Raw genomic sequence first — 56554 nt, forward strand, 5'->3', positions numbered from 1 at the left:
AGGGTGCGTGGCAGGAGTGCCTGCGTCAGGCAGCGGATGAAGACGGGCAATGGCATGCGTTCGTGACTTGGGCAGAGCAACATTTGGGTGAAGGTTTTACCAGCATCAAGGAAGAGTTGCTGCGTGGCAACGAGGCGCAGATTTCCTGGGAGGTTGACCGTGCGTTGAGCGAACGCCTGGAAGCGGCGGACTTCAAGCCGATCCAGGCGCCGGTCAGTTGCTGGTGGGCCTCGTTGAGCCGCGCGGGGCAGTTCAAAAACCTGATCGAACAGAACATGGCGAAGGTGATTGGGCAGGGGCGCATCGAGCGTTCGGTGATGATCGACACCGATCATGACGGCATTATCGACAGCGCCGCGTTCATCAACAGCCTGGTGGCCGCCATGGAGTAAGGAGGGCAACGTACGAATCAACCCGGATCATTGATCCGGGTTTTTTTGTGCTGGATTTCAGGTCGGGCAGGCATGCTTTTCTGTGGGAGCTGGCTTGCCTGCGATGCATGCACCTCGGAGTATCAGGCACCCAGTCGATGCCATCGCAGGCAAGCCAGCTCTCACAGTTGACCGAGCATGGCCTTAATACACAGGCATAAAAAAGCCCGATGAGAGCGGCGCTTTCATCGGGCGTTGGGTTGATCGCCTGGGGCGATCAGTGCATTTAATCAGAAGTCCCAGCGAGTACTGAACATCACGTTACGCGGCTCGCCATAGGCTGCCGAGTTATAAAAGCCCACGTTAGTGTAGTAGGTGGTGTCGAAGATATTGTTGAGGTTGACGGTCGCCGAGAGGTTCTTGGTGACCTGGTAGCGGGTCATCAGGTCGACCACTGTATAGGACGACTGGGTGATGTCCTGGTTTTTATTGAGCGGCTGGTTCCAGATCTCATTCCAGGCCTTGGTTTGCCAGCGTACACCGCCACCGACGGTGAACTTGTCCAGAGCGCCCTTGAGTTTGTAGGTGGTGTTCAGGTTGACCTGATGCTCTGGCTCGAAGGTGGAGATTTTCTTGCCGTCTTCGTCGCGTACGATTTTGTGGGTGTAACCGCCCTGCAGTTGCCAGCCTGGGCTCAACTCACCGGAGATCTCTGCTTCGTAGCCTTTGGTGACGGCCTTGGAGCCCTTGAACGCATAGTTTTCCGGGGAAGGCGATTGGTTGTTGTAGGCATCGTCCGGAATAGCGCGATTGGTCTCATGCACCTCGAAATACGCAAGGCTGGTGTTCAAACGGCCTTCAAAGAACTCGCCCTTCAAGCCCACCTCGTAGTTTTGCCCTTCGTCCGGCTCCAGCAGCGTTTTGTTGCGATCTTTATAGGTGCTTTCCTGAGGTTGGAAAATATCGGTATAGCTGGTGTACACCGAGAAATTGTCGTTCAGGTCATAGATCACACCCGCGTACGGGATGAACCGTCCGGTTTCCTTGTAGGACGGGTTGTTGCCGGTGACGTGGTAGTTGGCAACGCGGCCACCGAGGATCACGTTCAGGTCATCCATCACGTTCAAGCGTGTGGTCACGTAGTAGCCGGTTTGACGAATGGTGTCGTCGGTGTACTGCTGGACCGGGCCGTAGATTGGTTTGGCGAGCTTGCCATTCCAGTTGTAGAAATCCACTTTGTTGCCGCCTGGCCAGTCCGGCGACCAATAGCCTTTGCCCTGCCAGCGCGAGGTGCCGATCGAGCCACCTACGACCAGTTCATGGTCACGACCGAACAGACTGAATGGCCCGGTGGCATACAGATCGGCCGAGGTGCTTTTGGTTTCTCCGGTGTATTTCTGCCCGTTGATCGACGCTGTGCCATCGGCTTGTGGTTCAACGAACTGGATCGAGCCGAGGTCGGCGTGGTAGCTGTTGATCTTATGGTCGAGTTGGAACTTGGTGACCCAGCCGTCGCCCAGGTCATGCTCGAGCATGGCAAAGGCGGTGCGGGTGTTTTGCTCCCATGAGCTCCAGGTGGTGCCGTTGTTGTAGGAGCGCGGCATCTTGTTGATGCTGCCGTCGTATTTCACCAACGGGAAGGAACCCGACCAACTGGTGCCTTGTGGAATGCTGTCCTGATAGTCGAAGCCCACGGTCAGCATGGTGTCGGGGGACAGGTCGAATTCGGTGATGCCGTAGTAGGTTTCGGTCTTGCGTGAGTAGTGGTCCATGAAGGAATTCTTGTCCTGGTACGCCGCCACTGCGCGACCACGGACATTCCCGCTGTCGGTCAACGGACCGCTGACGTCCACTTCGCTGCGGTAGTTGTCCCAGGAACCCGCACCCAGTTGCACGTGGCCTTTGAATTCCGAGGTCGGCTTCTTGCGAATCAGGTTGATGGTCGCGCCCAGGGAGCCGGCACCGTTGAGCAGGCCGGTGGCGCCCTTGAGAATTTCGACGCGGTCGTAGATCGCCATGTCGCTCAGGGTGTTACCTGCCGAATAGCCAACGTTGCGCACGGTGGACGGAATGCCGTCGTACTGGAAGCTGTTGACCGAAAAACCACGGGAATAGTAGTTGGTGCGGTCGCTGTCGTAGGCTGACACGGTGATGCCCGGCGTGTGACGCATCACGTCGTCGACGTTATTGAGGCCGAAGTCTTCGATGTGCTGGCGGGTGATCACCGTGATTGACTGCGGGGTTTGCCGTGGCGTCAGGGTCAAGCGGGTTGCCGTGGCAATGGTGCCCGGCGTATAGGAACCGGAATCCTCGGTGATGTTGCCCAAGGTATTGCCGGTTACCTCGGTCGGGCTCAATTCCAGCGCTGCGGATGTACCGGCAGCGGTCACGGTCAGCGAGTTGCCGTTGAAGCTGTGAGTGGTCTGAGTCCCGCCCAGCAACGTATCAATGGCCCGCTGCGGCTCCATCTTGCCCTTGACCGCACGGCTGCTTTTGCCCTGCACATCGCTTGGGCTGTACAGCACTTGCACATTGGTCTGGCGGCCAAATTCCTGCAAGGCGCTCCCCAGCGACTGTGCGGGAATATCCAGCTCGATCTCCTGTGCCTGCGCATAACCTGCAACCGGCAGCGATATCGCCAGGGCCAAGGCGCTCGGAAGAAGATTGATGTTCAGGGCCCGGCGCATGGATAGCGCTTTGCTCAGGGGGCTGAGACCGAGTCTTGCTGGCATGGATGCTTTCTCTTCTATGTTTAAGTGGGCAAGTTATAGGTATCTATTGAGTATTATTCTCATTACCACTAGTGAGACGTTCCTACTTGGAAAAACCGGAAAATAAATTTCAGGCCGGTTCCATTTCGTGCAGCACCTGGCCGGCGCGCAGGCGCACCAATTGGTCGGCGATGTCGAAATAGCGGTCGTCGTGGCTGATCACAATGATGGTTTTGCCCAGGCGCTTGAGGTCCGGCAGCAGCTCGGTGTAGAAAATCCGGCGGAAAGCCGGGTCCTGGTCGGCGGCCCATTCGTCGAACACCAGCACCGGGCGTTCTTCGAGCCAGGCGTTGACCAGTGCCAGGCGCTTGCGCTGGCCGGTGGACAGGTCGGTGGTGCTGAATACGCCGTCTTTCACGCTGACCTTGTGCGCGATTTCCAGGCGTTCCAGGTATTTGGCGGCGCTGTCCAGTGACTGTGTGGCGCTGCCCTGCACCAGGTCGTCGAACAGGTAGTAGTCGGAGAAGATCGTCGTGAAGAGTTGGCGATAGTCATCGCGCTCGGGGTCGGTGACGGCCTCGCCGTTCAGGCGAATCTCGCCCGCCTGGGGCGGATACAAGCCCAGCAGCAGTTTGATCAAGGTGGTCTTGCCGCTGCCGTTCTCGCCGACGATAAACACGATATCGCCTTGCTTGATGCTCAGGTTGATCGGCCCCAGGTGGAACGGTTCGCTGCCTTCAATCGCCGGTGGGCTGTAGCTCACGCCGCGCAGTTCCAGGCTGTTGACTACCGGTTTTGGCGCTTCGCTATCATCCATCAGCAGGTGCGGTTCGGGGGAGGAGAAGCGCTCCGACAGCTCGCTGATCCGGCCAAAGGCGATCTTCGCCTTGCCCACCACCGGCAAGTAGCCCAGCAGGTGTTCCAGCGGGCCCTTCATGTAGAGCAGCACCAGCACGAAGCCGGTGATCACGGTCGGGTCAGGGTTCGGATTGTAGGCCTGCATCGCCAGGGCCAGGCCGATTACCACGAAGAACAGCATCGAGCCGAACGTCTTGGCGAGGATATAAATGTTGACCGAACGCACTTGGATATCGCTGATGCGGTCGGCGGTTTCCTGGATGCGATGGGTATTCATGCGATAGCGCCGTGGGCGGTGCATGCGCAGTTCCTTGGCGCCGGAAGCGATCGCGTTGTAGTAGCGCTGCAATTCATCTTCATGGCTGCGCGCCAGGTCAAAGCCCTGGATGCCTTTGCCACCGGCAATGAATTGCACGGCGCTGCCGATGATGATCGCCACCACCATCATCAGGAACATCGGCACCGACAGGTAGGCTAGGTAGCCCAGGCAACCGAGGGTCACCGTGGCGGCGATGGCCAGTGGCGTGAAGGCGAAAGAAAAATCGCTGATGGTGTCGACGTCGTGGGTCAGCACCGGGATCAGTCGGTGCGAGCGGTAGCGCTCGATCTGGCCGATGGGTGCCGACAGCACTTTCTCGCCCAGATCCTTGCGCAGGGCAGCAATGATGCGTTGCCCGACATAGTTGGTGCCGATGTCGGAAATGATCGAGCTGATCAGCGCCAGTACGCACAGCGCCGCAAAGGTCAGGACCACGCCTTGGGTCATGCCGTTGACCGAATGCAGCGCGTTATTGATGGTGGCCAGCAGCAAGGTAATGGCCAGGCCGCCCACCATGCCGAGTGCGACGGAGATCGTCACGATGGTACGAAAGGGCCTGAGCAAGGCGAGCAGACCCTTGAAGGCGCTGCGTTTGGGGTCGGTCATAAGTACTTCCCGGAGAGTGAAAAGAGGGACTGGGCACACAGACCCTTACCCATGACAAACGAAGCGCCGGCGCGAGTATTTAGCTCGGCGTGCCCTTTGCGGGTGGCGCGGCATAAATTGCCGCGCAGCTGGTTCGTTCTTGTGCTGTAGGCGCACGTGCATCGACGCCGCGCGCAGTCCATTCAGCGAGAGCGAAACAATGACGAAAAAGAACCTGGTGTATGTGTGGTCCCTGCGAAATGCCGCCGCCGACAAGGCCGGGCAGCCGGTGGCCTACAAGGATCACGAGCGCTATATGAAGTCGGTGCTGGAGTTTCTGGTGGGTTCGCTGAACGACACGCCGTTGGGCGAGGCCTATAACCTGGTTGGCGTGGTGTATGACGATGACGAGCAGAACCCGCGCGACCAGCAATTGGTCAGCGATTACGGCTTTGCCTATAAACCAGGCCGCCAGTGGCTGTACCCGGCGGATCTGCAGGTGCAGGGACGGCTGGTCAACGACTTGTTATTGAGCGTGCCGTCCACCTACCGCCGTCTGCCACGCGGCAGTGCCGAGCACATTGCCGGCAAGCAGGATTTCGAGCGTCGCCTGCACGACACGCTGGTGGAATTGAAAGCCGATATCGTCGTGCTGGACGGTTTGCTGGTGATTCTGGATGAGCTGGTGCGTCCAGGTGCACCGTTTGCACGGCGCATCATGAACATTCACCCAGGCATTACCCGAATCGAATCGCCTTACGAACGCCGCGGCGCATACGCCACCTGGAATGCCTTGTACGGTGCGCGTGGGCAAACCGTGGTGGATTGGGCGACCAAGGCCACCACGCCGTCGGAACCGCTGTACCTCACCGGCGCTTCGTTCCACTACGTGGATAACGGCATCGATTCGGGTGAAGTGTTTCACGACGTGCTGAAAACCGAGATCTCGCCCGACGACACCATCCTCGAACTGCGCTGGAACAACTTTAACAACAGCCTGTTCCCGGCGTTGCACGAAGGCTTGGAGTTGTTGGCCAAGCAGGCCTGAGCACAGCCCTATTGGTACATACAGCACCAAAATGTGAGCAGGCTTGCCCGCGAAGGCGGCGGGCCTGTTGATACAGGGGTGACTGACAGACCGCTTTCGCAGGCAAGCCAGCTCCCACATTTGAACGGTGGCAGTCTTGGTATTCATGCACGGCCCTAAGCCCATCCGCTCCCAGCCATTCCCGCGAATTTTTACCTGATGTACGCAAGTCAAAATGTGGGAGCGGGCTTGCCCGCGAAGGCGGTGGCCCTGTTGATACAGGGGTGACTGACACACCGCTATCGCAGGCAAGCCAGCTCCCACATTTGAGCGGTGGCGGTCTTGGTATTCATGCACGGCCCTAAGCCCATCCGCTCCCAGCCATTCCCGCGAATTTTTACCTGATGTACGCAAGTCAAAATGTGGGAGCGGGCTTGCCCGCGAAGGTGGCGGCCCTGTTGATACAGGGGTGACTGACAGACCGCTATCGCAGGCAAGCCAGCTCCCACATTTGAGCGGTGGCGGTCTTGGTATTCATGCATGGCCCTAAGCCCATCCGCTCCCAGCCATTCCCGCGAATTTTTACCTGATGTACGCAAGTCAAATGTGGGAGCGGGCTTGCCCGCGAAGGCGGCGGCCCTGTTGATACAGGGGTGACTGACAGACCGCTATCGCATGCAAGCCAGCTCCCACATTTGAGCGGTGCGGTCTTGGTGTTTACGCACCACCCTAAGCCCTGCCGCCGCAACCATTGCCGCGAATTTTTACCTGGTGTACGCGAGGCAAAATGTGGGAGCGGGCTTGCCCGCGAAGGCGGCGGCCCTGTTGATACAGGGGTGACTGACAGACCGCTATCGCAGGCAAGCCAGCTGCCACCTGTGAACGGTGCCGCGCCTAAAGCTCGCGCACTACCCGAAAGCCAATCCAGTCGCCGCGCGTTTGCGGGTAGATGTTGTTGCGGTTGCCCGAGCGCGAAAACACGGGCGCTTCGCCCCAGTCGTTGCCGCGAATCTGGTAGCTCTCGCAGTTAGGTTCCACCCAGGCGCTGCCGTCGGTGGGGGCGCCGATGTAGTTGGGGTGCTCGCAGTCGGCGACCCGCTCATAGACATTGCCATGCATGTCGTACATGCCAAACGCATTCGGCGGGTAGCTGCCGACCGGCGAAGAGTAGCTGTAGCCATCCGCCGGGCCGTAGGTGTTGGCATGTTCGGCGATGCTGTAACCCTTGCCCTCATCGAAAGGAAACGGAAACGGTCCGGCGGTGCCGGCACGCGCCGCATATTCGCGCTGCGCTTCGCTGACCATCTGGTACGTCTGCCCGGTCTTTTTCGACAGCCAGGCCACGTAATGTTTGATGTCGTCCATGTCCATGCACACCGCCGGCTGGCGCGGCCCTTGTGGGTAGCGTGGCTTGCTGGCGACGCATTCGCGCCCAGGGCGGGTGTCGCCGTCGGCGATCTTGACGCCGGTCTGGCGGATATAGCTGTCCCATTCACCGGCGGTGATATGGAAACGGCTCATGGCGAAGGGTTTGGCGAAGGTCACCTCATGCATCGGGCCTTCGTCGGGCTCGCGGCCGACTTCGTCTTCCGGGGTACCCATGGTAAAGGTGCCGGCCGGCAGCACGACCATTTCCGGGCAGTCCTTGCAGTCTTTGAATACCTTGCCCGGTTGCGCGGTGGCGGCCTGGGCCAGGCCTGGCAACAGCGCGCCGCACAGGGCGGTCAGCGCCAGGGCAGTGAGGGGCTTGAGTCGGGATGGAGTCATGTGGGCATCTCGTTCAAAGGAAAAAGGGGTCACAGCCGTTGGCTCAGCAAGCTCATGAAGCGCTGGATTTCATCCGAGCTGTTAAGCAGGCCAGGGGAGGTGCGAATCACGGGGCCGACATCACGGTCCACCGCATCGATCACCACGCGGTTTTTCATCATGTGGGCGACCACGGCCTCGCAGTCCTGGCCTTTGACGCGGAAGAAGGTAAAACCGGCAGAGAGAGCAGGGCTGCGCGGCGTCATCAGCTCGATTTGCGGGTGATCCAGCAAACGGCCTTTCAATTCGCTGTTGAGCGCGTGAATACGCGCCTGCACTTGGGGCTTGCCCAACTGCAAATGCAACTTGAAGGCTTCGTCCACCGCCCAGCGATGCTCAAAAGCGTGGAAACCGCCGGGCGTCATGGTGGTGGCGAAATTGGTGTCTTCGGAGAAGGTCGGCACCATCGGCGTCACGTATTTGTTTTCGGCGTCGCGGGCGCACACCAGGCCGGTACCGCGCGGGCCGAACATCCATTTATGCGTGCCGGCAATAAAGAAGTCGCAGTGCATGTCGGGGAAGTCGAGGTTTTCCACGCCGAAGCCGTGCACACCGTCCACCACGTAGAGAATGCGGTCGTTTTCATCGCGGTTACGGTTGAGTGCGTCCACCAGCCTGCCGATCTCGCCAATCGGTAGTTTCACGCCGCTGCCCGACTGCACCCAGGTCATGCCCAGCACGCGGGTGTTGGGGCGAATACTGCGCTGGATATTGCTGAGGATTTCATCGGCAGACACGCGACTGGCGTCTTCGAACAGCGTGAACCTGCGCACCTGCGTGCCTTGCTTGAGCACGCGAAAATCCAGCACGTTCTGGGTGGCGTAGTGCTCGTGCACGGTGGTGAGAATTTCCTGGTCGGGCCGCAGCTTTATCCCGCCGTAGATCATCGCCAGCCCTTCGGAGGTGCTGCCGGTGAGGGCAATTTGCGCCGGCTTCGCGTTCAAGTAGCGACCGGCCCATTCCCGTACCTGGCCTTCGCGTTTCCAGGTTTCCTCAAGGCCCCAGTCCATCGCCAGCCCTGGGTTGCGGTCGATCTGCTGGCGGTAGCGGTCGATCGCCTCGCGCACCGGCTTGGGGTGCGAGGCCACCAGGAAATTGGAGAAGTGCAGGTAGTTCGGGTCCTGGTTGAACAGCTGTTTCAATCCCGTCCATGGGGCGTTCGCAGCGGGTGCCGGGCTGTTGGCCAGTGCTTGAGGCATCAGCGCAGCGCCCAGCGGCAGGCTGGCGGCGAAGACACCGGCCTGTTTGAGAAATGTACGGCGATCAGTCATGGACGTGCTTCTAGGTGGTTAGCGGTTGGCCAAGGGCTTGGCGGCTTTTTGTACCTGGTCCCATACGCGCAGGAAGTTGCCACCCCACAGCTTGGCGATATCGGCTTCGGAGTAACCACGCTGGATCAGCTCGGCGGTGACGTTGCGCACCTCGCCGACATTCTCCCAGCCCTGGATGCCGCCGCCGTCGTTGAAGTCCGACGAGATGCCGACGTGATCGATGCCGATCTTGCGCACGGTGTAGTCGATGGCGTCGCCCCAATCCTTGAGGGTGGCCTTGGGTTCTTCTTCGAGAATGCCGTACAGGCCTTGGGCGTACTGGCCGAACTTCTGCTCGGGCCAGGCGGCAATGATTGCGTCGCCGGGCATCAGGGCCATGGCCAGGTTGGGCAGCGGCGGCAAATCGAAACGCGCACGCAGGGTGTTGAGCTTGTCCTGGGTCGGTTGGCTCAGCGGACGCAAATAGGCGGGAAAGCCCACCACTTGAACCACGCCGCCGCTGTTCTTGATCAGTTGCAGTTCTTTGTCGCTGAGGTTGCGCGGGATATCCACCGACGCCCGCGGCGCGGAGTGGGACGCCACCATCGGCGTACGGCTCAGCTGTGCCACTTGCTCCAGCGCCTTGGTCGACATTTGCGACACATCGATGATCACGCCCAGGTCATTGAGGCGATGCACCGCCTGCTGGCCGATGGGCGACAGCCCTTCGAGGGCGTCGGTCGAATCGTTGAAAAACGGCAGTGGGCGCGACGAGTCGGACCAGGCGTTGTTGCCGATATAGCTGAAGCCGAACATGCGCATGCCGCGCGCCGCCCACAGGTCCAGTTGGTTCAGGTCATCGCCCAGCGGGTAGGCGTTGAGCATGCTGATAAACACCGCAAATTTGCCCTCACCGTGCAGGCGGCGGAAATCGTCCGGGGTGTAGGCGATGCCGACCTGGTTGGGAAAGTCGCGCACCATGCCGGAGATGATCTTGTAGCGCACCTCTTGCTCGTGGCGGGCCTCCTCGACAAAACCGTCGGTGGGCTTATGCGGCGCGTTGGGGCCGTTCCAGATTTCCGGCCAGCCGAAAATCGTCAGGGCGGCGCCCGACAAGCGCCCGCGTGCTGCCTTGGCCAGGTCGAACTGGCCGCTGCCATCTTTGTCGGCCTCATTGCCGGCCGTGCCGAAATCCATCGGCACCGTGATGTGGCTGTCGAACGACAGCAAGCGGTCCTGCATTTCATTGGCTTGCTTGATCACCTCCAACGGGTAACCGGCATTGCCGCGAAACCAGTGGTCCCAGACCAGAAAGCCAGCCCCGGCGCCGATGGCCAATGCCAGCGGCAGGCCGATCAACAGCGCCTTTTTCGAACGTGGTTTTGTCATTGCCATCTCAGTCAGTTGAGGCCTTTGCTATCAGGGAAGAACGAGCCATGGCCGGGGAAATTTAGGCCCGCTTCGCGCGGCGGTAAATTTGCGAAGGCTGCAAACGTTCTAGCTCTGATTAAGCCGTTTCCTAAGGTAGACAATGACGATCTCTCGACGTGGGTTCATCGCAGGCCTGGCGCTGACGGGCGCTGCCGTGCCGGCAGCCTTTTATGCCCATCGCGAGCTGACGCGTGAAGAAGAATTCCCCATTACCCCGGGCGAGGCCACGGTGGATTTGGCCGACACTGATGGCCAGCACTTGGCGAACATTTTGCGCGGTGTGTGGAGCCTGCGCCTGGAAGGCCGCGACGCCGGGCTAAAGGGCTTGCCGCTGCAAGGCCTGGAACTGCTGCTGGACATCGCCCCGCGTGGCCGTGGCCTGCGCGGCTACCTGGACACCGCTGAGAACCTGCGCGCCGAAGGTGAACCGCGTTACCGCGTACTCGGTGATGTGCTGACAGGCGAGGGCGCCTTGCTTTACTGGCGCCTGATCGACCGCGAGGCGGCCGACGGCGCACCGGCCTATGAATTCAAGATGACACTCGATGAAGTCTGGGCCGACTTCGCTAACGCCGGCAGCAGCACCCTCAGCGGGCAGATCCTCAACCTCGACCGCCCCTTGGCATTGACCGAGCGTGACAACCGCTTTATCGCCCACAAACAGCTGTTTCCCGAAGCGCGCCAACGCATCGGCCTGAACCCGACGCTGCTGGCCTGGCTGATTTCGCCGGAGCACCGCCTGTTTCACCAACTCTGGCACGCCACCCGCGACCAGTGGCACAAGCTCTCGCAAGAAAAGCGCGACGCCTTGCGCGGCATCGGCTGGCAGCCCGGCCCGCGCGGCCAGGAGCGCGACGCACGCGGCAAACGCAAAGATCGCAACGGCTCGGGCATCGACTTCTTTTTCATGCACCGGCATATGCTCGGCAAGGCGCGTTCCATGCAAGATTTGCCGTCGTGGCCGCAATTCCCCGCGCCACAGCCGGCGCTGGAACGCGACCGTCTGGGCTTTGTGCGTTACTTCGATAACCACGACGGCTTCGCGCTGCCGCCCTGTTGGTCGGCGCCGGATGACAGCGAATACACCCAGTGGGTCAGCGATATCAAGGCGGCCCAGACGTACCACAGCAACTTCCAGGTCTGGGAATCCCAATACCGCGACCCACGTTACCTGGCCAAGCTGAGCCTTGGGCAATTGGGTTCCGAGATGGAGTTAGGCCTACACGACTGGCTGCACATGCGCTGGGCCTCGGTGCCGCGTGATCCGTCCAACGGCGCGCCGGTGCCGTTCGCCCGCGACCCGTCGGACTTTGCCGCGCGTTGGTATGCGCCGGAGAACGACTTTCTCGGTGATCCGTTTTCATCCCATGTAAACCCGGTGTTCTGGCATTTCCACGGCTGGATTGATGACCGCATCGATGACTGGTTTCGCGCCCACGAGCGCTTCAACCCCGGTGAGGTCAGCCGGCTGCAAGTCAATGGCGTGAACTGGTTCGCGCAGGGACGTTGGGTGGAAGTCGGCGATCCGTGGCTGGGGCCGGACACCCACGGCTGCAGCACCACGCCGGGGTTGCAGATGGGCAGGTCGATGGAGATGGACCCGGAGACCATGAAGCTGGCGCTGCGTATTACCTTTGCCGCTGAGGACGAAGGCTTGCAGGCATTGTTCAAGCGTGTGCCGAGGCGGCCCTGGTACGCACGGCACTTGAAGGTCAAGTAACGCCTGGGACGTTGGGCCAGAGATCGGCCACCAGGAACAGGCGTTCGGCTTCTTCCCAATCCTCGCCATTGCGCACAAGGCGCACCAACAACTGCGCGGGTGCCATCGGGTCCAGCGCTGCCAGCCAGCCGTGCATCTGCTGCTCACTCCAGACCTCAGCCTGCGCGTAGTGCGCCGGTGCCAGCCAGGCATGCCTGGGCAGCGGTTGCCAGCGCCCCGGCGGGCTGGCACTGACCAGCGCCGGCCAATCGCGCTGATGCAGCCAGCGCCCCCGCAGATGCTGCGGATGGGCGCCGTGCGGTGGCTCGGCCTGGCCGGGCCAGGGATAGAGCAAATACCCGCCAAGCCACAAATGCGCGTCAAACTGCTGGATATCCAGCGCCGCCAGCGCCTCGCGGCTTTCCGCGCGTGCCGAAATCGGCAGTTGGTGCTGGGCCAGATGCGCCAGCTTGCGGTCCAGCCGGTCATGGCATCCCGGCCCCAGCCATTGCGCGGTATCCAGACCGTTGCCGTCCTGCGGCCCGAGATACAGTTTGATCGCCAGTTCCAGGTGGTGCACGCCATCGCGGTCGCGCAGCAGCATGTCCAACTCGCCCAAGGTATGCCCGGCGCGGCGGATCGGCAGGTTGGCGGCGAGCAATTCCACGCCCGGCGCATGCTGCACGGCAAATTGCCACAGGCGCTCGTAGTACAGGCCCAGGCGCCGCGTGCGGGCAAGGCTTAGCCAGTGCTGCAAGGCGCTGCTGTCTTGATCAAGCGCGCGTAACCATTGCTCCAGCAGGTGGGGTGCCTGTACCCAGTCACTGCCGGCCAGCGGGTGGCGCTGCGGCCAGGGCGTTTGCGCGAGCATCGGCGGGGCAAGCATCACCCACGCCAGGTCGCGCACCTCGGGGTGGCGCAACTGGCGGGGCAGGTTGTGCAGATCCGGGAACACAGTCATGGTCCGAGCATAGCCGTTTAACGTCTGTTGGGGTGGCTGAGAACCATTGTCATCAAGGGTTCACGGCGACAAAGGATTTTGCCTGACGCGGCCTTTCGCCCATAATCGTTGTTTTTGCCACACCCCACATCCCGCAGGAGCCCCATGGAGCAATTTCGCAATATCGGCATTATCGGTCGCCTGGGCAGTACCCAGGTGCTGGACACCGTCCGCCGACTGAAAAAGTTTCTGCTCGAGCGCCACCTGCACGTGATCCTCGAAGACACCATCGCCGAAATCTTGCCGGGCCATGGCTTGCAAACCTCGTCGCGCAAAATGCTCGGTGAAGTCTGCGACATGGTGATTGTGGTCGGCGGCGACGGCAGCCTGCTCGGCGCAGCCCGGGCGTTGGCGCGGCATAATGTGCCGGTGCTGGGGATTAACCGCGGCAGCCTGGGCTTCCTGACCGATATCCGTCCCGATGACCTTGAAGTTGAAGTGGCCAAGGTGCTCGACGGCCATTACCTGGTCGAAAACCGCTTCCTGCTGCAGGCCGAAGTGCGCCGCCACGGCGAAGCCATCGGCCAGGGCGACGCGCTCAACGACGTGGTGCTGCACCCCGGCAAGTCGACGCGCATGATCGAGTTCGAGCTGTATATCGACGGCCAGTTCGTGTGCAGCCAGAAGGCCGACGGCCTGATTGTGGCCACGCCGACCGGTTCCACGGCGTACGCGCTGTCGGCCGGCGGGCCGATCATGCACCCCAAGCTGGATGCCATTGTGATCGTGCCGATGTACCCCCATATGTTGTCCAGCCGGCCAATTGTGGTCGATGGCAACAGTGAGCTGAAAATCGTGGTGTCCAAAGACATGCAGATCTACCCGCAAGTCTCCTGTGACGGGCAGAACCATTTCACTTGCGCCCCCGGTGACACCATCACCGTGAGCAAAAAGGCGCAGAAGTTGCGGTTGATCCACCCGCTGGACCACAACTACTACGAAGTGTGCCGCACCAAGTTGGGCTGGGGCAGCCGCTTGGGGGGTGGAGGCGACTGATGCTCGATCCCGCGCGTAGCTACGACCTGATTGGTGACGTGCACGGGTGCGCTCATACCCTTGAGCACTTGCTCGACCGGCTGGGCTACCACAAACAGGGCGGCACCTGGCGCCATCCGACGCGAATGGCGGTGTTCCTCGGCGATATCATCGACCGTGGCCCACGCATTCGCGAGGCGCTGCATATTGTCCACGACATGGCCGAGGCCGGTCAGGCGCTGTGCATCATGGGCAATCATGAATTCAACGCGCTGGGCTGGAGCACGCCCGCGCCGCCGGGCAGTGGCAAGCAGTTTGTGCGCGAGCACAACCCACGCCACGCGCGGTTGATCCACGAGACCCTGACCCAGTTCGAGCACCACCCGGCCGACTGGCACGACTTTCTCGGCTGGTTCTATGACATGCCGCTGTTTGTCGATGCCGGGCGTTTCCGCGTGGTGCACGCGTGTTGGGACGAGGGCTTTATCCAGCCGCTGCGCGCGACCTTTCCGGATGGCTGCATCGATCAGCACTTTTTGCAGGCCGCCGCCGTGCCGGGCAGTTTTGCCTGCAACGCCTTCGACCGCCTGCTGCGCGGCACCGACATGCGCCTGCCGGACGGCCTGACGCTGACCGGTGGCGATGGGCTGACGCGCTCGTTCTTTCGCACCAAATTCTGGGAAGACGACCCGAAAACCTACGGCGACATCGTGTTCCAGCCCGATGCGCTGCCGGAACCGGTGGCACGTACGCCGCTGTCGTCGACTGAAAAAAATTCCCTGCTGCGCTATGGCATCGACGAGCCGTTGCTGTTCGTCGGCCACTACTGGCGCAGCGGCAAACCCGCGCCGATCCGCCCGAACCTAGCCTGCCTGGATTACAGCGCCGTGCTGTACGGCAAGCTGGTGGCGTATCGGCTGGACCAGGAAACCCAGCTGGATCCGCGTAAATTTGTATGGGTCGACGTTGAGCGCCCTGAGGTTATTTCATGAGCACCGTAGCTGTTTTGCGCTTGCCGCTGAGTGTCGATCTGGCGGGTTTCGTCAAGTTGCTGCAACGCATGCAAGTTCCCCATCGTGTCAGCGAAGAGGCCGGCGAGCAGGTGTTGTGGGTGCCCGAAACCATCAGCGAAGACGTGCGCGTGTTGTACCAACGCTTTCCCGCCGGTGACCCGGACCAGCAACTGGACATCCCCGAGCGGGCGCCCGTTACGCGCCCCAGTTTTGTTCAGCAGGTGCGCCACAGCCCGGTGACGGCGCTGGTACTGTTGGCGAGCATCATTGTCGGCGCGGTGACATTGCTGGGTGAAAACCTGCAAACCATGAGCTGGCTGACGTTTCTGCCGTTCCATGTGACGGGCGAGTACCTTCAATTCACGCCCTTTGCCGAGACCATGGCGTCGGGGCAATGGTGGCGGTTGGTCACGCCGATGCTGATCCACTTCGGCATCCTGCATTTGGCCATGAACGGCATGTGGTACTGGGAACTCGGCCGTCGCATTGAGGTGCGCCAGGGCAGTATCAACCTGCTGGGCCTGACCCTGTTGTTCAGCCTGGTCTCCAATTACGCGCAATACGCCTATGGCGGCCCGAGCCTGTTTGGCGGCCTGTCCGGCGTGTTGTATGGCTTGCTGGGGCATTGCTGGATTTTCCAGTTGCTGTCGCCCAACCCGGCTTATCGCCTGCCTCGCGGGGTGCTGGCGATGATGCTGATATGGCTGGTGCTCTGCATGTCGGGGCTGATCTCGATGATCGGTTTCGGCGAAATCGCCAACGCGGCTCATCTGAGCGGCTTGGTCATCGGTTGCCTGACGGGTTTGCTGGGTGGGTTGTACAACCGCCGCAAAGCCTCCATTTGATAAGGAAGAGCCTAATGTCCTCTTTTGCTGAAATGATCGAAAACATCACCCCGGACATCTACGAGAGCCTCAAGCTCGCCGTGGAAATCGGCAAGTGGTCCGACGGCCGCAAGCTCACCGCCGAGCAGCGCGAGCTGTCGCTGCAAGCGGTGATCGCCTGGGAAATCCAGAACCTGCCCGAAGAGCAGCGCACCGGCTACATGGGCCCGCAGGAATGCGCGTCGAAATCGGCACCGGTGCCGAACATTCTGTTCAAGTCGGATGCGATCCATTGATTGAAATTGGTCGCGGTGCAGTCAGCAAAATGTCGGCGCAACTCGGTGAGCCGACCGTTCAATACGCGTTTCGCCTTGGCGATACCGAGGTGCCGGTCAACCCGTTGATCGGCACGCACGTGCGCCTGGAATACCTCGGCGCCATCCATTGCAGCCATTGCGGGCGCAAGACCAAAACCAGTTTCAGCCAGGGTTACTGCTACCCATGCATGACCAAACTGGCCCAGTGTGACCTGTGCATCATGAGCCCCGAGCGTTGCCACTACGACGCCGGCACTTGCCGTGATCCGGGCTGGGGCGAGCAATTCTGCATGACCGACCACGTGGTCTACCTAGCCAATTCGTCTGGCATCAAGGTCGGCATCACCCGCGCTACCCAGCTGCCGACACGTTGGCTGGACCAGGGCGCCAGCCAGGCGCTGCCGATCATGCGCGTGGCGACCCGCCAGCAATCCGGCTTCGTCGAAGACCTGTTTCGCAGCCAGGTGGCCGACAAGACCAACTGGCGCGCACTGCTCAAGGGCGATGCGGTGGCGGTGAACCTGACCGAAGTGCGCGATGCGCTGTTTGCCTCGTGCGCCGAAGGCCTGCAGAGTTTGCAGGAACGCTTTGGCCTGCAGGCCATCCAAACGATTGCCGACATTGAACCGATCGAAATCCGCTACCCGGTCGAGCAGTATCCGACCAAGATCGTCAGCTTCAACCTGGACAAGAACCCGATTGCCGAAGGCACGCTGTTGGGGATCAAGGGCCAATACCTGATCTTCGACACCGGCGTTATCAACATTCGTAAGTACACGGCCTACCAGCTCGCCGTGCATCAGTAAAAGGATGCCACCCATGCGCACCGAACAACCGAAGATGATTTACCTGAAGGACTATCAGGCGCCGGACTACCTGATCGAAGAGACGCACCTGACCTTCGAGTTGTTCGAGGACCACAGCCTGGTCCACGCGCAGCTGGTGATGCGCCGCAACCCCGAGCGTGGTGCGGGCCTGCCGCCGCTGGTGCTCGATGGCCAGCAGCTTGAACTGCTGACCGTCAACCTGGGCGACCGTGAGCTGAGCGAAGCCGACTACCAGTTGACCGACAGCCATCTGACCCTGCACCCGACCAGCGAGACCTTCACGGTCGACACCAGCGTGCGCATCCACCCGGAAACCAACACCGCGCTGGAAGGCCTGTACAAATCCAGCGGCATGTTCTGCACCCAGTGCGAGGCCGAAGGTTTTCGCAAGATCACCTATTACCTCGACCGCCCGGACGTGATGAGCACCTTCACCACCACGGTCATCGCCGAGCAACACAGCTACCCGGTGCTGCTGTCCAACGGCAACCCGATTGCCAGCGGCCCGGGTGAAGACGGGCGCCACTGGGCGACCTGGGAAGACCCGTTCAAGAAACCGGCCTACCTGTTCGCGCTGGTGGCCGGCGATTTGTGGTGCGTCGAAGACACCTTCACCACCATGACCAGCCGTGAAGTGGCGCTGCGCATCTACGTCGAGCCGGAAAACATCGACAAATGCCAGCACGCCATGAACAGCCTGAAAAAATCCATGCGCTGGGACGAAGAGACCTACGGCCGCGAGTACGACCTCGACATCTTCATGATCGTGGCGGTCAACGACTTCAACATGGGCGCCATGGAGAACAAGGGCCTCAATATCTTCAACTCCAGCGCCGTGCTGGCGCGCGCAGAAACCGCCACTGACGCCGCGCACCAGCGCGTCGAGGCGATCGTCGCGCACGAATACTTCCACAACTGGTCGGGCAACCGCGTGACTTGCCGCGACTGGTTCCAGCTGTCGCTGAAGGAAGGCTTCACGGTGTTCCGTGATTCCGGCTTCTCCGCCGACATGAACTCGGCCACGGTCAAGCGCATCCAGGACGTGGCGTACCTGCGTACTCACCAGTTCGCTGAAGACGCAGGCCCGATGGCGCACGCCGTGCGCCCGGACAGCTTCATCGAAATCTCCAACTTCTACACCTTGACCGTGTACGAAAAGGGCTCGGAAGTGGTCGGCATGATCCACACCTTGCTCGGCGCTGAAGGCTTTCGTAAGGGCAGTGATCTCTATTTCGAGCGCCATGACGGCCAGGCCGTGACGTGCGACGACTTCATCAAGGCCATGGAAGACGCCAACGGCGCGGACCTGAGCCAGTTCAAACGCTGGTACAGCCAGGCCGGTACACCGCGTCTGGCGGTAAGCGAGTCCTACGACGCCGCTGCCAAGACCTACAGCCTGACCTTCCGTCAAAGCTGCCCGCAAACCCCGGACAAAGTTGAAAAGCTGCCGTTCGTTATTCCGGTGGCGCTGGGCCTGCTGGACGCCAACGGCGCCGCGATTGCCTTGCGCCTGGCCGGTGAGGCCAGCGCTGGCGCCACGTCCCGAGTGATTTCGGTGACCGAAGCCGAGCAGACCTTCACGTTCGTCGATATCGCCGAACAACCGCTGCCGTCGTTGCTGCGCGGCTTCTCGGCGCCGGTGAAACTGAGCTTCCCGTACAACCGCGACCAACTGATGTTCCTGATGCAACACGACAGCGACGGGTTCAATCGCTGGGATGCCGGCCAGCAACTGTCGGTGCAAGTGCTGCAGGAGCTGATCGGTCAGCATCAAGCGGGTCAGCCGTTGAAGCTGGATCAACGCCTGATCGACGCGCTGCGCACGGTGTTGAGCGATGAAAGTCTGGACCAGGCGATGGTCGCCGAGATGCTCTCGCTGCCAAGCGAGGCCTACCTGACTGAAATCAGTGAAGTGGCGGACGTCGAGGCCATCCACGCCGCCCGTGAGTATGCGCGCAAGCAACTGGCCGATAACCTCTACGAATCGCTGTGGCTGCGCTATCAGGCGAACCGCGAGCTGTCCAAGCAGACACCTTACGTGGCGGCGGCCGAGCACTTTGCCCGTCGTGCCCTGCAGAACATTGCGCTGTCGTACCTGATGCTCAGCGGCAAGCAGGAAGTGCTGGCGGCAACGCTGGACCAGTTCGACACCAGCGACAACATGACGGAGCGCCTGACGGCGCTGGCCGTGTTGGTCAACTCGCCGTTCGAGGCGGAAAAGGCGCAGGCGTTGGCGGTGTTTGCCGAGAACTTCAAGGACAACCCGCTGGTCATGGACCAGTGGTTCAGCGTGCAGGCCGGCAGCACCTTGCCGGGCGGCTTGGCGCGCGTCAGGGCGTTGATGGAGCACCCGGCGTTCACCCTCAAGAACCCGAACAAGGTGCGGGCGCTGGTCGGCGCGTTTGCTGGGCAGAACCTGATCAACTTCCACGCCGCCGATGGCTCGGGCTATCGTTTCCTGGCCGATCTGGTGATCCAGTTGAACGGGTTCAACCCGCAGATCGCTTCGCGCCAATTGGCGCCGTTGACCCGCTGGCGCAAATACGATGGCGCGCGCCAGGCGCTGATGAAGGCGGAGCTGGAGCGCATTCGTGCCTCCGGTGAGCTGTCCAGCGACGTATTCGAGGTGGTCAGCAAGAGCCTTGCGTAAAGTCTGCGATTAAAAAAAACGGCCTGCTCAGGCCGTTTTTTTTCGCCTTAGATAACCGGTGGGCGAGGGGCGTCCAAGCCGGTGTCGATTGGGAAACGCTCGGCAATGATGGTGTGCGGAACGCCCAGCGGCTGGGCACTGGCGCCATCCAGGCGGGTCACGTGTTCGGCCGACAATTGCACGTTCAGCGCACCCAGGGTTGCATCGAGCTGCGCGCGGGTGCGTGAGCCGAGGATCGGGATCAGCGCGGTGGTCGAGCGCCGGGCTTTTTCGCGCAGCCAGGCAATGGCGACGTGGGTTGGGCTGACGTCGAGTTCACCGGCGACTGCCAGCAGGGTGTCGAGTACTGCGGTTTCGCGGGCGCTGTTTTCCGAGTGGATCAGCATGCCCAGTTTGTTGGCGCGGTTGTCGTCCTGCGTTTCACGGTATTTGCCGGTGAGGAAACCACCGCCCAACGGCGACCACAGCGTGGCGCCCAGGCCCAACGCTTCGGCCATCGGCAGCAACTCGCGGTCGGCGCTGCGCTCGGCCAGGCTGTATTCCACCTGGATGCCGATGATCGGCGCGAAGCTGCGCACTTCGGCCAACAGATCCGCGCGGGCAATGCGCCAGGCGGGAAAGTTGGACAGGCCGGCGTAGTGGATTTTGCCGGCGCGCACCAAATCATCGAAGCCGCGCAGGATCTCTTCCATCGGCGTGACGTTGTCGCTCATGTGCGCCCAGAGCAGGTCGATGCGGTCGGTGTTCAAGCGCTTGAGACTCTCTTCGACGGCACGCACCATGTTTTTGCGGTTGTTACCGAGCTTGAGCGTGCCTTCATCGGATGGCTGGGTGCGCAGGCTGTATTTGGTGGCGACCACCAGGTTGTCGCGCTCGGCGGCGATAAATTCCCCCAGCAGCTTTTCCGCCTGGCCGAACTGGTAACCGTTGGCGGTATCCAGGAAGTTGCCTCCTGCTTCGAGATAGCCATCGAAGATCTGCCTGGCTTCGTCGCGCTCGGCGCCATGGCCCCAGCCTGTGCCGAAATTACCGGTGCCCAGGGCCAGTTCCGATACCTGCAGGCCGCTGCGGCGACCAAAGACTTTATTGCGCATACAAAGACTCCTATGGGGTGATTTTTTACATGTCTTGAAACATGTATTTAATATGATCCGCGTAATTTATTCGGTCAAGAGGCTTTTTTACTGCTGACGTTTTCTGACAGGGGGCTCTGTTAAGCTGCGGCACTTTTTTCCTTTCTCGGCGGGTTTGACGTGTCGCGTACCACACGGTTGCTGACGTTGTTGCAGGCCCTGCGGGGCAAGAAACGCCCGGTGACTGCCGCCGTATTGGCGGCGCAACTGGAGGTGTCCGAGCGCACGCTGTATCGCGATATCGCTGAATTGACCGCGCTGGGGGCACCGATTTTTGGCGAGGCCGGGGTAGGGTATGTGCTGCGTAGCGGGCTATTTCTGCCGCCATTAATGCTGAACGCCGAGGAAACCGAAGCGATCGTGCTGGGCCTGCGTTATGTCGATCAACGTGGCGACGATGTGCTGAGCCGCGCTGCGGCCAATGCGTTGGCGAAAATCGCCGATGTGCTCGATCCCGCCGCCCAGGAAGCGTTGCGCAACCCCACGCTGTTACCCGGCCCTCCGGGGTTCGGTTACCCGGAAAATCGCGTGCCGCTGAATGTGTTTCGCGAAGCGATCCGCAATCAGGCCAAGCTGCACATCGATTACGCCGACGCCAGCCAAACCCAGAGCCAGCGCCTGATTTGGCCGCTGGCCCTGGGGTTTCTCAATGAAGTGCGCGTGATTGTGGCGTGGTGCGAGTTGCGCGGCGCTTATCGCACCTTTCGCACTGACCGAGTGGCCACAGCCGACGCTCAGGGTGATCGATACCCTGGCCGGCGCAGCGACCTGTTGCGAGCCTGGCGCAAGCTGATGGAGCAGAACGAGTCCGGGCCGTTTACTCCTGACAAAAACTGACACAACCCTGGCTTAGCATGGCGTCATACATCATTAAAAAGGAGCTGCGCCATGTCCCTTCCTGAATTGGCCCCCGCGATTGTGGCCTACATCGCCGCGACCAATACTCGCAACACTTCAACCATTGACCAGTGTTTTGCCGCCGATGCCAATGTGTTTGATGAGGGTGAGCATCAAGTCGGCACCGCCGCGATTGTGCGCTGGATGGAAGACACCGGGCGTCGCTATCAGCCCCGGGTTGAAGTGCTGAACGTGCAGCATCGCACCGGCAAAGTGTTGGTCAGCAATGTGGTTTCCGGTAATTTCCCCGGCAGCCCGCTGGCGCTGCGCTACACCTTTCGACTGAACGAGCAGGGCAAGATTTCGCGGCTGGATATCTCTGTGTAAGTCATACTGGCGCGCATGACGTTCGACTCGCCACTCGCCGCTTATCAACACGCCACCACCCAGCAAGGTTTCGTGCCAGACGAGGCCCAGCGCCGTGCGGTTGAAGCCCTGCAACTCTGCCACGAAGCCCTGCATCAGGGCCGTTCGCCCGTGACCGGTGTTTACCTGTGGGGGCCGGTGGGACGGGGCAAGACCTGGTTGATGGACCAGTTTTATCAAAGCCTGCGGGTGCCAGCACGCCGTCAGCATTTTCATCATTTCATGGGGTGGGTGCATCAGCGTCTGTTTCAACTCACGGGTATCCAGGACCCGCTGCAGGCATTGGCCCGCGAGCTGAGCCAGGAAGTACGTGTGCTGTGTTTTGACGAATTGTTCGTCAATGACATTGGCGATGCGATCATTCTCGGCCGTTTGTTCCAGGTCATGTTTGATCAGGGCGTGGTGATGGTCAGCACGTCCAATCAACCGCCAGATCAGCTCTACGCCGACGGCTTCAACCGCGAGCGCTTTGTGCCAGGCATCGAGGCGATCAAACAGCATATGCAGGTGGTGGCGGTAGACGGTAGCGAAGATCATCGTTTGCATCCCGGCGTGGGGCTGCAGCGCTACTGGGTGAGCCAGCCAGATGCGCTCGCTACGTTGTTCAAGCAATTGAGCGCAGGGCAGGCGGTGCGCAGCGGGCCAGTCAGTGTCGGCTTGCGATCGATTGTGGCGGTGCAATGGTGCGACACGGTGCTCTGGTGTCGTTACGCGCTGCTGTGCGAGCAACCGTTGGCCGCCATGGACTTCATGCTGCTGTGCGATCGCTTCACGGCCATCCTGTTGGGAGACGTTCCCTGCTTGAGCGCGCAACAACGTCCGGCAAGGATTGCCCGCGGCACCGAAGATGCGGCCCAACGCGTGGTGGCCGGTGACCGCGAGCTGCCGCAGCTGTCGGTGCACGATGACAGCGTGCGACGCTTTATCGCGCTGGTGGACGAGTGCTATGACCGCAAGGTGCCCTTATACATCGAGGCCCAGGTGCCGCTTGAAAGCCTCTACACCGAAGGCTACCTGGAGTTTCCGTTCCGCCGCACGCTCAGCCGCTTGCAGGAGATGCAACTGCAGCGCTTCGGCACCTAGGAGTTTTTTCGCGCAGGGCGCAGGGCGCGTGTTGTTCCGGCATAGGAGCGCATGTTGTCCTGGGACAAAGCGCTTTGATAAATAAAGTGCAAAAAAAAGGCGCCATCGAATGGCGCCAAGTTAACCTTTGCCAACGGAGCGGGATGGCACAGGGTAATGCGGATTAACTAAGTATTAAATCAGCTGTTGGGTTGCGGCTCTTCACTGGATTGTTCAGCCGTGTGGGTCTTTACATTCTTGCCATCGGCAATCGCTGTTTGGTCAGTGGTGCCATGAGTCTTCTGTTGCATGAAGGTGAAGTTGTTATAGAACTCCTTCGAACGCTCTGAACCGCCTTCTGCAAAGGCGGCTACGGAAGTCAGGGTCATCAGGCTGGCAAGCATCAAGGTCGAAAGTTTCATGTGAGGTGTCCCCATTAAGTGTGATCGGTATCCGCCTCGTCCGTGATCAGATTCATGGGGCGATTGTGGGGCGATCTTATTAAGTGGGAATTAACGAATTGGCGCCCCAAAGTTAACGATTTTGTTAACTTCGGGACCGCGATTTAAAGCCTCCAGTCCAGCGCAAGTGTGAGGGAACGCGGGTCGCCCCAGTACACGCCATTATAAAAGCCGACACGCTCGTAATACTTTTTATCAAATAGATTGTTGATGTTAAGCGACGCTGAAACATGTTCGTCGAATTGGTAGCGCGACATCAGGTTGACCACCGTGTAGGCCTGTTGGGTGATTCTGGTGCTCTGGGTGTTCAGGTCACCTTCCGCGTTGCGGCCGCCTGTCGGTCGGTTCGCGAAAGCGTAAAAATCGCTCTGCCAATTAACCGCACCGCCCACCGTTAACCCGCGCCACTCACCCGGCAGGCGATAGGCCGTCGAGATTTTCAGCAGGTTGAGCGGCAGGTTGGTGTTGTTGCGCTGTTTGTCGCCGTTCGCCGAGTGGGTATAGGTATAGCCCGCCGACAGATTCCAGTCCGGCGTGACCTCACCCGAGACCTCAACTTCAAAGCCCTGCACCTTGTTGCCTTGGCCGCTCGCGGTGTAGAACTGCTCGCGGCTGACCGGGTCCGGCGCGGCGTTGTTGTCCAGTTCGGCCACGTTATCCTGAGTGCTCCAGAAATACGCCGTCGCCAGATTCAGGCGTTCGTTCAACAGGCTGCCCTTGAGGCCTATTTCGTAGTTGCTGCCCACCACCGGTTCCAAATACTTCTTGCTGGAATCACGCGCGGTTTGCGGGTTGAAAATATCGGTGTAGCTGGCGTACACGGTGTATTCGGGTGTGAGGTCGTAAAGCAGGCCAGCGTAAGGCGTCCACATGTCGTTGTGGGTCTGGCGGGTTTTAGGGGATTGGGTCAGTTGGTTATCGGTGTTGTATTCAGGTGAGACGCTTTCGATTTCCCAACTGCCATAGCGGCTGCCCAATACGGCATGCAGCCGGTCGGTCAGGCTCAGGCGTGTGGCGAGGTAACCCGCCTTCTGTTTTCGGCTGCTGTGTTCGCCTTTGAGGCCAGTGGTGCGGTCCGGGAACTTGGCGATGCCACTCATGTGTCGCCAATCTTCGATGTCCGTGTAGCCCTCGGGAATATTGATGCGCTGAAAGGGCGCCGTATCGCGCTGTTCGGATTCGCCGTACCCGACCATCAATTCATGCTCGCGCCCCAGCAGCGAATAAGAACCGGCGATATTCAAATCCACCACGTCCATTTTCGATGTGCCGACCATCTGGTTGGTCCAGGCCGTCATGCCGCTGCCATCCGGATTGGGAAAGCCGGCGCCGCCGTAATACACCTTGCCGTCCGTGTCGCTTTGGCGATGGGTGTAGGCAGCTTTCAGGTGCCAGTCTGCGGACAGTCTGTGATCGATGGAGGCAAAGGTGGTTGTGTCTTTGAGTGGCCAGGAGCTCCAGTCGGTGGCCAGGTTGGCGGAGCGGGACAGCCGAGCCTTGCTGCCATCGCTGTTCCAATAGGGCAGGGTGCCCCAGGAGCTGCCCTGCACATGCTTGTTCTGGTAGTCCACGCCCACGGCAACAACGGTGTTGTCCGTCAGATCAGCTTCGAGGATGCCGTAGCCCACTTCCCGCTGCATCGCATAGCTGTCGCGAAAGGATTGGCTGTCACGGTACGCCAGCACTGTGCGGCCACGCAGGCGTCCGTCAAACGCCAGTGGGCCGCCTACATCGATGTAGCTGTAGTAATTGTCATGGCTGGCACCGCTGACGCCGGTCTTGGCTTGCCACTCTGTGGTGGGGCGCTTGCGGATCATGTTGACGGTGGCAGAAGGGTCGCCCGCCCCGGTCGTCAGGCCGGTGGCGCCGCGCACAACCTCGATGCGGTCGTAGATGATGGTGTCGGCGTCGGACTTCATGCGGCCAAAGGTATTGAGCATGCCGTCGATCTGGAAGTTACTGATCGAGTAGCCGCGGGAAGAGTAACTCGCCCGGTCCGAATCCAGGTGCTGCACCGTAACGCCGGTGGTCTGGCGTAAGGCATCGGTGAGGGTATTGAGATTGAAGTCATCCATCTGCTGGCGGCTCATCACCGAAATGGATTGCGGGGTTTCCTTGATGGACAGGTTCAGCTTGGTGGCGGTGCTCATCGATCCGGTCGTGTAAGCCCCGGTGTCCTCGGTGGTGGTGCCCAGGCCTTCGGCGGTAATGCTGGTCGCACCCAGTTCATAGGCTCTGATCGGCGGGTGTTCGGGGTCTGTTTCAGCCATCAGGTCCGGGCTGGCAACGGCGCCGAACAGGCCAAAGGTGAGGGTCATGGAACGGGTAAAAGGTGCGAACATCGCAGCGGACTCCTTGTCGTCTTTGATGCCACCCCGGAAGGGAAGGCATGGCTCAAAGACGAAAGGAGCGGGGGAACTTTAGGCTTAAACGAGAATTATTGTTATCTTTGTGTTGCAGCGCCGGTGATTATTTGACCACCACTTCGGAGGCATCGACCTTTTTCGGCTTGATCAAGCTGAAATCAATAAGGCCTTTTTTCTGGCCTATATACGGGTCGCCAATCATCCGCGGGCGCGCCTTGAAGCTGTCATTGACCAGGCTTTTGCTGCGGTCCCATTCATCAAAGCTCAGCCCGGCCATGTCCGCCCAGGTGTGAATCAGTTGCGAGCTGCTGTAAGGGCGTTGCAGGTCACTGGCGAAACTCCAGTCGTGGGTTTCGCGCCACTTGGGCGAGGCGTACGCCATGAACGGAATGGTGTACATCGGTGCCGTCGGCTTGCCTTCGTTGCGCCCCAGCGTGCCATGGCCGGCGGAGTCGAATACATCTTCGCCGTGGTCCGACAGGTACAGCAGGAACCCGTTGGGGTCGGTCTTGGCGTAGTCCTTGATCAGGCTTGATACCACGAAGTCGTTGTAAAGCACCGCGTTGTCGTAGCTGTTGTAGGTCGGCAGCTGCTGGTCGCTGATGCCTGGCGGTACGCCCTGACGATCGGTGAATTTGTCAAAGGTCGGCGGATAACGGTACTGGTAGCTCATGTGGGTGCCCAGCAAGTGCACCACGATGAACTTGCGCTCGGTGGGGTCGGCCAGGGCCTTGGCGAACGGCGCCAGCACGTCGCCGTCGTACTGACGGGCGTTCTGGTTGCGGTTGTTATTGAGGTACACCTGCTCGTCGGCCTGTTCGGAAAAGGTCGTGAGCATGGTGTTGCGCTTGGTCATCGTCTGCTGGTTGGTGATCCAGTAGGTTTTGTAGCCAGCCTGTTTCATCACGCTGACAATCGACGGTGTCTTGAGGTACAGGTCAGGGTTTTCTTCGTCGGCGAAGGTCAGCACCTGCTGCAGCGCTTCAATCGTGTAGGGGCGCGGGGTGATGACATTATCGAACACCGCCAGTTGGTCGCGCAGCTTGTCCAGTTCCGGTGTGGTATTGCGCGGGTAGCCGTAGAGGCTCATGCGCTGGCGGTTGGTGGACTCACCGATTACCAGTACCAGGGTCGACGGCTGGCCGGCCATGCTGTCCTTGAGGTTCTTCAGGGGCGGGATCTGACTGGCGCTCGTGAGCATGCCTTGCATGCTGTTCAACTGTTCGGTGTAGCGGCGATAGGCGACGATCATCTGCCAAGGCACGGCAGGCTCTACCCGCGACTCGAAGCCATCGATGGCCAGTTCCATGGTGGGGTTGGTTGCAATCTGTTTCACCAACGGATAACCGACCACCGCCAGGACAATCGCCGTGGCCGCCAGGATCGACTGACCATGCGGCAGGTAAACCGGACGCAGGCGAGTCCACAGGAAAATCGCCAGGGCGGTGTGGGCAATGAACGCCAGCACGATCCACCAGGCAAAGTATTGAGTGGCGTATTCGCCAGCTTCAGAGATGTTCGACTCGAACATGATGAAGATGACGCTTTGGGAAAATTCCTGCTGGTAAATGAAGAAATAACCCAGGCTGGCCATGGAGCAGGCCCACAGCACAACGCCGATCAAGGCGGCGAGCAGGCGCGTACGGCGCGGGAACAGCAGCATCGGCGCGAGCCAGAACGCACTCAGGAAAAAGGCTTGGCGAAATCCACTGAAGCCGGAAGTGCCGGTCAGCTGGATCAGCAGTTGGGTAATGCCCGAGAAATACCAGAAAAACAGAAACAACCAGCCGAGGCCGGCCCAATCAAAGCCTTTCGCAGACTTCGTGCTGCGTTTGAACATCGCCATCCAGCGCTCCAACCCGATAATTGCCAGTTGCCGCGCAGGAATACGCGCAGCAGAGGGCTACCGCATGTGGGTGGCCCTATTCGGCGGGAGTATCGGGAGGAGGATGTGAAAACTTCGTGAGTTATTCCTGAACGGTTCGTTCAGCCCACGTTCAGCAAAGTGCGGGCTGGGGCCCGGACGTTTGGTTGATTTGCGCTTGAAGGTGTGAGCGCAGGCGCAGGACTTCCTGCTGCAGCTGATCGCGCTCGTCTTTCAACTGGCGCAGTTCGTCGCGACGGACGGTGACATAGAGGGTCTGTGGCGGGCGGATCGTCTGTGCTGTGCTCATTGCTTACCTCGCAAATAGCCGGTAGATCGCGGTGCCGGAACGCTTAATCGAGGTCCTCGGCAACAGTCGCAGCGATTCTGAATTCTTTTTTGAATCAATGGAACTTTTTTATTTTTGATGGTCGTTGTGACTTTTACGGCCGTGATGCTGAAACGATGGCCATTTTTTTGTCATGAAACTACAAGGATCCGCTCTGGACTAACCCTCATTAGCCTCATTGCGCTATAAACTATGTCACACATTTATTTGGCAGTTAGGAGCATCAGCACATGCAACTGGGGATTATCGGACTAGGCCGCATGGGCGGTAACATTGCGCGGCGCCTGATGCTCAATGGGCATACCACCGTTGTATACGACCGTAACGAAGCCTTCGTCAAAGGCTTGAGCGAGGAGGGCGCCACAGGCGTTGCCGACTTGAAGGCCTTGGTCGCAGGGTTGCAAAAGCCTCGCGCCATCTGGGTCATGCTGCCTGCAGGCGACCCGACCGAAAACACCATCAATGAACTCAGTGAGCTGCTTGAAGACGGTGACGTGATCATCGACGGCGGCAACACCAACTATAAAGACGACGTACGTCGTGCTAAAGCCTTGTCGGAAAAAGGCCTGCACTACGTCGACGTCGGCACCTCCGGCGGCGTCTGGGGCCTGGAGCGTGGCTACTGCATGATGATCGGTGGCGACGCCGAGACCGTGCAGCGCCTCGACCCGATCTTCGCCAGCCTGGCACCGGGCCTGGGTAATATTCCTCGCACCAAGGACCGTTCCGCCTCGGCTGACAGCCGCGCCGAGCATGGCTATATCCATGCGGGCCCAGCGGGCTCCGGGCACTTTGTGAAGATGATTCACAACGGCATCGAGTACGGGATGATGCAGGCCTTTGCCGAAGGCTTCGACATCCTCAAGACTAAAAATTCGGAAAACCTGCCGGAAGATCAGCGCTTTGATCTCAACGTTGCTGACATCGCCGAAGTCTGGCGCCGTGGCAGCGTGGTCTCATCCTGGTTGCTGGACCTGACCGCCGACGCGCTGGCCACCGATCCCAAGCTTGACGGCTACTCAGGTTCCGTGGCCGACAGTGGCGAAGGCCGTTGGACCATCGAAGCGGCCATGGAGCAAGCGGTGCCGGTACCGGTGCTGTCCACCTCGTTGTTCGCTCGCTTCCGTTCCCGTCAGCAGAGCACCTACGGTGACAAAATGCTGTCTGCCATGCGCTTCGGCTTTGGCGGCCATGTGGAGACTTCCAAAAAATGACCGCTAACGGCAAGAAACCCAAGGCCGAACCCGCTCCGCCCACCACGCTGTTTCTGTTTGGCGCCCATGGCGACCTGGTCAAGCGCCTGCTCATGCCGGCGCTGTACAACCTGAGTCGTGACGGGCTGCTGGGCGAAGGCCTGCGCATTGTGGGCGTTGATCACAACGCCATCAGCGATGCCGACTTCGCCAAGAAACTCGAGGACTTCATCCGCACCGAGGCCGCAAGCAAGGTCAAGGGCAATGGCGAAAACGCCCTCGACCCAGAGTTGTGGGCTCAGTTGGCCAAGGGCATCAGCTACGTCGAGGGCGATTTCCTCGACGACAGCACCTACGCCGACATCGGCAAGAAGATCGCCGACAGCGGCACCGGTAATGCGGTGTTCTACCTGGCGACTGCGCCGCGCTTCTTCAGTGAAGTGGTGCAGCGCCTGGGCAGCGCCGGCTTGCTCAACGAAACCGACGATGGCTTCCGTCGTGTGGTGATCGAGAAACCGTTTGGTTCCGACCTCGCCACCGCCGAAGCGCTGAACGCATGCCTGCTTAAGGTGATGAGCGAGAAGCAGATCTACCGCATCGACCATTACCTGGGTAAGGAAACGGTGCAGAACATTCTGATCAGCCGTTTCTCCAACGTGCTCTTTGAAGCGTTCTGGAACAATCATTACATCGACCACGTGCAAATCACCGCGGCCGAGACCGTCGGCGTGGAAACCCGCGGAAACTTCTTTGAAAAAACCGGCACCCTGCGCGACATGGTGCCCAATCACCTGTTCCAGTTGCTCGCAATGGTAGCCATGGAGCCGCCGGCAGCGTTTGGTGCCGATGCGGTGCGTGGTGAAAAGGCCAAGGTCGTCGGCGCTATCCGGCCGTGGTCGTTGGAAGATGCGCGGGCCAACTCGGTACGCGGCCAGTACACCGCTGGCGAGATCGCCGGCAAGGCGCTTCCTGGCTACCGCGAAGAAGCCAACGTCGCGCCCGACAGCAGCACCGAGACGTTCGTCGCCCTCAAGGTGATGATCGACAACTGGCGCTGGGTCGGCGTGCCGTTCTACTTGCGCACCGGCAAGCGCATGAGCATTCGCGACACCGAAATCGTGATCTGCTTCAAGCACGCGCCGTACGCGCAGTTCCGCGATACCGAAGTGGATGAGCTCAAGCCCACCTACCTTAAAATCCAGATCCAGCCCAATGAAGGCATGTGGTTCGACCTGCTGGCCAAAAAGCCTGGGCCCACCCTGGAGATGGCCAATATCGAATTGGGTTTTGACTACAAGGACTTTTTCGAGATGCAACCGTCGACGGGTTACGAAACCCTGATCTACGACTGCATGACCGGTGACCAGACCCTGTTCCAGCGCGCTGACAACATCGAAAACGGCTGGCGTGCGGTGCAGCCGTTCCTTGACGCCTGGAAAGAGGACGGTGGCATCCAGGCCTATAAGGCCGGTGAAGATGGCCCGGCAGCGGCCGATGCCTTGCTGGCCCGCGATGGCCGTACCTGGCATAGCCTGGGATGAATGATGCCGCGATCCATCCCATCCGATTTGTCCTGAGCGATATGGACGGGACGCTGCTGCGTCCCGACCACACGCCCAGTCAGCGCACCATTGATACGGTGCGCGCCATGCGCGACGCCGGCGTGTTCTTCAGCCTGGCCAGCGGGCGGCCGCCCAAGGCCATGATGCAGATGATCGAAACGTTCGGCATCGACGTGCCGGTGGCAGGCTTTAACGGCGGCACGTTGATCAATCCCGATGGCAGCGTGCTGCTGGCCCATCATCTACCGGCGGAGGCGGCGCTGGTCACATTGGCGCTGTTCTCCGGGCAACCGGGCGTGGAAGTCTGGCTGTTTGCCGACGGCGAATGGCTGCGGCGTGACCCGCCTGGGCCCATGGTGGCGGTTGAAGCTGCTGGCCTGGGGTATGGGCCACTGGTCGTGGAGAGTTTTGAGCCGTACCTGGATCGGGTCGACAAAATTGTCGCGGCCAGTCGCAACGCTGAGTTGCTGATCGAGCTTGAAGCGCAGTTGCAGCCCAAGGTTCAGGGGCTGGCCCATGTGTCGCGTTCGCAACCGATTTACCTGGACGTGACGGCGATGCAGGCCAACAAGGGTGATGCCCTGAAAGCCCTGGCTGCGCACCTGGGTGTACCGCTGGAGCAGACGGCCGCCATTGGCGACGGCGGCAACGACCCGGCGATGTTTCACGTGGCCGGTTTGTCGATTGCCATGGGCCAGGCAGAAGAGGCCGTCAAACGTCAGGCCAGCGTCGTCACCGGCAGCAATGTCGAGGATGGTGCTGCACAAGCGTTAGAACGGTTTATTCTGGCGGCGCAATAAGCGCCGTCACGCGCAATGCGTATGCACTGAACTTCCGATCATTGTTTTTACACCAGGGCAATGATCGGAAGTTGCTGTGTTGTCTTACTTGGGCATTGCCCAGGACTGCAACTTATAGCCATCTTTGTCGAGTTCGGCGCGGGCCTGCAACAACAGATCTTCCAACTGAGCCGGGTCGGTGTAGGCACTCGAGGACAGCTGTTTGCTGCCAATACGCGTGTTGGTGCGGTCGATGACGCTCAGGCTGAGGGCGCCATTGCCATCGTGCCAGGCCACGCACTGGAAGGGTTGGAAAGCACGGTCTGCGATCAAAAGAGCTTCGTTGATGCGGAGCGGGGCGTTCATGTGGGTCTTCTCTCTAATGCCCATTCAAGTGAGTGCCGTCGGTTGGGCGAGCCAGACGGCGAGTTACTTGTACTGATGCTCGATGGCGGGGTACGGGTCACATGCTAGAGCAAGAAATTTCAACTTTCCGTGATCAACGTCATGTAAGCGGCTGTTTTGAAAGCTGAATAACCGTTGCGGTGCACGGCGATCTTTTACCCGCAAACTTTCAGCGCTGGCTTTGTGCCAACACTTATAGCGAAATGGTACAAGGCGCGCGTCAATACCTTGCTAGTGTTAGCGCCAGACCTCACAAACCTTTGTTTCTAAATAACTTTAATAATATTGGCGCCAAGGAATAGTCATGGTTGTTACACCTGTCCAGCGTCGTCTGCTTGTGGTCGATCCGTGTGATGACTGTCACGGACTGTTGCCCGGTTTGCGCATCGCCGGATGGGAAGTCGACAGCTGTGCCCTTGGCACCGTCGGCGATCGGTCCTGCGATGTTGGCCTGCTGCGCTTGCAGCCTTATCACCTTGAGCGCCCGGAAGCGGTCAAGGAGTTGATCAGCCGCAGCGGTACCGAGTGGATCGCGGTGCTCAGCCAGGACGTTTTGCGCCTGCAAAATGTCGGAGATTTTGTCTGCGAGTGGTTTTTCGACTTCCATACCTTGCCGTTTGACGTGGCGCGCGTGCAGGTCACGCTGGGGCGTGCGTTCGGCATGGCCCGTTTGCGTGGCAAAGGCCATACGCTGATCGATGAGCCCGAGCATGAATTGCTGGGTGACAGCCGGCCGATTCGTGAACTGCGCAAGCTTTTGGCCAAGTTGGCACCGACGGAATCGCCCGTGTTGATTCGCGGTGACAGCGGCACCGGTAAAGAGCTGGTGGCCAAGACCCTGCACCGCAAGTCCCAGCGCCACGCCAAGCCATTTGTGGCCATCAACTGCGGTGCAATTCCCGAACACCTGATTCAGTCCGAACTGTTCGGCCATGAAAAAGGTGCGTTTACCGGCGCACACCAGCGCAAGGTCGGACGCATCGAGGCGGCTCACGGAGGCACGCTGTTTCTGGATGAAATCGGTGATTTGCCGATGGAGCTGCAAGCCAACCTCTTGCGCTTTTTGCAAGAGAAGCAAATCGAACGTGTCGGCGGCAGCCAACCTATCCCCGTGGATGTGCGGGTATTGGCGGCAACCCACGTCGACCTGGAAACCGCGGTTGAAAAGGGCACCTTTCGTGAAGACCTGTATTACCGCCTGAATGTGCTGCAGGTGGTCACCGCGCCCTTGCGTGAGCGCCACGGCGATGTAGCGATGCTGGCCAACCACTTTTCACGCTTCTACAGTCAGGAAACCGGGCGCCGCCCGCGCAGCTTCAGCGAGGATGCACTGGTAGCCATGGGGCAGCACCCTTGGCCGGGCAACGTGCGCGAGTTGGCCAATCGCGTGCGCCGTGGCCTGGTGCTGGCCGAAGGGCGGCAGATCGAAGCGGCGGACCTGGGTTTGCTGGGCGAGCAGGCAATTGCGCCACCGATGGCTACACTGGAAGATTACAAGCACCGCGCCGAACGCCAGGCGCTGTGCGATGTGCTCAATCGGCACAGCGACAACCTGAGTGTCGCAGCCCGTGTGCTGGGGGTTTCCCGGCCGACGTTCTACCGATTGCTGCACAAACACCAGATCCGCTAGGGCGGGTAAAACGAAAGCCCCGCAACGACCCTCATCGTTGCGGGGCTTTTCCTTGCGCGGCTTAAAAGTAGTACGGGAATTTCAAGCTGAACGTAAAGTCCGGCGCATCGTCCGTCATGCCGATCGACAGGTTCGGCACGATGGTCAGGTTTTCCGACGCGGCAATGGTCATGCCCACGTTGAAGTAACCGGCGTTGGCATCGCTGGACACCACCGACTGCCAGTCCTGGCCGTTTTGCTTGATCTTGCTTTTGCGCTGCACCAGGTCCGACACGGAAAACGACATGCTCATTTTTTCGTTAAGGGCAAAGGCGACCCCCAGGCCAAGTTGGAAGCTGTCGCCCAGGCTGATTTTGCCGGGGACTTTCTGGTTGACGTTAGGGCTGATATCGCCGAATGACTCCTCGAAGTTATGCGTATACGACAGCGAGCCGAACAGTACCGCTGGATCGAAGGTTTTCACCAGGGAGATGCCTGGCGTCACCGACCACACACCGTTACCCGTCGGCAGGCTTTCCGGCACGGCAAGGTTATTGTTATTGACTTGCTCGATCAGCTTGATGCCGTAGGGCTCCTGGCCGGTCGGGGCTTTGACGCGCACTGACACCACGGCATCCGGCAGGTTGGCGCTTTCATCCAGAAACTTGTAAGCAATGCCGAAGTTGACATCGCCGATGGTTGGGTCTCGGGTCACCGACGCTTCGGACGTGGCGTTGGAGTCGCCGTTGGCGCCGCCCGACTGATAGGTCGACTCGCGGTACACCACCGGCACGTTCAAGTCGAACTGCCAGCGGTTATCCAGGTTGTAGCGCCCGGTCAGGTCCAGGGTCCAACTGTCGGATTTGATTCGGTCCAGGTTAATGTTGCCGAGGAAGATCGAGTCCAGGGCCAAAAAGCCGTTGAGGGAAAGCTGGCGGGCATCGTAGCGGGCATAAGTAAGGCCGGTTTCGAAGCTGAACTTGCCATTACCGAAGAAGCCGCTGGCTTCGTTGTACAGGTTGCTCACGCTTTGTGCCGGGGCCGAATCGTCCTTAAGGCTTTGCCCGTAGGAACTGCCGCCGCCGGCGCCACCCGAGGCCGCCGCCGCACCTGTGCCAGGCGTATGACCGGCCACAGTGGTGCCGCCTTTCTGGAAGTCGGCGGGGGATTTGGCCAAGCGTTTGGGGGTGGGAGTTGCGGGTTGGTCTTCTACTTGTCGTACGCGTTGTTCCAGTACGGCCAGTGCTTTTTGCTGCACTTCATAGCGTTGTTTGAGTTCCAGCAGTTCCTGTTTCAAGCCCTCAATGTCGGCATCGGGTGCGGCGTATAGCATTGATGCGGGCAAGAGCGTACTCAAGCAAACCACTGCACGTAACGATAGCGATCGATGCATGAAATAAGCCGTCCCTTTCTAATGCGTAAGTGTCGTGGCTCAGCGTAGTTCAATAACCGGAGGGGCGTAGGCCTTTGAGTTGATCAAGATTAAGGTTCTGCGTGAGGTTGTTCAGACCGTTGTTGCCCAGCACCACATTCAGTTGGGTCATGTTGTTTACAAAGTTGCTGTTGCCTTGAATGACCGTGCCTTGTAGGACGTTGCCGCCACCAATTTGCTGCACCACATTGCCCTGATTGTTACTGGCCTGAAGCGCCATTTGCAGCCCGCCGTTATTGGCCGTGACCGTCACCTGGCCAGCAGCGGTGCCGCCGGTGATCGGCTGGCCAGCCATCAGCGCTTGCCCTGATTGCACGTAGTTGGCAGGCGCCAGGCCGTTTCGGCTGACGTTGATGTCCACGCCGTTGCTGGCGGTGTTGCCGTCGCCCGCCGCGCGCACGCTTTGTGTCACGCCCTGGCCCGTGCCCAGGCCTGCGCCGCCGATGACCGTGCCGGTGCCTTGGGGTTGCTTGGCGATGCCGGTGCCATCATTGCCGGTCACCTGCACATAAAACTGAGGGGTCACGGTGGCTGAGCTGACCTGCATATTGGCCGTGCCAGTGACGGTTGCACCGGCGGCATTGGTCCAGGTGCTGCTCATGACGATCCCGAAGCTGATAATCCGCCCCGGCATGACATAACGGCCACGCAGCTCGGCCATTTCCGAGTCCTTGAGTTCGATCGGCTTGAACGCCGAGGAAGCATAAGCAGGTACTGAGGCTGCCAGGCACATGACCGTCAGCCAGCATCGAGTGTTCATCGTGTGCTCCTGGAGCGTCCTGCTCCTTATTGCGCTTCTAGAAGAAGTCGCTCTGGATAAAACCGAAGTCCATCAATTCACTGTCACGTACGGGGCTGAATTCGTTCAGCTGGCTCTTGGCGGTCAGTGGGTTGGGCGGCGTGAGCAGGGCGTTGGCCTTGTCGTAGCCCTCGCCGATAACCGCGAACACAATGCCGTTCCAGCCTTTGACGAAATCGTCTTTGGCATAACGCTTGTTACCCAGCACGGGGTCGCCGATATACACCCAGTCCTTGTCGGCCCGCTGCAACACCACGAAGTGCTTGTAGCCACGAATATCCAGCAACACCACCACCGGCACTTTTACGGTGATCAGTACTTGCGGGGTGATCCGGTAGCCCTTGGCGCGCATGTGGATGCTTTCCAGGTAGCGCTTCATGTCCAGCATCGAGAAGCCCTGGGTGCGTACGAGGTTCTGGTCGGCGTTGACCAGCATGCCCTTGATGACGTGGTCTTCATCCACGTCCATCCAATAGGCTTGGCGCAGGATGGTCGCCAGTGCGGCCGCGCCGCAGCTGAAATCGGTTTTCTGTTCCACCAGGTTGGCGAACTTGCGCTCGCGGATGCTCTCGACCTTCTTGTAGACCACCGCGCCGTTAGGCATGACCACTGCCATTTGCGCCGCCCAGGTCGGGCCGGTGAGTGCCAGCAGCAGAAGGAGGGCTCCGAAGCGCATGATCGTAGGACCTGTTGGACACTGGAAATAAAAAGGGCCTTGTTGCCAAGGCCCTGTCTGCATCAGAAGCGAGTGATTGCGACGTTGTTCTGACCTTGGTTGTTGCTGCCCGACAGAACGTTGGAGTTCGACACCCCGGAGCTGAAGTTCATCGAGTTGTTCACGCTGGCGTTGTTGACCACCGGTTTGCTGCTCCAGCCGTGGCCGCTGCTCAGGTTCTGCGTCAGGTTACCCGACACGTCCTGCACGCCGGCGACGGTTGCGGCGCCGCTGTCGCCATTACCCGAGGCGATTGCAACACTGCTGCTGCCCTGGTTGGAGGTGCCCGATGCGGCGTTCAATTGAATCACGCCCGAAGCGTGGTTACCGCTGTCGTTGAGGGACGCGTTGTTTTTGGTACCGCTGTTGACCACCAGGTTGCCGGTGTTCGACTGTGCGGTGCCGGTGCTGGCGAACACGAAGTCGGCGTCGCCGGATACGATGGCGACATCGTTTTTGCCTTGGTTGTTGTCGCCGCTCAGCACGTTGCCGTTGGCCACGCCGCTGATGTTGTTGTACGAGTCATTCGCCGAAGCGTTGTTCTTGGTTTTGTCATTGAGCACCACGTTGCCGTGGTTGCTTTGACCGTCTTGGGTGGTCGCCGCTGCGGTCGTTGGCGCAGGCTGTGGATGATGGTTGGGTTGACCCGCTTGAGCAGCAACAGCCATGAGCGCAGCGAGAGCGAAAGCCAGTGGTTTGAGGGCCATTGTAGTTTTCATGGTGTATCTCCTTGCTTCTATTAGTTGGTTAAGTGTTGGTACGTTCCAGCTACCGACTCAGCTCCATCAGTTGAGTCGTAAGTTCAGGGTGTTAGCCACTCGGTTCCCCACCCCGGCGCTCTGGTTGACCTGTACCACTCCACGGCTGCCGGTGAAGGCCTGGTCGCTGGTCACGACCTGGCGGCTGCCAGTGGTAGAGGTCAATCCTGAGTCGGTTGCAAGCGCAACGTTCTGTTGCGACATGACGCTGTCGTCGATGCTCTGCGGGCCAGCGCTGACGCTGATTCGCACGGCATTGATCATCTGGTTCTGGGCGCCGGCCGACTGATTGACACTCAGTGCGCCGTTGCCATTGCTGAAAGTGTTGCCCTGGATCGTCGTCCTGGCGTTCAGCGCGCGGTCGGCCGCGGCGCCGCTGATTTTTTGCGTGACGGTCACTGTTGCCTGGGCGTTGTGGCCTACAGCGATCGCGACGTTGTTGCTCAACTGTTGTTGATCGCCCGCGGCCTGGTTGATCGAGACCACGCCGTTGTACTGCGTGCCCGAGTTATCAATGCTGGCGTTGTTGTTGCTGTCGGCCATCGCCGCTGTGCAACCGAGCGCCGCCAGTAGCATCCAGGTGCGATTCATTTCATCGCCCCCCCGACCATGCCGCCGATGTTGTTCAGCGGTGCGAGGCCGCTGGATATCGCGCCGTTGACCGTGCCCGAAATGCCGCCGCCACTGTGGCCGGCCGCGCTGCTGGCGCCCAGGCCTGGACCGCTGCCGATCGTGTTCAAGCCAGTGATGTCGCCATTGGGCATGATGCTGCGAGTAATGCTTGAGCCGCTGCTGATGCGCCCAATGTCGTTGTCGCTGAGTTCATTGGTGGAGGCGCGCAGGACTTGTGCCGACGGGTTGGCACTGACGGTGTTGGGGTAGGGGTCGACGCCGCGTGAGCGACCGATCACATACGGTTGAACCTGGCGCTCAATCACGATCACGCCATCACCTGCCGCGAGCACTGGAAGGCTTGCGCCGGCACTCAGAACGCAGCTGATCAGCAGGAGGCTCAGTGAGCCTGGATTGTGTGTGTCCACGGCAGTGTTCCTTATTCTTCGCGCTGACCCTAAACAGCGCTGTAAGGGAGAGAGCAGAACGCGTGCCGCTTTTTATTTGTTTTTCAAATTCAGAGGGTTGGGGTTAAAGCCGGGCGAAGTGATGGCCGTGCTGTATCAGCGTTGAGACAGTGGCCCTGTGGCCGGGCATGTACGGCCCCGCCTGAAGGTTGTCTCATGGCTGTAACAGTCGGTGTGACAGAACGGTGAATCCGCTCAGCACGGGCGGTTCAGGGCAGGGAAGTGTTTCAAAAATGGACACTCAGGGCGCAAGCGAGCCCGTTCGTGCAAAGCGCATCAGCCTTTGGGGGCTTTACGGGGAATCGAATTGAGCACGGGGTTGCCGTCCTGGTTTTGGGTCAGGTAGACCGGCAAAACCCTGGGCAGGGAGGGGACGAGGTTGTCCACCTCGTTGATGTTGTAAATGCCGCCGATGCGAATGGTCCCGGTGGTGGTGTCTGCCAGCATCACGGGCTTATTCAGGTAGCGGTTGATCAGCGGCAATGCATCGGCCAGCGCCAGGTTGTCGAGCACCAGTTTGCCCTGGCGCCAGGCAAGCGCGGAGTCATTGGCGCTGATCGCGGCGATTTGCGGCGTGGCATCGCCTGTGTGGTAGCTCGCCTGCATGCCCGGAGTCAGCGGCACGCTGCCATGCACGGCGTCGCTGGCGATCTGTACCGAGCCTTCAAGCAGCGTTACCCGCACCAGGTCTTCGTATTTCCAGACGTTGAATTGCGTGCCCGTGACCCGCACCTGGCCGTCGCCAGCGCGCACGATGAAGGGATGATGGCTGTCGTGAGCGACCTTGAAAAACGCCTCGCCCTTTTTCAAGGTCGCCCGGCGTTCGTCCTTGTAATGGCTGTAGACCAGCTCGGTGCCCAGGTTCAGCTCCACCTGGCTGCCATCGCCGAGGGTGACCTTGCGCAAGCCCTGGGTGGCTTCGAAGTGTTCATACGAGCTGGGCAACCAGCCCGCTTCCCAGCCCGTGAGGGCGGCCAGCGGCAAGGCCGCAAGGCACACGGCGGCGGCAACGGCGTAGGCGCGCAGCCGTCTGCGCGGCTTGAACGCCAGCACCGCCGGCGCCGGCTCGCTGCGTGGCAGGTGATCGGCCACGTCCCAGATTTCCAGCATGGCTGCGTATTCGAAGGCGTGCAGGGGATGGGCGTCGTGCCAATCTGCAAAAGCCTGACGCTCGCCTGCCGTGCAGTCATCGGCATGCAAGCGCATGCACCAATGCGCGGCGGCGTCGGTGATGGCGTCATATTCGGCTTCTGAAAGGGACTTTTCGCTCATTAACTCATCCTGATTTCGCACATTCTAACCTCCCGATGCGGATGGCGAGAACAGCCATCATGGCGATTGCACATCAATTGGAACTTATTCTTGTTTGGGAACATCAGAAAAACAGAGGACATGAGTCCGTCATTCCCCCCAATGGAGTACGAAAATGCTGAAGAAAACCTTAGTCGCCCTGTGTGCAACCACCGCGCTGCTCAGCGCTGGCGCAGCCCTGGCGGATAAACCGGGTGCGGGCTGGATCACCATCGAGAAAGCCATTGAAACCGCCAAGGCCAAGGCCGGGTATGTCGAAGTCTACAGCGCCGAAGCCGATGACAAAGGCTACTGGGAAGTCAAAGGGCGCAAGTCCGATGGCGTCGTCTATGAAGCGCGCATTGATGGCGCTTCGGGCAATATCCTGCGTGACCAGAAAGACTGACCTCCCGCCGGGAGCCTGCTCAGGCTCCCGCATCCAGCGCTCGGCCCAACTGGCAGATCAAGTAAGTCACCGAGTCGGCATTGGCCAGAATGGTATCGATGCGTTTGTCCGGGTCGCTCATGAAGATCGCCCGGGCATCGTTGAGCGTGCGCGCACCGGTGGTGTTCAACACTTTATTCTTCAAGGCTCGGGTCCAGGGACGGTCACCGAAATCCTCCCATTGCTCGCTGAACACATCCCAGGTCTTGAACAGCATCGTCGCCGGCGTCAAGGTTGACAGCGCTGTGTCGCGCCGCTGATCTGTACATTGATCAGGTCTGTGAACGTCGCATGGTGTCGAGGTAGGCCAGATCTTCGGTCGCGGAAATCAGGTGCGTTATCTCGTGAATCAACGTCGTCGCGCGTGCGTGCGCCGAAATGTCGAACGGCGCGATCAAGCGGTTTTGATAGATGTCCATCCGCGGGTCGAAGAACCGGTCCAGCAGGTAGATCTTGTCGGCATCGTTGGGCAAGACGAACGCGGAGGTGTCGTGCGGGCTGTACCGGTGGATGCCGCTGACAAAGCGCGTCGAATCGGGGCGGTCAGGGTGGGGTTGACCAGTTCACCGAGCACTTCGTCGACTCGCCGTTCAACCCTGTGTACCTGTTCAGCGGTCAGTGTGATGACGCCGAACAACTCACTTAAAAAACGTCCGACCCGACTGTTCGGGGCTCTTTGCACGGCAAAGTTGACGATGTTGCGCTTGCAGGTGACCGCATAGTAGGTCGCGACGTTGAGTGCTTCATCGATACAGCGCGCCTTCCAGCTGGACAGCGCGGCGATTTCCCGCAACCCCACGGCCTCAATATTGATGGCTTCCCGCTCGGCTGCACGGGTGGAGAGCCTGCCTGCGTAGCGGCTCAAGGTTTTACCAAAGCGTGGGTGATGCCGGTCGAGGTCCAGCACCCACTCGCCCAGCGCGTTGCGCTGCAAATAAGGGCCGTGCTGTACACCGTTGCTGATGCGCCAGTGCTCACCGGCTTTTTTCACCGGGTAGACGTTGCCGGCCAGCGGCACCAGGCTGAGAGCGCCGATGTCTTCGTGGTACACGCCGACGGGTACAAACTGCATCAACTCTTCGCGCTTGGCCGGATGCGCCAGGCGTTCCTGCACCTCAATGAGCAGGTCGGCGCGGCTGTCGAACAGCTCAAGGCCGCCATAGGGGCTGTAGAGCACGGCCTTACTGGCATCGGGTGTGGGGCTCATCATAAACGCCCCGGCCAGCACAATGGCGGGCTTGCCCCCAGCGTTGGCCAACAGCCTTTCCACCTTCATCGGGTAGCCGTGCACCGCCTCATTCTGGCGCGCTGCATCGGTGGCGTAGTAGAGCGTGTGCAGCCAATCAAGGTCCTTGACCGAAAACCCCAGCGCGCGCTCTCGCGCTGACGGGGTTTTGCGTTTGACGGTCTGTAGGAACTCATCGAAAAAGTGCGGTGGTGTCACTTGCGTCATGGGGCGCTCTCCTTTCACGCGGCGGTCATCAAGCGCCAAAGTAGGAGGTCGCGCAGCACGCTGGGCGGTAGATAACGCAAGCGCCCGTTGACAGCAGGCACAGGAGGCGTTGTTTAATCGGCGGTCTGGATTCTTGTTGTCTCTTCCAATTATAAAATCGGAGCTACAGATGTCTGCCCAGTCCCCGCTCGTTGACAGTCCTGCAGCATTCATCGGTTTCGATGACCTGGTGGGATTGCTGCACGCGATATTCGTCAAGCACGGCACCTCACCGCAGGTTGCCTCGATCCTGGCGCGCAATTGCGCCAGCGCCGAGCGCGACGGTGCGCACAGCCACGGCATTTTCCGCATCCCCGGTTACCTCAGCACGCTGGCCAGCGGGTGGGTCGACGGCAAGGCCACGCCCGTGGTCACGGATGTGGCGTCGGGCTTCGTGCGGGTGGATGCCGGCAACGGGTTCGCCCAGCCGGCCCTTGAAGCGGCGCGCGCGCTGTTGGTAGACAAAGCTCGCAGCGCCGGCATCGCACTGCTGGCGATTCACAACTCTCATCACTTTGCCGCGCTGTGGCCGGATGTCGAGCCCTTCGCCGAAGAAGGGCTGGTGGCGTTGAGCGTGGTCAACAGCATGACTTGCGTGGTGCCGCATGGCGCCGACCGGCCGTTGTTCGGCACCAACCCCATCGCCTTCGCCGCACCGCGTGCCGACGGCTCGCCCATCGTCTTCGACCTGGCCACCAGCGCCATCGCCCACGGCGACGTGCAGATTGCCGCGCGCAAGGGCGAGCGTTTGCCGCCGGGCATGGGCGTTGACAGCCTCGGCCAGCCGACCCAGGACCCCAAAGCCGTGCTCGAAGGCGGCGCGCTGTTGCCCTTTGGCGGGCACAAGGGCTCGGCCTTGTCGATGATGGTCGAGTTGCTGGCGGCGGCGTTGACGGGAGGCAATTTCTCGTTTGAATTCAACTGGGCCGATCATCCGGGCGCGCGTACACCCTGGACCGGGCAATTGCTGATCGTCATCGACCCGAGCAAGACGGCCGGGCAAAACTTCGCCGAACGCAGCCAGGAACTGGTGCGGCAGATGCATGCGGCGGGGTTGCGGCGGTTACCGGGGGATCGACGTCACCGCACACGGGCGAAGTCGCAGCAACAAGGTATTGAGCTGGACGCGCGCGAGCTGGCGCGCTTGCAGGCCTTGCTGGAGACGTAAAAAAGGGGCTGCGCCAACGGCGCAGCCCCCATGCATCAAGTACGGTGTATCAGTTACGGCGACCCAGCAACAACCCCACCACCAGGCCAAAGCCTGCAGAGATGGCCACGGTCTGCCATGGATGGCCGCCGATGTAGGTTTCGGTCGCGTCGACCACCGGCTTGCTGCGCTCGCGCACGTTGGACACCGACTCCAGCGCTTGCTTGAGTTTGATGGCAACCTGTTCGCGCAGGGTTTCGCCTTCTTCGCCTACCAGGGAGGCGCTGCTCTTGAGCAGTTTGTCCGATTCTTCGATCAACGCTGTCAGTTCACTGAAAGCTTGATCCTTGATTTGATCTTCGACAGCTTGGGCAGCAGATTTGCGGGCCATTGTGTGACTCCTTGCAGGTGAATGTGACAGTGAACAATGGAGTGTCAGGCGGCGGCAAAAGTTGCAGTTTTTTTGCCGGGGCCTGTTTTTGGGCAAAATCCGAATCAGGATATTTCGACCTACAGTGTAAGATGTCGTCTATTTGTGCAGCAGGTACTTCCACATGAGCTTCAATCTCGCCAACAAAACCCTCGCCGAACGCGCCGAGCTGGAAGATGAAAAGTCACGCCTCTACGACCTGTGGCAGGCCAACCTGGGCAAGGCCAAGGGCGAAGCGGCGCGCTTGTTCGGCGAGCGCGCCAAGCGCAAGGGCAAGTGGGCTGAATGGGTGCGCGCAGAACTCGACGGCATGTCGCCGCCGGAGTTTTCCAATATGGTGCGCAGCGAAGTCAACAAGCTGATGGCCGCGGCGAAATAAAGCACGCCACAATCGCCTCGCGCACCTTGAGCAACAGCGGATCAAGCTGCGCCTGGGTGCGCCAGCCCAGTTCTACCGGGTAAACCGGCAGCGCCAACGGGCAGGGCAGTACACGCAAGCCGGTCATGTGCGCGATGGCCTGGGCCGCATGGCCGGGAATCGTCGCCACCGCCGTGCTGCCTTTGAGCAGAAACGGCAGCGCGGCAAAGTGGCTGGTGGACGCGCGCACCTGGCGGCTCAACCCTTGCGCCGCCAACCCTTCATCAGTGATCCCGATAAAACCGCCCGACGACACCAGCACGTGCTCGCGCGCGACGAACTCATCCAGGCTGATAGCGTGCTGGCTGGGCGCCAGGCTGTCCGGGTCGACCAGGCAGCGGTAATCCCCTTCGCCCACTACCTGTCGACTCAGCCTGCGTTCGGCAAACCCGCCCGCGGTGATCGCCAGGTCCAGGCTGCGGTCAAGCAGGGCCGCGGCGACGATCTGGCTGTGGGTCTGGCGGAAGATCACCCGCAGCTTGGGCGCGCAATCGGCGATGGCCTCCATCAACCGACGGGCGTAAGCAATTTCGAAGTCATCGGATAAACCCAGGACCACTGAACGCCCTTGGTAGTCGAGATTGTCCGGATGGACCATGGCCAGGCTTTGTCGGCAGCGGTCCAGCGCTTCGCTGATCACCGGTTTGAGCTGATTGGCGCGCAACGTCGGTGCCAGGCCGCGGCCGGTGCGCACAAATAATGGGTCGCCATACACGTCGCGCAAACGTCGCAGGCCTGCGCTGATCGCCGACTGGGTAACGCCCAGGCGCAACGCGGCGCGGCTGGCACTGGACTCGTCGTGCAGGGCTTCGAAGGTTTTCAGCAGGTTCAGGTCAACCTGGGCGATATTCATCTGGCTCATATCATTCAGCATTGAAGTGGGCTTTATTCATGATCGCGGCTGATCGGAGAATGGGCAACCCCCCTTATTTGGAGTGATCGTGATGCCCCTTTCTACCGTGGCTGCCTTGCAAATCGGTGCCTTGCCAGAAGGCAAAGCGCAAACCCTGGCGCAAATCCTGAGCTATGAGCACGAGATTCTGCGCAGCGGTGCGCAATTGGTGGTGATGCCTGAAGCCTTGCTGGGCGGCTATCCCAAGGGCGAAAGCTTCGGCACGCAGCTGGGTTATCGCTTGCCGGAGGGGCGCGAAGCCTTTGCCCGTTATTTTGCCAACGCCATCGACGTGCCGGGCGTCGAGACGCAAGCGCTGGCCGGGTTGTCTGCCCGCACCGGTGCCAGCCTGGTAATCGGCGTGATCGAGCGCAGTGCCAGCACGTTGTATTGCACGGTGCTGTATTTCGAGCCAAACGGCGGGCTGGTTGCCAAGCACCGCAAACTGATGCCCACCGGCACCGAACGGCTGATCTGGGGCACGGGCGATGGTTCGACCTTGCCGGTGATCGACACCGCTGTAGGCCGCATCGGTGGGGCGGTGTGTTGGGAAAACATGATGCCGCTGCTGCGCACCGCGATGTACGCCAAGGGCGTGGACGTGTGGTGCGCGCCGACCGTGGACGAACGCGAAATGTGGCAGGTGAGCATGCGCCATGTCGCCCATGAAGGGCGCTGCTTTGTGGTCAGCGCCTGCCAGGTGCAGGCCTCGCCAGCGGCGCTCGGCGTGCAAGTGGCCAATTGGCCGTCAGACCGTGCATTGATCGCGGGCGGCAGTGTGATTATCGGCCCGATGGGCGATGTTCTGGCCGGGCCGTTGGTGGGAGAGGCCGGGTTATTGACCGCGCAGATCAATACCGAGGACCTCGTCCGGGCACGTTATGACTATGACGTGGTGGGGCATTACGCGCGGCCGGATGTGTTTGAGCTGGTCGTGGATGAGCGCGCCAAACGAGGCGTGCGCACCCTCACCGAGTGAAGCCGGTCAAGCCGCAGGCGCCGGCTAGCCTGGCGCCTACGGCGTGGCAGGTAGCGTGTTGAGCCACTCTTCGCGGGTTATTTCCCAAATGTCGCGCGCGAAGGTGCCTTCCACAAACCGACCTTCCTGCGACCTGATCAAGCGCATGCCGGTGCGCTCGGATATCCGCCGCGAGCCAATATTGGGCGCCGCCTTGGGCACACGCAGCACGGGGCGCTTGAGTACCTCGAACCAGTACTCGGTCACCGCCGCGCTGGCTTCGGTCATCAAGCCCTGGCCTTGCCATTGCGGGCCCAGCCAGAAGCCGCGGTTATCGTCCGGTTCGTCCATCAGGCCGATAGTGCCGATCAACTGCTCCGGTGCAGTTTTGAGGCGGATCGACCAATGCCACTGCTCGCCCCGTGCCATGGCCGGCAAGGCGACCTGTTCCAGGTAGCAACGCGCGCCATCGGCCGGGTAGGGCCAAGGCACTGCGGCGTTGAGGTAGCGCACCACGTTCCAATGCGCAAACTGCTGCTGGATGGCCTCGGCATCCGCGAGCACCAGCGGGCGCAGGATCAGTCGTGGGGTCAACAGTACCGGTTGGCGGGCCATCACCAGGTCGCCGTGTTCGGCAGGTCCAGCGTGCCGCGCTCGACAAAACGCTGGGTGCCAAACAGGCCACCCGCCAGTTTGCCGCGCAGCACATAGGGCAGGTTGTTCAAGCTTTGGGTCTGGCTCAGGCCCAGGGTCTGGCGCAATACGGAAAACGCCGAAACGCTCACCGGCACACTCAGCACGGTTTCAGAAAACCGTGGGATCGAGCCGGACTGGTCACTGACCCCGGACGCCAACGGCCGGCCATTGACGTCCAGATCCAGGGCTACGCCGCTGTAGTCGATCGCCGTTTCATTCGGGTTTTGCACCCGCAGTTTCACCGCAAATCGTACTTCCAGGTCCTGGCTCTGCAGCGGCTCGATGCCGACCACGCTGATGTTGACCGGGTCGCGATTGGGGAACAGCGCACAGGCGCTCAAGGTCAGCAGCAGTAACGATAGAACCATGAGCTTGCGCATTCAAAAGTGCTCCTATTTCGTGACGTCCGGGTCCTGCATGACCTTGAGGGTGGAGGACTCCGGATCAAATTCATCTTCTTCCAGCTCTATGAACTCTTCGGGCAGGAAAATGTTCAGCAGGATTGCACAGAACGCGCCCACCGTGATCGGCGACTCGAAGATGTTGTGCAGCGCCTTGGGCAGGTCGCGCAGCACTTCCGGCACGGCGGCCACACCCAGGCCCATGCCCAGGGAAATCGCCACGATCAGCACATTGCGCCGGTGCAGTCCGGCCTCGGCAAGAATCTTGATCCCGGCCACGGCCACGGTGCCGAACATGATCAGGGTGGCGCCGCCGAGCACCGGCTTGGGCATCAATTGCAGCACCGCGCCGATCATCGGGAACAGGCCCAGCAGCACCAGCAGGCCGGCGATGAAGTACGCCACGTAGCGGCTGGCCACGCCGGTCAACTGGATCACTCCGTTGTTCTGCGCGAAGGTCACCATCGGCAGGCTATTGAACGTGGCGGCCATGGCCGAGTTGAGGCCGTCCGCCAGCAGGCCCGACTTGATGCGTTTGATATACAGCGGGCCCTTGACCGGTTGTTGCGAAATCATCGAGTTGGCAGTCAAGTCGCCAGCGGCTTCCAAAGGCGAAATCAGGAAGATCACCGCCACCGGGATAAACGCCACCCAATCAAACGAGAAACCGTACTTGAACGGCACCGGCACGCTGATCAGCGGCACGTGAGGCAGGGCTGCCAGATCGACCCGGCCCATCCACCAGGCCACCACAAAACCCAGCGTCAGGCCGATCACGATCGAACCCAGGCGCAGGAACGGGTTGCTGAACCGGTTGAGGACCACAATAGTCAGCAGCACCAGCGCCGCCAGGCCCATGTTGCCGGCCGCGCCCAAATCGCTGGAGCCGTAACCCCCGGCCATGTCGGTGACCGCCACTTTGATCAGCGACAAGCCCATCAGGGTAATGATGGTGCCGGTCACCACCGGGGTGATCAGCTTGCGCAACTTGCCGATGAACTGGCTCAGCACCACTTCGATAAAGGCTGCGAAAAAGCAGATACCAAAGAGCGTCGAGAGAATTTCATCGGTGCCGCCGCCTCGGGCCTTGACCATAAAGCCGGCGCTGAGAATCACGCTGATAAACGAAAAGCTGGTGCCCTGCAGGCACAACAGGCCCGAACCGATTGGGCCGAACGTGCGCGCCTGCACAAACGTGCCGAGCCCGGACACGAACAGCGCCATGCTCACCAGGTACGGCACTTCGCTTTCAAGGCCCAACACGCCGCCGACGATCAAGGTGGGGGTGATGATGCCGACAAAACTGGCGAGCACATGTTGCAGTGCGGCAAAAATCGCCGCAGTAAAGTGCGGGCGATCTTCCAGGCCGTAGATCAGGTCGGATTTATAGCGGGGGCGAGGGGTTTGAGTGTCAGACAAAATACAGGCCCGTTAGGGAAAGGGGCGCGCAGGATGCCAGAAAGTGCCGGCCGTCAGAAGTGTGTAAAAATATTTCGAAACATCCTGCATTAAATCCCGGCATCTGCCGATACCGTATTCAAGCCCACCCAACTCTTATAACAGTGGTGCCCAAAGATCAGAGCGGTGCGTTGGCGCCGACTGATCGTGTCGCGGCAGGGACGCTCGCCCACTATCTCTCGAGAGCAGCCCTATGTCCCTTCGTAATCTGAATATTGCCCCGCGCGCCTTCCTCGGTTTTGCGTTCATTGCGTTGCTGGTCGTGATCCTTGGCGTATTTGCCGTCAACCGCATGACACAGATTCGCCAGTCTTCCCTGGACATGGGGACCAACCAGTTACCCAGCGTGAAATTTCTCGGCAACATGACGGAAAACGTCCTGCGCTTGCGCATCTTGTCGTTCCGGATATTGATCAACCGTGAGCCCGCCGCCCTTGAGGAAGCCAAGACCCGCGTGGCGGTGTTGGTCGACAAGGTCAAGCAGGCCCAGGGTGCTTATGCGGTTATGCCGGCAGGCCCGGAAGAGGCGGCGCTTTACAAAACTTTCGCCGCGACCCTCGACAATTACTTCGCGGCGCAGGCCGAGATGATGTCGCTGTCGCAGCAGAACAAAGTCGACGAAATGCGCAGCCTCATCAATACGCGGATCAAGGACGGTACGGATCTGATGGGTGAGCAGCTGAACAAACTGATCGCGATCAACAGCGCCGATGCCGACCAGGCCGGGCGGGATGCTGAAGGCAGCTACCAACAGGCCGTCAGCGGCATCATCATCGTTTCGGTGGTGGCGGCGTTGATGACGGTGTTACTCGCCTGGCTGCTGACCCGCAGCATCGTTGCGCCGCTGCGCAAAGCGGTGCAAGTGGCCGAAACCATCGCCAGCGGTAACCTGACCACGCTCGTCGAAGATGATGGCAAGGATGAACCGGCCCGTCTGCTTGGCGCTTTGTCTGCGATGCAGACCAACCTGCGCCAGACCATCCAGCACATCGCCGGTTCGGCCACGCAACTGGCCTCTGCTGCCGAAGAATTGAGCGCGGTCACCGAGGAAGCCTCCAGAGGCCTGCAACAACAGAACAACGAAATCGACCAGGCCGCCACCGCCGTCAACGAAATGACCGCCGCCGTGGAAGAGGTGGCGCGCAATGCGGTATCCACCTCCGAAGCGTCCAGCCAGTCCAACCAGGCGGCGCGTGAAGGCCGTGATCGGGTAGTGGAAACGGTCGGTGCGATTCAGACCATGACCCAGGACGTGCAAACCACGTCGGTGATGATCGAAGGCCTGGCCACGCAGGGCCGTGACATCGGCAAGGTGCTGGACGTGATCCGCGCGATTGCCGAACAGACCAACCTGCTGGCGCTCAACGCAGCCATTGAGGCAGCCCGCGCCGGTGAAGCCGGGCGTGGCTTTGCGGTGGTGGCCGATGAAGTGCGGGCGCTGGCGCATCGCACCGCGCAGTCGACCCAGGAAATCGAGAAAATGGTCGCCGGCATTCAGACGGGCACCGGCGAAGCGGTGCAGTCGATGCAACAAAGCAATCAGCGCACCCAGAGCACCCTGGAAATGGCCCGTGCCGCCGGTGTGGCGCTGGAGCAGATTACGCAGTCGATCAGTTTGATCAACGAGCGCAACCTGGTCATCGCCAGTGCTTCTGAAGAGCAGGCCCAAGTGTCGCGTGAGGTGGACCGCAACCTGGTCAACATCCGCGACCTGGCGACTCAGTCGGCAGCCGGCGCCAACCAGACCAGCGCCGCCAGCCACGAGCTGTCGCGCCTGGCGGTGGATTTGAACGCGATGGTGGCGCGGTTCGTGATCTGATGATCGAAAAGCGTTGGGTGTGTGTTGCGCCCTGTTTTCGCTCAGATTTCGCAACCACCCAGGCACCGACCTGAGGGGTGCAAGCACAAGCAGAGCGGCTTTACTGTGAGAGCGGGCTTGCCTGCGATGCAGGCACCTCGGTTCATCAGGTACACCGGGTTGATGCCATCGCAGGCAAGCCAGCTCCCACAAGTTGACCGAGTGCAGCTGCCAGCACCGCGCTGATTTGCCTTTCTGTGGGAACTGGCTTGCCTTTGGCCGCGTACACACGACACCCATCTACCGGATGCACTGCGATCCAACTGTGGGAGCGGGCTTGCTCGCGAAGGCGGTGGTTCAGTCAGGTCATGTGTCACTGACATACCGCTTTCGCGAGCAAGCCCGCTCCCACAAGTTGACCGCGTTCAACTGCCAGTAGCGCAGTGCTTGGCTTTTCTGTGGGAGCTGGCTTGCCTGCGATGCAGGCACCTCGGTGTATCGGGTACACCGGGTTGATGCCATCGCAGGCAAGCCAGCTCCCACATTGAATTGGGTTCAGCTCTCAAGATCAGGTCGGCTGTCAGGCCGCCTCGGCTGTGCTTTTGCTTCTACCACTCAGGTCGGCTACTAGGCCGCCGTGCTGTAGATTTTGATCTTGATCTTAGGCGCCCCGTTAAACCACGCTGGCCGAGCGCAGGTAGTACGGAGCGGCTAAACCGCCAGGACGCCGGTTTAGCCGCGACGGGGCAGGGACGGCCCGTCGCGGCGGCCCGCTCCGTAGTACCTTCGTTCGGGCACACCGAGCCTAAGCGAGGGGCCGAGTGGTGGGGCATGAGCCCTTTGGTTACTTTGGGGCTTTTCCAAAGTGACCCGCCGTAAGGGCGGAACCCAAAGCGGCCCTCTCCCAAACAACGGATAATCACCCGGTCAAACCCAGCCCCCGCGCTCACACCTCACCCACCACAACCCAACGCGCTTCACGGGCAGCCACACGAATCGCCGTTGCCAACTGCTCAACCGCCCATGCCCCCTCAAAGTCAGTGCCCCCCGCGCCTTGCCCCGCCAGCGCCATGATCAATTCGTGCACCTCCAGCGTTTTCAACTCGTTGTACCCCAGTTGATGCCCGGCCGCCGGGCTGAACGCGGCATAGCCGGGCAGGGCAGGGCCGGCCAGCAGCCGTTGGAAACCGTCCTGGCCGAGCCGACACACCCGCAGTTCATTCAAGCGCTCCTGATCGAACGCCAGCGTGCCTCGCGTGCCACTGATTTCAAAACTCAGGTGGTTCTTGTAGCCGTGCTTGAGCCAGCTGCTGCTCACCGTGCCGCGCGCGCCGTTGGCAAAGCGCAAGAGTGCGTGCACCTGGTCATCCACCGCGATGGGTTTACGGTCGCTGCTGCCGTAGACGACCGGGCGTTGGGCGTGGACGGTCTGGGTGTCGGCGCACACGCTGTGCACCTCACCGACCAAGTAGCGCGCCATCGACAGCAAATGACTGCCCAAATCCGCCAAGGCGCCGCCGGCATGTGCCACGTCACAGCGCCACGACCAAGGTGAGGCCGGGTCGGCCATGAAATCTTCGCTGAACTCGCCCTGGAAACTGATGATTTCGCCCAGTTCGCCGTCGGCAATCATCTGCCGCGCCAGGCTGATCATCGGGTTGTGCTGATAGTTGTAGCCTACCCGCGTGACCACGCCGGCCGCACTCGCGGCGCGGCGCATGGCTTCGGCCTGCTGCAGGCTGACCGCCAGCGGTTTTTCGCAATACACCGCCTTGCCCGCTTCAATCGCCGCCATGGCCATGGGGTAATGCAAGTGATTGGGTGTGGTGATGGCCACGACATCAACGGTGGGGTCATCTATCAGCGCCTGCCAGTCGCCGTGGGCCTGGGCAAACCCCCAGGCGGTAGCGCAACGCTGTGCGCGTTCGGTGTCGGCATCGGCCAAGGCGGCCAGGTTGAGGTGTACCGGCAGTTCGAATACCGCGCGGGCATTGTTGAACGCCAAGGCATGGGCGCGCCCCATGAAGCCCGTGCCGATCAGGCCGATTCCGAGTTCACGCATAGCGGTGTTCCTTTGGATTATTGTTTTCAGGACGTGCATTAATGGAATAAATATTCTCTAAATTCAAGAGATGGAATAAATATTCATTAATCAGCCTGGGTAATGCACTCATATTCAGGCCATCGTCATAGCCCGCCAGTTAACAAAAGATAACGTAGCGCCGATTGTCAGACGATTCGAAAGCCCGATAGGATGGCCCCTGCTTCCTTCAGGCGCTCTAGATTGCAGGTTTCAGAGGCCGGCAAGGCAAGACGACCTAACAATAATAAATCGGGAGAAAGGTCTATGAGTGAGCCTGTCATGGGTTGGGTTGTTTGCCGCCCGCGCGCCGCACGCAAGGTTGCGATGCTGGCTACAGCGCTCTCGCTGCTGGGGGTGTTGTCGACACCCGTGCTGGCAGCCGATGAAACCGGCGCACCGCCGGCATTTGCGATTCAATCCCCCAAGGCCGCCAAAGGCCTGATGATCGACGTGGTGCACGCCGGCTCCCGTCTGGTGGCGGTCGGTGATCGCGGGCACATCCTCTATTCCGATGATCAGGGCAGCACCTGGACCCAAGCCAAAGTGCCGACTCGGCAACTGCTGACGGCGGTGTTTTTCGTCGATGAAAAACACGGCTGGGCTGTCGGCCACGACGCACAGATTCTTGCAAGCGCCGATGGCGGCGCCACCTGGACCCAGCAATACCAAGACCTCAAACGCGAAGCCCCCTTGCTCGACATCTGGTTCAAGGATGCCGAGCACGGCCTGGCCGTGGGCGCCTACGGTGCGTTGATCGAAACCACCGACGGCGGCAAAACCTGGGCAGACGTCAGCGACCGCCTCGACAACGAAGACCAGTTCCACCTCAACGCCATCGCCTCTATCAAGGACGCCGGGCTGTTTATCGTCGGTGAGCAGGGCAGCATGTTCCGCTCCAGTGACGACGGCCAGACCTGGGAAAAGCTCGAAGGCCCGTACCAGGGCTCGCTGTTTGGCGTGATCAGTACCGCTCAACCCCACACCCTGTTGGCCTATGGCCTGCGCGGCAATCTCTACCGTTCCACGGACTTTGGCAGCACCTGGGAACAGGTTGAGCTGAACGCGGCGCGAGGTGCCCTGGAATTTGGCTTGTCCGGCGCCACGTTGCTCGACGACGGTTCGCTGGTGGTGGTCGGCAACGGTGGCAGCGTGGTGGTCAGCTATGACGACGGGCAGACCTTCAGCGTGTTCAACCGCCCAGACCGCATTTCACTCTCGGCGGTCACCGCGGCGGGCAACGGCAACTTGATTCTGGTCGGGCAGGGTGGCGTGCGTGTGGCCTCCGCCGCCGGTGCAGAGCTCTCAAAATAATAAGAAGGCGGGGTTTCAATGAGCAGTCATCACAACGATAAAGCGACCTTTCTTGAGCGCCTGATCTTCAACAACCGCCCGGCAGTGATCGTCATCTGCCTGCTGGTGAGCATTTTTCTGTTCTGGCAGGCGACGTTGATTCGCCCGTCCACCAGTTTTGAAAAGATGATCCCGCTCAAGCACCCCTTCATCGAAAAGATGATGGAGCACCGCAATGACCTGGCCAACCTGGGCAACACGGTGCGCATCTCCGTGGAGGCCAAGGACGGTGACATCTTCACCAAGGAATACATGGAGACCCTGCGCCAGATCAACGACGAGGTGTTCTACATCTCCGGCGTCGACCGCTCGGGCCTCAAGTCGCTGTGGAGCCCCAGCGTGCGCTGGACCGAGGTCACCGAGGAAGGCTTTGCCGGCGGCGAAGTGATCCCGCAGAGCTACAACGGCTCGCCGGAAAGCCTCGACCAGTTGCGCAACAACGTGCTCAAGTCCGGCCAGGTGGGGCGCCTGGTGGCCAACGACTTCAAGTCGAGCATTGTCGACATCCCGCTGCTGGAGTCCTACCCGGACCCACAGGACCAGGGCAAGTTGCTGGCCCTGGACTACCGCAAGTTTTCCCACGAACTTGAAGACAAGATCCGCGACAAGTTCGAAGCACAAAACCCCAACGTCAAGATTCACATCGTCGGGTTTGCCAAGAAGGTCGGCGACCTGATCGACGGCCTGGTGATGGTGGTGATGTTCTTCGGCATCGCATTCGTCATCACCCTGATTCTGCTGCTGTGGTTCACCAACTGCCTGCGCAGCACCGTCGCGGTATTGAGCACCACGCTGGTGGCAGTGGTCTGGCAGCTCGGCCTGATGCATTTCTTCGGTTTCGGCCTCGACCCGTATTCGATGTTGGTGCCGTTCCTGATCTTTGCCATCGGTATTTCCCACGGCGTGCAGAAGATCAACGGCATTGCGCTGCAATCCAGTGAGGCGGACAACGCGCTGACCGCCGCCCGACGCACGTTCCGGCAATTGTTTTTGCCGGGGATGATCGCGATTCTCGCCGACGCGGTGGGCTTTATCACATTGCTGATCATCGACATCGGCGTGATCCGCGAGCTGGCCATCGGCGCCTCCATCGGCGTGGCGGTGATTGTGTTCACCAACCTGATCCTGCTGCCGGTGGCGATCTCCTACGTAGGCATCAGTAAACGCGCCATCGCCAAAAGCAAGAAAGACGCGCACCGCGAACACCCGTTCTGGCGCCTGCTGTCCAAATTCGCCAGCGCCAAGGTCGCGCCGGTGTCTATCCTGCTGGCGCTGATCGCCTTCGGTGGCGGTCTCTGGTACAGCCAGAACCTGAAGATCGGCGACCTCGACCAGGGCGCGCCGGAACTGCGCCCGGACTCGCGCTACAACAAGGACAACAACTTCATCATCAACAACTACTCCACCAGCTCCGACGTGCTGGTGGTAATGGTCAAGACCCGTGCCGAAGGCTGCTCGCGCTACGAAGCCATGGCGCCCATCGACCAGTTGATGTGGAAGATGCAGAACACCGAAGGCGTGCAGTCGGCGATCTCGTTGGTGACCGTGTCCAAGCAGATGATCAAGGGCATGAACGAGGGCAACCTGAAATGGGAAACCCTGTCGCGCAACCCCGACGTGCTGAACAACTCCATTGCCCGCGCCGACGGCCTGTACAACAACAATTGCTCGCTGGCGCCGGTGCTGGTGTTCCTCAACGACCACAAGGCCGAAACGCTCGACCGCGCAGTGCATGCGGTGCAGGATTTTGCCAAGGAAAACAACAAGGACGGCCTGGAATTCATCCTTGCCGCCGGCAACGCCGGGATCGAAGCGGCGACCAATGAGGTGATCAAAGAGTCGGAACTGACCATCCTCATCCTGGTGTACCTGTGCGTGGCGACCATGTGCATGATCACCTTCCGCTCGTGGGCCGCCACCCTGTGCATCGTGCTGCCGCTGGTGCTGACCTCGGTGCTGGGCAACGCGTTGATGGCGTTCATGGGCATCGGCGTCAAGGTCGCGACCCTGCCGGTGGTGGCGCTGGGCGTGGGGATTGGCGTGGATTACGGCATTTACATCTACAGCCGTCTGGAAAGCTTCCTGCGCGCCGGCCTGCCCCTGCAAGAGGCCTACTACCAGACGCTCAAGTCGACCGGCAAAGCCGTGCTGTTCACCGGCTTGTGCCTGGCCATCGGCGTGTGCACCTGGATCTTCTCGGCCATCAAGTTCCAGGCCGACATGGGCCTGATGCTGACCTTCATGCTGCTGTGGAACATGTTCGGCGCGCTGTGGCTGCTGCCGGCGCTGGCACGGTTCCTGATCAAGCCTGAAAAACTCGCGGGGCAGAAGGGCAACTCGCTGTTTGCACACTAAGCCCGACACCGTCGCGCAGTGCCGCGTGGCAAGGGCGCAATGCCCTTGCCACACGGCCTGTCAGGTTAGGAAGTGGCCCAGCGTAAAGCACAGGGCAAGGCGTCAGCGCGGTGCCCGTGGCACTGGCGCGATGGCCAGGAACAACTGATCCACGGGCGGCGTAATCAGCACATACAGAATGTGGGTCAGCGGGTCGGCGCCGGGTTCCGTGCGGGTTTGAAGGTCGGCCTGGACACGCTGCTTGAGCAAGTCCTTCTGCGTGTACTTGCGCTGTTCCGGCAGCTTCAGGTGGGCCCGCGTGTAGTGGGCGGGCAGGGCGTCGGCATGGGCGTAATGAAAGTGCGCATACCACAACACCACCGGCGGTTTCTTGGCCTTGTCGTACACCGCGTACTCGGTGAAGAAGTCGCCGCTGAGGGTCGGGCGTTGCGGGTCGGCCAGGCTGGTCAGGTTGATGTCGATCTGTTTTTGTTCCCACAGGTAATTGAGGCTCTCCTGGGTCGGCCATTGCCGTTTGTACGCCGCACTGCACACGCGCTGCGCCAGCCGGCTGATGTCCCTGGCGTGTGCCCGGTATTCATCGATCAGGCGTTGCACCGCGGTTTTTTGCGTCAGATGGTCGCGTGCCAACTCATCGGCCAAGGCCGTGAGTTTTCCGGCGTGGCCCATGAGCATTTCATTCCAGTCACCCGGGTCGACGTGTTGACGGGTCAACGGCGAGTCGAGTTTTTGCTGCTCGGCCGTGATCAGTTGTTCAATGCCTTTGCGTTGTTCGATCAGCGCCTGGGCCAGGCCTTTGAGGGTGGCCAGTGAGCGAACCTGGGCTGCGCCGGCCGGGGCAGCCGCCGG

51 protein-coding genes and 1 pseudogene (2 of these 52 running past the window's edge) are annotated in these 56554 nt (G+C 60.6%); 23 read left to right on the plus strand and 29 right to left on the minus strand.

Features of this window, described 5'->3' with window-relative positions; translation table 11 throughout:
- A pseudogene (locus AACW30_RS25190) lies at positions 1-392 on the plus strand (non-ribosomal peptide synthase/polyketide synthase); it begins 11461 nt to the left of the window's first position.
- Between the two features lie 269 nt (positions 393-661).
- On the opposite strand, the gene AACW30_RS25195 reads toward AACW30_RS25190, so the two are convergent.
- Both AACW30_RS25195 and AACW30_RS25200 read right to left on the minus strand, forming a co-directional pair.
- On the minus strand, positions 662-3103 hold the full coding sequence (locus AACW30_RS25195) for a TonB-dependent siderophore receptor (RefSeq protein ID WP_200623730.1): 2442 nt from the start codon (positions 3101-3103) through the stop codon (positions 662-664).
- A 109-nt stretch (positions 3104-3212) separates the two neighbouring features.
- A complete protein-coding gene (locus tag AACW30_RS25200) occupies positions 3213-4865 on the minus strand; it encodes a cyclic peptide export ABC transporter (RefSeq protein ID WP_106579725.1) in 1653 nt (550 codons plus the stop codon).
- Positions 4866-5064: 199 nt separating this feature from the next.
- Here AACW30_RS25200 and AACW30_RS25205 point away from each other — a divergent pair, with 199 nt between their 5' ends.
- Complete coding sequence (locus AACW30_RS25205; protein WP_200623731.1) at positions 5065-5892, plus strand: N(5)-hydroxyornithine transformylase PvdF; 828 nt, start codon at positions 5065-5067, stop codon at positions 5890-5892.
- 873 nt (positions 5893-6765) lie between these two features.
- Here the strand turns inward: AACW30_RS25205 and pvdO are convergent.
- From pvdO to pvdM, 3 genes are read right to left on the minus strand one after another with little or no spacing between them, the layout of a single operon-like run.
- Entirely contained in the window at positions 6766-7638 is an 873-nt protein-coding gene (gene pvdO, locus AACW30_RS25210; protein WP_179608429.1) for a dihydropyoverdine dehydrogenase, read from the minus strand.
- A gap of 29 nt (positions 7639-7667) precedes the next feature.
- On the minus strand, positions 7668-8948 hold the full coding sequence (gene pvdN / locus AACW30_RS25215) for a pyoverdine-tailoring periplasmic protein PvdN (protein WP_200623732.1): 1281 nt from the start codon (positions 8946-8948) through the stop codon (positions 7668-7670).
- 18 nt (positions 8949-8966) lie between these two features.
- Entirely contained in the window at positions 8967-10316 is a 1350-nt protein-coding gene (pvdM, locus tag AACW30_RS25220) for a pyoverdine-tailoring dipeptidase-like protein PvdM (RefSeq protein WP_169366960.1), read from the minus strand.
- Between the two features lie 142 nt (positions 10317-10458).
- Between pvdM and pvdP the strand changes: the two genes are divergently transcribed.
- The gene (pvdP, locus tag AACW30_RS25225) at positions 10459-12078 is read left to right on the plus strand and encodes a pyoverdine maturation tyrosinase PvdP (RefSeq protein WP_200623733.1); all 1620 of its coding nucleotides are present in this window, start codon (positions 10459-10461) and stop codon (positions 12076-12078) included.
- Here pvdP and AACW30_RS25230 read toward each other — a convergent pair.
- Positions 12071-13018, minus strand: coding sequence for a DUF1853 family protein (locus AACW30_RS25230; protein ID WP_200623734.1), 948 nt, complete (start codon positions 13016-13018; stop codon positions 12071-12073). The two genes, pvdP and AACW30_RS25230, sit on opposite strands and share 8 nt — an antisense overlap.
- A 144-nt stretch (positions 13019-13162) precedes the next feature.
- Between AACW30_RS25230 and AACW30_RS25235 the strand changes: the two genes are divergently transcribed.
- The 6 genes from AACW30_RS25235 to pepN are packed head-to-tail and all read left to right on the plus strand — an operon-like array spanning position 13163 to position 19663.
- Entirely contained in the window at positions 13163-14053 is an 891-nt protein-coding gene (locus AACW30_RS25235) for an NAD(+) kinase (RefSeq protein ID WP_010210870.1), read from the plus strand.
- Positions 14050-15024, plus strand: coding sequence for a metallophosphoesterase (locus AACW30_RS25240; protein ID WP_164487985.1), 975 nt, complete (start codon positions 14050-14052; stop codon positions 15022-15024). Before AACW30_RS25235 ends, AACW30_RS25240 begins: the two co-directional genes overlap by 4 nt.
- Entirely contained in the window at positions 15021-15890 is an 870-nt protein-coding gene (locus AACW30_RS25245) for a rhomboid family intramembrane serine protease (protein WP_124417724.1), read from the plus strand. The genes AACW30_RS25240 and AACW30_RS25245 overlap by 4 nt, the downstream gene beginning before the upstream one ends.
- A 14-nt stretch (positions 15891-15904) precedes the next feature.
- A complete protein-coding gene (locus AACW30_RS25250; RefSeq protein ID WP_017138108.1) occupies positions 15905-16165 on the plus strand; it encodes a YeaC family protein in 261 nt (86 codons plus the stop codon).
- The gene (locus AACW30_RS25255; RefSeq protein ID WP_124417723.1) at positions 16162-16992 is read left to right on the plus strand and encodes a DUF2797 domain-containing protein; all 831 of its coding nucleotides are present in this window, start codon (positions 16162-16164) and stop codon (positions 16990-16992) included. The genes AACW30_RS25250 and AACW30_RS25255 overlap by 4 nt, the downstream gene beginning before the upstream one ends.
- A 13-nt stretch (positions 16993-17005) precedes the next feature.
- Positions 17006-19663, plus strand: a complete 2658-nt coding sequence (pepN, locus tag AACW30_RS25260) for an aminopeptidase N (protein WP_200623735.1) — start codon at positions 17006-17008, stop codon at positions 19661-19663.
- A 47-nt stretch (positions 19664-19710) separates the two neighbouring features.
- On the opposite strand, the gene AACW30_RS25265 is transcribed toward pepN, so the two are convergent.
- Positions 19711-20757, minus strand: coding sequence for an aldo/keto reductase (locus tag AACW30_RS25265; RefSeq protein ID WP_200623736.1), 1047 nt, complete (start codon positions 20755-20757; stop codon positions 19711-19713).
- A gap of 159 nt (positions 20758-20916) precedes the next feature.
- Between AACW30_RS25265 and AACW30_RS25270 the strand changes: the two genes are divergently transcribed.
- From AACW30_RS25270 to zapE, 3 genes are read left to right on the plus strand one after another with little or no spacing between them, the layout of a single operon-like run.
- A complete protein-coding gene (locus AACW30_RS25270) occupies positions 20917-21633 on the plus strand; it encodes a helix-turn-helix transcriptional regulator (protein ID WP_200623737.1) in 717 nt (238 codons plus the stop codon).
- 51 nt (positions 21634-21684) lie between these two features.
- Positions 21685-22020 (plus strand): nuclear transport factor 2 family protein, encoded by a 336-nt coding sequence (locus tag AACW30_RS25275; protein ID WP_119735936.1) that lies wholly within the window; start codon positions 21685-21687, stop codon positions 22018-22020.
- Positions 22021-22035: 15 nt separating this feature from the next.
- Positions 22036-23142 (plus strand): cell division protein ZapE, encoded by a 1107-nt coding sequence (zapE, locus tag AACW30_RS25280; protein ID WP_200623738.1) that lies wholly within the window; start codon positions 22036-22038, stop codon positions 23140-23142.
- A gap of 179 nt (positions 23143-23321) precedes the next feature.
- On the opposite strand, the gene AACW30_RS25285 is transcribed toward zapE, so the two are convergent.
- The 4 genes from AACW30_RS25285 to AACW30_RS25300 all read right to left on the minus strand — a co-directional run bounded on the left by AACW30_RS25285 (position 23322) and on the right by AACW30_RS25300 (position 28122).
- On the minus strand, positions 23322-23543 hold the full coding sequence (locus AACW30_RS25285) for a hypothetical protein (RefSeq protein WP_200623739.1): 222 nt from the start codon (positions 23541-23543) through the stop codon (positions 23322-23324).
- Positions 23544-23686: 143 nt separating this feature from the next.
- Complete coding sequence (locus AACW30_RS25290) at positions 23687-25924, minus strand: TonB-dependent siderophore receptor (protein ID WP_200623740.1); 2238 nt, start codon at positions 25922-25924, stop codon at positions 23687-23689.
- Between the two features lie 127 nt (positions 25925-26051).
- Entirely contained in the window at positions 26052-27794 is a 1743-nt protein-coding gene (locus AACW30_RS25295; protein WP_200623741.1) for a phosphoethanolamine transferase CptA, read from the minus strand.
- 151 nt (positions 27795-27945) lie between these two features.
- On the minus strand, positions 27946-28122 hold the full coding sequence (locus tag AACW30_RS25300) for a DUF6026 family protein (protein WP_164487944.1): 177 nt from the start codon (positions 28120-28122) through the stop codon (positions 27946-27948).
- A 269-nt stretch (positions 28123-28391) separates the two neighbouring features.
- Between AACW30_RS25300 and gnd the strand changes: the two genes are divergently transcribed.
- The 3 genes from gnd to AACW30_RS25315 are packed head-to-tail and all read left to right on the plus strand — an operon-like array spanning position 28392 to position 31716.
- Positions 28392-29375 carry a phosphogluconate dehydrogenase (NAD(+)-dependent, decarboxylating) gene (gene gnd, locus AACW30_RS25305; RefSeq protein ID WP_065906492.1) on the plus strand — a complete coding sequence of 328 codons (984 nt, stop codon included), beginning with the start codon at positions 28392-28394 and terminating at the stop codon, positions 29373-29375.
- The gene (gene zwf / locus AACW30_RS25310) at positions 29372-30895 is read left to right on the plus strand and encodes a glucose-6-phosphate dehydrogenase (protein ID WP_106579744.1); all 1524 of its coding nucleotides are present in this window, start codon (positions 29372-29374) and stop codon (positions 30893-30895) included. Before gnd ends, zwf begins: the two co-directional genes overlap by 4 nt.
- Positions 30892-31716 carry an HAD family hydrolase gene (locus AACW30_RS25315; protein ID WP_200623742.1) on the plus strand — a complete coding sequence of 275 codons (825 nt, stop codon included), beginning with the start codon at positions 30892-30894 and terminating at the stop codon, positions 31714-31716. The genes zwf and AACW30_RS25315 overlap by 4 nt, the downstream gene beginning before the upstream one ends.
- A gap of 84 nt (positions 31717-31800) precedes the next feature.
- On the opposite strand, the gene AACW30_RS25320 is transcribed toward AACW30_RS25315, so the two are convergent.
- On the minus strand, positions 31801-32061 hold the full coding sequence (locus tag AACW30_RS25320; protein ID WP_106579746.1) for a hypothetical protein: 261 nt from the start codon (positions 32059-32061) through the stop codon (positions 31801-31803).
- Positions 32062-32404: 343 nt separating this feature from the next.
- Between AACW30_RS25320 and AACW30_RS25325 the strand changes: the two genes are divergently transcribed.
- Positions 32405-33730 (plus strand): sigma-54 dependent transcriptional regulator, encoded by a 1326-nt coding sequence (locus AACW30_RS25325; RefSeq protein WP_200623743.1) that lies wholly within the window; start codon positions 32405-32407, stop codon positions 33728-33730.
- A gap of 61 nt (positions 33731-33791) precedes the next feature.
- Here the strand turns inward: AACW30_RS25325 and AACW30_RS25330 are convergent, their stop codons facing one another.
- The 7 genes from AACW30_RS25330 to AACW30_RS25360 all read right to left on the minus strand — a co-directional run bounded on the left by AACW30_RS25330 (position 33792) and on the right by AACW30_RS25360 (position 39764).
- Positions 33792-35102 (minus strand): hypothetical protein, encoded by a 1311-nt coding sequence (locus tag AACW30_RS25330; protein ID WP_169366951.1) that lies wholly within the window; start codon positions 35100-35102, stop codon positions 33792-33794.
- 49 nt (positions 35103-35151) lie between these two features.
- Positions 35152-35901: a hypothetical protein gene (locus tag AACW30_RS25335; protein ID WP_200623744.1), complete on the minus strand. Its 750-nt coding sequence runs from the start codon at positions 35899-35901 to the stop codon at positions 35152-35154.
- A gap of 37 nt (positions 35902-35938) precedes the next feature.
- Complete coding sequence (locus AACW30_RS25340; protein WP_106579750.1) at positions 35939-36616, minus strand: C39 family peptidase; 678 nt, start codon at positions 36614-36616, stop codon at positions 35939-35941.
- 62 nt (positions 36617-36678) lie between these two features.
- Positions 36679-37374 (minus strand): heme utilization protein, encoded by a 696-nt coding sequence (locus AACW30_RS25345; RefSeq protein WP_200623745.1) that lies wholly within the window; start codon positions 37372-37374, stop codon positions 36679-36681.
- A 66-nt stretch (positions 37375-37440) separates the two neighbouring features.
- Positions 37441-38004: an adhesin gene (locus AACW30_RS25350; protein ID WP_200623746.1), complete on the minus strand. Its 564-nt coding sequence runs from the start codon at positions 38002-38004 to the stop codon at positions 37441-37443.
- Positions 38001-38453, minus strand: coding sequence for a hypothetical protein (locus AACW30_RS25355; protein ID WP_200623747.1), 453 nt, complete (start codon positions 38451-38453; stop codon positions 38001-38003). The genes AACW30_RS25350 and AACW30_RS25355 overlap by 4 nt, the downstream gene beginning before the upstream one ends.
- Positions 38454-38768: 315 nt before the next feature.
- Complete coding sequence (locus AACW30_RS25360; protein WP_200623748.1) at positions 38769-39764, minus strand: FecR family protein; 996 nt, start codon at positions 39762-39764, stop codon at positions 38769-38771.
- Between the two features lie 154 nt (positions 39765-39918).
- On the opposite strand from AACW30_RS25360, the gene AACW30_RS25365 reads away from it, so the two are divergent.
- Positions 39919-40188, plus strand: coding sequence for a PepSY domain-containing protein (locus AACW30_RS25365; protein ID WP_106579755.1), 270 nt, complete (start codon positions 39919-39921; stop codon positions 40186-40188).
- 19 nt (positions 40189-40207) lie between these two features.
- On the opposite strand, the gene AACW30_RS25370 is transcribed toward AACW30_RS25365, so the two are convergent.
- From AACW30_RS25370 to AACW30_RS25380, 3 genes are read right to left on the minus strand one after another with little or no spacing between them, the layout of a single operon-like run.
- Positions 40208-40444: a hypothetical protein gene (locus tag AACW30_RS25370; protein ID WP_200623749.1), complete on the minus strand. Its 237-nt coding sequence runs from the start codon at positions 40442-40444 to the stop codon at positions 40208-40210.
- 55 nt (positions 40445-40499) lie between these two features.
- A complete protein-coding gene (locus tag AACW30_RS25375; protein WP_200623750.1) occupies positions 40500-40646 on the minus strand; it encodes a hypothetical protein in 147 nt (48 codons plus the stop codon).
- The gene (locus tag AACW30_RS25380) at positions 40622-41680 is read right to left on the minus strand and encodes a DUF6543 domain-containing protein (RefSeq protein WP_200623751.1); all 1059 of its coding nucleotides are present in this window, start codon (positions 41678-41680) and stop codon (positions 40622-40624) included. Before AACW30_RS25380 ends, AACW30_RS25375 begins: the two co-directional genes overlap by 25 nt.
- 169 nt (positions 41681-41849) lie before the next feature.
- Here AACW30_RS25380 and AACW30_RS25385 point away from each other — a divergent pair, with 169 nt between their 5' ends.
- Positions 41850-42887: an Ldh family oxidoreductase gene (locus tag AACW30_RS25385; RefSeq protein WP_106579757.1), complete on the plus strand. Its 1038-nt coding sequence runs from the start codon at positions 41850-41852 to the stop codon at positions 42885-42887.
- A 49-nt stretch (positions 42888-42936) separates the two neighbouring features.
- On the opposite strand, the gene AACW30_RS25390 is transcribed toward AACW30_RS25385, so the two are convergent.
- Positions 42937-43257: a DUF883 family protein gene (locus AACW30_RS25390; protein WP_106579758.1), complete on the minus strand. Its 321-nt coding sequence runs from the start codon at positions 43255-43257 to the stop codon at positions 42937-42939.
- A 163-nt stretch (positions 43258-43420) separates the two neighbouring features.
- On the opposite strand from AACW30_RS25390, the gene AACW30_RS25395 reads away from it, so the two are divergent.
- Positions 43421-43675, plus strand: coding sequence for a hypothetical protein (locus AACW30_RS25395; protein WP_106579759.1), 255 nt, complete (start codon positions 43421-43423; stop codon positions 43673-43675).
- On the opposite strand, the gene AACW30_RS25400 is transcribed toward AACW30_RS25395, so the two are convergent.
- Complete coding sequence (locus AACW30_RS25400) at positions 43647-44567, minus strand: LysR family transcriptional regulator (RefSeq protein ID WP_200623769.1); 921 nt, start codon at positions 44565-44567, stop codon at positions 43647-43649. The genes AACW30_RS25395 and AACW30_RS25400 overlap by 29 nt on opposite strands.
- A 91-nt stretch (positions 44568-44658) precedes the next feature.
- Here AACW30_RS25400 and AACW30_RS25405 point away from each other — a divergent pair, with 91 nt between their 5' ends.
- Positions 44659-45585, plus strand: a complete 927-nt coding sequence (locus tag AACW30_RS25405; RefSeq protein WP_200623752.1) for a carbon-nitrogen hydrolase family protein — start codon at positions 44659-44661, stop codon at positions 45583-45585.
- Positions 45586-45621: 36 nt separating this feature from the next.
- Here the strand turns inward: AACW30_RS25405 and AACW30_RS25410 are convergent, their stop codons facing one another.
- The 3 genes from AACW30_RS25410 to AACW30_RS25420 are packed head-to-tail and all read right to left on the minus strand — an operon-like array spanning position 45622 to position 48080.
- Complete coding sequence (locus AACW30_RS25410) at positions 45622-46179, minus strand: GNAT family N-acetyltransferase (protein ID WP_200623753.1); 558 nt, start codon at positions 46177-46179, stop codon at positions 45622-45624.
- Positions 46179-46640: an LEA type 2 family protein gene (locus tag AACW30_RS25415; protein ID WP_119735904.1), complete on the minus strand. Its 462-nt coding sequence runs from the start codon at positions 46638-46640 to the stop codon at positions 46179-46181. Before AACW30_RS25415 ends, AACW30_RS25410 begins: the two co-directional genes overlap by 1 nt.
- Before the next feature lie 12 nt (positions 46641-46652).
- Positions 46653-48080, minus strand: a complete 1428-nt coding sequence (locus tag AACW30_RS25420; RefSeq protein ID WP_169366944.1) for a nucleobase:cation symporter-2 family protein — start codon at positions 48078-48080, stop codon at positions 46653-46655.
- A gap of 232 nt (positions 48081-48312) precedes the next feature.
- Between AACW30_RS25420 and AACW30_RS25425 the strand changes: the two genes are divergently transcribed.
- Complete coding sequence (locus AACW30_RS25425; RefSeq protein WP_119735900.1) at positions 48313-49938, plus strand: methyl-accepting chemotaxis protein; 1626 nt, start codon at positions 48313-48315, stop codon at positions 49936-49938.
- 925 nt (positions 49939-50863) lie between these two features.
- Here AACW30_RS25425 and AACW30_RS25430 read toward each other — a convergent pair.
- The gene (locus tag AACW30_RS25430) at positions 50864-51979 is read right to left on the minus strand and encodes a Gfo/Idh/MocA family protein (RefSeq protein ID WP_200623754.1); all 1116 of its coding nucleotides are present in this window, start codon (positions 51977-51979) and stop codon (positions 50864-50866) included.
- A 300-nt stretch (positions 51980-52279) separates the two neighbouring features.
- On the opposite strand from AACW30_RS25430, the gene AACW30_RS25435 reads away from it, so the two are divergent.
- Both AACW30_RS25435 and AACW30_RS25440 read left to right on the plus strand, forming a co-directional pair.
- The gene (locus tag AACW30_RS25435; RefSeq protein WP_200623770.1) at positions 52280-53311 is read left to right on the plus strand and encodes a WD40/YVTN/BNR-like repeat-containing protein; all 1032 of its coding nucleotides are present in this window, start codon (positions 52280-52282) and stop codon (positions 53309-53311) included.
- 18 nt (positions 53312-53329) lie between these two features.
- Positions 53330-55705, plus strand: a complete 2376-nt coding sequence (locus AACW30_RS25440) for an efflux RND transporter permease subunit (RefSeq protein WP_106580502.1) — start codon at positions 53330-53332, stop codon at positions 55703-55705.
- A 102-nt stretch (positions 55706-55807) separates the two neighbouring features.
- Here the strand turns inward: AACW30_RS25440 and AACW30_RS25445 are convergent, their stop codons facing one another.
- Positions 55808-56554, minus strand: partial view of a hypothetical protein gene (locus AACW30_RS25445; protein WP_200623755.1) — the end only. It continues 4161 nt past the right edge of the window; the window shows 747 of its 4908 coding nt (coding positions 4162-4908); the start codon falls outside the window, past its right edge — the gene reads right to left on this strand; the stop codon is at positions 55808-55810.

This window comes from Pseudomonas sp. MF6747 (assembly GCF_963890955.1).
GTDB lineage: Bacteria > Pseudomonadota > Gammaproteobacteria > Pseudomonadales > Pseudomonadaceae > Aquipseudomonas.

Bases quoted from the DNA above. Each gene is read 5' to 3' on its own strand.
- AACW30_RS25195 (WP_200623730.1), bottom strand. From the start codon at position 3,103: ATGCCAGCAAGACTCGGTCTCAGCCCCCTGAGCAAAGCGCTATCCATG.
- AACW30_RS25200 (WP_106579725.1), bottom strand. From the start codon at position 4,865: ATGACCGACCCCAAACGCAGCGCCTTCAAGGGTCTGCTCGCCTTGCTC.
- AACW30_RS25205 (WP_200623731.1), top strand. From the start codon at position 5,065: ATGACGAAAAAGAACCTGGTGTATGTGTGGTCCCTGCGAAATGCCGCC.
- pvdO (WP_179608429.1), bottom strand. From the start codon at position 7,638: ATGACTCCATCCCGACTCAAGCCCCTCACTGCCCTGGCGCTGACCGCC.
- pvdN (WP_200623732.1), bottom strand. From the start codon at position 8,948: ATGACTGATCGCCGTACATTTCTCAAACAGGCCGGTGTCTTCGCCGCC.
- pvdM (WP_169366960.1), bottom strand. From the start codon at position 10,316: ATGACAAAACCACGTTCGAAAAAGGCGCTGTTGATCGGCCTGCCGCTG.
- pvdP (WP_200623733.1), top strand. From the start codon at position 10,459: ATGACGATCTCTCGACGTGGGTTCATCGCAGGCCTGGCGCTGACGGGC.
- AACW30_RS25230 (WP_200623734.1), bottom strand. From the start codon at position 13,018: ATGACTGTGTTCCCGGATCTGCACAACCTGCCCCGCCAGTTGCGCCAC.
- AACW30_RS25235 (WP_010210870.1), top strand. From the start codon at position 13,163: ATGGAGCAATTTCGCAATATCGGCATTATCGGTCGCCTGGGCAGTACC.
- AACW30_RS25245 (WP_124417724.1), top strand. From the start codon at position 15,021: ATGAGCACCGTAGCTGTTTTGCGCTTGCCGCTGAGTGTCGATCTGGCG.
- AACW30_RS25250 (WP_017138108.1), top strand. From the start codon at position 15,905: ATGTCCTCTTTTGCTGAAATGATCGAAAACATCACCCCGGACATCTAC.
- pepN (WP_200623735.1), top strand. From the start codon at position 17,006: ATGCGCACCGAACAACCGAAGATGATTTACCTGAAGGACTATCAGGCG.
- AACW30_RS25265 (WP_200623736.1), bottom strand. From the start codon at position 20,757: ATGCGCAATAAAGTCTTTGGTCGCCGCAGCGGCCTGCAGGTATCGGAA.
- AACW30_RS25275 (WP_119735936.1), top strand. From the start codon at position 21,685: ATGTCCCTTCCTGAATTGGCCCCCGCGATTGTGGCCTACATCGCCGCG.
- zapE (WP_200623738.1), top strand. From the start codon at position 22,036: ATGACGTTCGACTCGCCACTCGCCGCTTATCAACACGCCACCACCCAG.
- AACW30_RS25285 (WP_200623739.1), bottom strand. From the start codon at position 23,543: ATGAAACTTTCGACCTTGATGCTTGCCAGCCTGATGACCCTGACTTCC.
- AACW30_RS25290 (WP_200623740.1), bottom strand. From the start codon at position 25,924: ATGTTCGCACCTTTTACCCGTTCCATGACCCTCACCTTTGGCCTGTTC.
- AACW30_RS25295 (WP_200623741.1), bottom strand. From the start codon at position 27,794: ATGGCGATGTTCAAACGCAGCACGAAGTCTGCGAAAGGCTTTGATTGG.
- AACW30_RS25300 (WP_164487944.1), bottom strand. From the start codon at position 28,122: ATGAGCACAGCACAGACGATCCGCCCGCCACAGACCCTCTATGTCACC.
- gnd (WP_065906492.1), top strand. From the start codon at position 28,392: ATGCAACTGGGGATTATCGGACTAGGCCGCATGGGCGGTAACATTGCG.
- zwf (WP_106579744.1), top strand. From the start codon at position 29,372: ATGACCGCTAACGGCAAGAAACCCAAGGCCGAACCCGCTCCGCCCACC.
- AACW30_RS25315 (WP_200623742.1), top strand. From the start codon at position 30,892: ATGAATGATGCCGCGATCCATCCCATCCGATTTGTCCTGAGCGATATG.
- AACW30_RS25320 (WP_106579746.1), bottom strand. From the start codon at position 32,061: ATGAACGCCCCGCTCCGCATCAACGAAGCTCTTTTGATCGCAGACCGT.
- AACW30_RS25325 (WP_200623743.1), top strand. From the start codon at position 32,405: ATGGTTGTTACACCTGTCCAGCGTCGTCTGCTTGTGGTCGATCCGTGT.
- AACW30_RS25330 (WP_169366951.1), bottom strand. From the start codon at position 35,102: ATGCATCGATCGCTATCGTTACGTGCAGTGGTTTGCTTGAGTACGCTC.
- AACW30_RS25335 (WP_200623744.1), bottom strand. From the start codon at position 35,901: ATGAACACTCGATGCTGGCTGACGGTCATGTGCCTGGCAGCCTCAGTA.
- AACW30_RS25340 (WP_106579750.1), bottom strand. From the start codon at position 36,616: ATGCGCTTCGGAGCCCTCCTTCTGCTGCTGGCACTCACCGGCCCGACC.
- AACW30_RS25345 (WP_200623745.1), bottom strand. From the start codon at position 37,374: ATGAAAACTACAATGGCCCTCAAACCACTGGCTTTCGCTCTCGCTGCG.
- AACW30_RS25350 (WP_200623746.1), bottom strand. From the start codon at position 38,004: ATGAATCGCACCTGGATGCTACTGGCGGCGCTCGGTTGCACAGCGGCG.
- AACW30_RS25360 (WP_200623748.1), bottom strand. From the start codon at position 39,764: ATGAGCGAAAAGTCCCTTTCAGAAGCCGAATATGACGCCATCACCGAC.
- AACW30_RS25365 (WP_106579755.1), top strand. From the start codon at position 39,919: ATGCTGAAGAAAACCTTAGTCGCCCTGTGTGCAACCACCGCGCTGCTC.
- AACW30_RS25370 (WP_200623749.1), bottom strand. From the start codon at position 40,444: ATGCTGTTCAAGACCTGGGATGTGTTCAGCGAGCAATGGGAGGATTTC.
- AACW30_RS25375 (WP_200623750.1), bottom strand. From the start codon at position 40,646: ATGGACATCTATCAAAACCGCTTGATCGCGCCGTTCGACATTTCGGCG.
- AACW30_RS25380 (WP_200623751.1), bottom strand. From the start codon at position 41,680: ATGACGCAAGTGACACCACCGCACTTTTTCGATGAGTTCCTACAGACC.
- AACW30_RS25385 (WP_106579757.1), top strand. From the start codon at position 41,850: ATGTCTGCCCAGTCCCCGCTCGTTGACAGTCCTGCAGCATTCATCGGT.
- AACW30_RS25390 (WP_106579758.1), bottom strand. From the start codon at position 43,257: ATGGCCCGCAAATCTGCTGCCCAAGCTGTCGAAGATCAAATCAAGGAT.
- AACW30_RS25395 (WP_106579759.1), top strand. From the start codon at position 43,421: ATGAGCTTCAATCTCGCCAACAAAACCCTCGCCGAACGCGCCGAGCTG.
- AACW30_RS25400 (WP_200623769.1), bottom strand. From the start codon at position 44,567: ATGAATATCGCCCAGGTTGACCTGAACCTGCTGAAAACCTTCGAAGCC.
- AACW30_RS25405 (WP_200623752.1), top strand. From the start codon at position 44,659: ATGCCCCTTTCTACCGTGGCTGCCTTGCAAATCGGTGCCTTGCCAGAA.
- AACW30_RS25410 (WP_200623753.1), bottom strand. From the start codon at position 46,179: ATGGCCCGCCAACCGGTACTGTTGACCCCACGACTGATCCTGCGCCCG.
- AACW30_RS25415 (WP_119735904.1), bottom strand. From the start codon at position 46,640: ATGCGCAAGCTCATGGTTCTATCGTTACTGCTGCTGACCTTGAGCGCC.
- AACW30_RS25425 (WP_119735900.1), top strand. From the start codon at position 48,313: ATGTCCCTTCGTAATCTGAATATTGCCCCGCGCGCCTTCCTCGGTTTT.
- AACW30_RS25430 (WP_200623754.1), bottom strand. From the start codon at position 51,979: ATGCGTGAACTCGGAATCGGCCTGATCGGCACGGGCTTCATGGGGCGC.
- AACW30_RS25435 (WP_200623770.1), top strand. From the start codon at position 52,280: ATGGGTTGGGTTGTTTGCCGCCCGCGCGCCGCACGCAAGGTTGCGATG.
- AACW30_RS25440 (WP_106580502.1), top strand. From the start codon at position 53,330: ATGAGCAGTCATCACAACGATAAAGCGACCTTTCTTGAGCGCCTGATC.